The organism is Alitiscatomonas aceti (assembly GCF_025567195.1).
Lineage (GTDB): Bacteria > Bacillota > Clostridia > Lachnospirales > Lachnospiraceae > Alitiscatomonas > Alitiscatomonas aceti.
In genome coordinates this window covers 57,672-115,342 of record NZ_JAOQJF010000008.1, presented here as the reverse complement: position 1 = coordinate 115,342, position 57,671 = coordinate 57,672, and the positions used below count along the sequence as shown (strand labels likewise).

The following is a 57,671-nucleotide window of genomic DNA, read 5'->3' as shown; positions in this document are numbered from 1 at the left end:
GTCTCCAAAGCCAGATCCTATCTTACGGGAGAGCTTAAGGAGGTGCGGCTCTTATTAAACAGCGGCATGTATAAAAATGCCTACACCTGCGGGATCCCCAACAGCCTGTTTTTCGGAAACGAATATGCGGCTGCCCTGGGAGCCGTGGCCGGGAGACCGGAAAAGGAGCTGGAGAGCCTGGCCGATGTGACAGAAGAGGACAATGCGGCGGCAGAGGCCCTGGTGAAGGCCGGAAGGATCCATGTGGAAATGAGCGGGATCACCAGCCGGATCTTCATTGAGGCCCAGGTAAAGACCGCAGACGGCGAAGCCATGGTGCGGATCCGGGACTCCCATACCAATGTGGTACGGATCGAAGCAAACGGAAAAACCATCCTGGACCGGGAGGAGCCCCAGGCGGCAGAGGCCGCAGAGGAAACGCCTCTGATCCATAATTATACCCTGAGGCAGATCTATGAATATGCGAAAACGGTCCCGGCAGAAGAGATCTCTTTCATAAAGGCCGCTTATGACATGAACTACGCTCTGTTTGAAGAGGGATTAAAAAACGAAAGGACCACCTATGCCCGCCATCTCCTGAAAAAGAACGGCGGACAGATCCTTTCCTCCGATGAGCAGAAAACGGCATCCCTTCTCTGCAATGCCGCCATCGAGGCCCGTGTCATCGGACTGGACCGGCCGGCCATGAGCATCACCGGCTCCGGAGCCCACGGGATCATCGCCACCATGCCCCTTTACGGCGTATGTAAGATCCGGGGGCTGGAGGATGAGGCATTGTACCGGGCCACGGCGCTTAGTTATCTGATCTGTATGTATATTAAGGAATATTCCGGCAAATTATCGGCCTTCTGCGGCTGCGGGATCGCGGCCGGAACGGGAATGGCCTGCGCCCTGGTATATCTGTGGGGCGGCGACGATCAGATGATGGCAAAGACCATCAACAACATGGCCAGCAGCATCACCGGAATGATCTGCCACGGCGGGAATAAGGGCTGTACCATGAAGGGCGTTGTGGCTGTGGACGCGGCATTCCAGTCCGCAGAGCTGGGAATGAACGGGATCTTCATCGACGATATCCATGGCATCAACGGCAGTACGCCGGAGGAGACCATGCGCCATATGGGTGAGATCGCCTCGCCGGGCATGACGGGAACAGAGAAGACCATCGTGGATATCCTGCAGGAAAAGGGCCGGGCGTAAGGGCCAGGCCCTGGCCCGCTGCCCGCGAAAATAAAAAGCGCATCACCTGGAGACCTCCTCCGGATGATGCGCTGACTTTTATTATGCGTTCTTTTTCTGATCGTCCTTTTTCTTTCTGAATCGGTCTAAGAATTTCTTCTTCTCCGGCAGAGGCGGGATCCCGCCGCGGACGCTTTTGATCTCTGTTATGTACATACCGCTGATCACGACCTTGGCTTCAGTCTTTAAGGGAAGCTGTAAAAATACCTTTTCATCGGCGATCATGGTCATGATCCTGGGACCGATCTTGGCTTTTACCACCGGGATCTTGGCGCGCTTGGCGTACCAGGGCGTCTGCTCATAAACGATGGCCGGAAGTCCGGCTTCCTTCAGCTTCAGTTTCTTTTTGTCAATGGCCATAAGCGTTACCACCTGCTTGGCGGCGTCGATGGTGGCCTGGGCCTCAACCTGACGTTTCTCCAGCTTTCGTCCAAAGTAGTACAGAACACCGAGCACGATGGCTGCAATGATGAGGACTACGAAAAGGACGTTCATTACGATGCTCCAGTTCATGGGTATACCTCCAGTTGTCTTCACGTTCGCCCTCTTTGCAGGGCATTGCTTGTATAAGTATAGCATTCCTTACATAAAAGTGCAAGGAGATTTTCCGTCTCCGGCAGCCCTCCGCCTCCTGCCCCAGGGGCTTTTTTTGCGGCTTTTTTGCGGTCTTAAAGTCCGAAAAGAATTGACGGTATTTGCAAATAATGGTAAAATATAGATATTCAGAACAAATGGTGCGAATTTTTCAAGGAAAGGTGACACGACTATGGGAAAACAGACAGTATGGGAGGAAATTGACAAAAAATCGGCGGAGATCCTGGAGGCCAGCGACCAGATCTGGGGATGCGCAGAGACTGCTTTTACAGAGCATCAGTCCATGAAAGTCCTCTGTGAGCTGCTGAGAAAAGAAGGTTTTCAGGTGGAAGAGGGACTGGCAGGCGTGGAAACAGCCTTTAAGGGCACCTTCGGTTCCGGGAAACCGGTGATCGGCTTCCTGGGGGAGTTTGATGCATTATCGGGTCTGGACCAGGAAGCAGGGGCCACGGAAAAGAAGCAGCTCCATGCAGGCGCTCCGGGCCATGGCTGCGGCCACAACATGCTGGGTGCGGCTTCTCTGTCTGCGGCCTTAGGGCTTAAGAGATATCTGGAGGAGACAAAAAAATCCGGTACAGTGGTCTATTTTGGCTGTCCCGGCGAGGAAGGCGGCTCCGGCAAGGCGTTTATGGCCAAGGGCGGCGCGTTTTCCGGCCTTGACGCGGCCATTACCTGGCATCCCGGCGATCTGACCCGGGCCGATACAGGAAGCTCCCTGGCAAACTACCAGGTGGCCTATAAATTCTATGGCACCAGCGCCCATGCAGGCGGAGCCCCCCATCTGGGAAGGAGCGCCCTGGATGCTCTGGAGTTAATGAACATGGGCGTTCAGTTCCTCCGGGAGCATGTGGTCCCCGAGGCCAGGATCCATTACGCCATCACAAACACCGGCGGCTATTCTCCCAATGTGGTGCAGCCCTATGCAGAGGTGCTTTATCTGATCCGTGCGCCGAAGAATAAACAGGTGGAGGAGATCTACCGCCGTGTCAATAAGATCGCGGAAGGCGCGGCCCATATGACAGAGACCCGGGTGGAGATCGATTTTGTGAAGGGCTGCTCCAACCTGGTGAGCAACAAGGTGATCGCAAAGAAGCTGTGGGAAAACCTCACGGAGCTTGGCGCGCCGGAGTATACAAAGGAAGAAATGGAGCTGGCCCAGGCCATCCACGACAGCGTGGGAGAAAGCTGCTATGAGTCCATTGAAAAGGTGGCGAAGACCTGCGATAAGGAGACGAAAAAAGAGGTGCTGGCCCACAGAGGCGAGGCCATGTACCGGTTCGTGGCACCCTTTGATCCGGTGGGGATCATGTCCTTTGGCTCCACCGACGTGGGCGATGTGAGCTGGAACTGCCCAACCGCCCAGGCATATGTGGCCACATGGGCGGCAGGAACGCCGGGCCATTCCTGGCAGGTGGTCTCCCAGGGCAAGAGCGGCCTGGCCCATAAGGGACTGATCTACGCGGCCAAGGCTATGGCGGGAGCCGCTGTGGATCTGATCGAGGACCCGGAGATCATCAAAGAGGCATGGGCTGAGATGGAGGAGACGCTGGAGGGCGATACCTATCACTGCCCGATCCCGGACGGATGCAGGCCCAGGGCCATCGGAATGACAAAATAAAACGCGGACTATATCACGGACGCCGGAGGGGCGCTGCTGGATCATCTGTATGGATGACCGGGCAGCGCCCCTTTTCACATCTACAATTCCATCTGCTCCGGAAATGCTTCCTTCCTTAAAAGCCCCCACATCCGGTCAATATAGGAGAGGGTGTAAAAGTTTTCATAGTAATGGTAATAAAAGGCCCCCTTCAGGGTCATGGAGTAGACTCCGTCCTTTTCTTCGGCAAATCCCAGCAGCTTTGCAAGGCGCAGCTCCAGTCCGTACATTTTCTTTAAGGGAACGCCGAAAAAGGCTTCAAAGTCCCGGGGATCCACGCGGGTGCTGTAAGCGGTCCAGAACAGGTAGTAGATCATCCGCTGTCGGGGCGTAAACCGGAGGGTCAGGGCTGTGGGCAGTTTTTTCTGGTCTATGCGCCGGATATACTCCTCCACAGAAAAGGTGTTGATCTTAAACTGGTCCCTTAAGAGCGTGGCGGCAGAGCAGCCGAACCCTAAGAAGTTATCCCTGGTCATGGAGGAGTAGGAAGCATGCTTCTCTCTGGCAAAGGTCCAGATGGAGCTTCTGGTACAGCCGGTCTCCAGGCAGTACCGGGTGATCTGGTCCAGAAGCTGCCGCTTTTCCTTTTTTCCCATGGACGGAAGGACGCTGTCGGTGAAGGTGAAATCAATGAACGGATAAAGGGCCACATGGTTGGCCCCGGCTTCAAAGGCAGCATCCACGTCGGCCTTCAGATCCCCAAAGGTCTGGGATGGAAGGGCAAAGATGAAATCCATGGACACCGTTTCAAAGGGGACCTGGGAGAGGGCGGCTTTTAGAGGGACCATGTCCGCGCCGGTCCGGCCCAGGAGCTTCTGGAATTTTTTCTGGAAGGACTGGATCCCGATGCTGAGCTTTGTGATCCCGGCCTCTTTTAAGATATGGAGGGTACGGGGCGTTACATTTTCCGGATGGAGTTCGATCCCGATGCCCTGGGTAATGATAAAATGCTCCTGGATGGCGTCGATGATCTCCTTTATGCGGTCCGCCGCCAGGGCCGGAGTGCCGCCGCCGAAGTACAGGTTGGTGACGGCCTTTTTTCCGGGAGCCTGGCTTCCCGCCAGATGGATCTCCCGGATCAGTGCGTCGATGTACTGACTGCATGCCTCCTCGGTGTAGAGGGTCTTGCAGTAGGGACAGAAGCTGCAGATGCTCCGGCAGAAGGGGATATGGACGTACAGCCCCAGGCCGTCACAGTCAGAAAAGGGCAGCTCCTGATCGTATTCGTTTTTAAAAAGGAAGGGCTTTGTGGAACGGGTCAGCCACATCCGTGTCAGCTCTGTGATCATATGTATGCAGCTCCTAAATATATTTCAGATACGTTTTCAGCATATCCAGGACGATCCGGGGCTTTCCTTGGAAGATCCGGGTGTATTCTGCCACAAAGAAATAGCCGCACTGGCTGCACAGGTCCGGGACAGAGATGCAGCGGCCGCAGGTGGAAAGAGTCCCGTTTTCCATGACCACGCACTGGCGGCAGGGAGTGGGAAAGCTTCCGTCGATCAGATAGGGAAAGGCGCTTTTTAAGTTGAAGACCGGGACGCCCTCCTCCATCATTTCCTCGATGACGCGGCAGCAGGAGGCCTTTTCCTCCCGGGACAGGGCCAGCTCCCTGGTGTCGGGATAGGGAGTATGGAAATTAAAGGAAACGGCCCGCACATTTTTTGTATCCCTGGCGGTCCGGCACACATGGCGGACGGCGTCCTTATTGATCTGGTTGATGGCCATGTAAAAGCAGATGTTGTCAGAGGAAGCGTTTTTGATGTTTTCCATGATGAGGTCATAGGTGTCTCCCCGGACGGCGTTGTGACGCTCCCGGTCCCCGTCCAGGCTCAGAAGGATCAGATCGGCCTCCGGGAGGTCCAGGGGAAAGGTTCCGTTGGTGACCACGTTGACGATGAGAAAGCCCATGCGCTTCGCCTCGATCACCAGGTCCCGGAGGGTGATGTCCCCGTCCCTCCATAAAAAGGTCTCCCCTCCGCAGAAAAAGAGGATGCGGATCCCCATGGAGTAAAGCTGTTCCATCTCCCGGCGGATCTGGGCATATGGATAGAGGACGGAGGTGATATTGTTGACGGAGCAGTGCTTACAGTGCAGGTTGCACCGGTCCGTCACGATGATGGTGCCAAGAATGGGATCGCTTTTTTTAAAGAGGATCGTCTTTAAGCCAAAGACGGCCAGGGGGAGGAAGGAGGAAATCTTCATGGGGGAACATCCTTTCTTTTGAGAAGAGATTTTCATTTTAAACCATTGTATCATATCTGCTCTTCTGGTTCCATAGAGAAAGATCTCCTTTGTTCCTGGAAAGAACAAATGGGGAGCGGTTTTTCTCCGGCGGCATCATGGGGGAACAGGCCTGTACCGGCTTAAAGAGGTATGCAGCAGATTGTCAGGGCGTAAGACTGATAATAGAGGCATAGATCAAAAGGGTAAGATATGGTTGTGCAGGACTGTATCCTGGGTTATACTGATGAGACAAGAGATTTTCAGTAAGGAGGACTGACATGGCAGTATATTTTTACGGCTGTATTACATTGGATGGGTATCTGGCTGCAAAAGGGCATGGCCTGGACTGGCTTTATGATACAGGAAGTCCGGAGGAGACCAGCTATGACGAATTTTACAGCCATATGGATGTGACCTTGATGGGGCGCCGGACGTTCCAGGAGATCGAAAAAACAGGGGATCCAGCCTCTGTTTATCCCACCACAGAAAATTATGTCTTTACCCACAGAGAGCTTTCCTGTCCGGGATTTACAGCAGTCAATGGAGATCCCGTGGAGTTTGTAAAAGGCCTGGGACAGGACCGCAGCATCTGGGTGGTGGGCGGAAATACCATTCTTGCCCCTCTGCTGGATCAGGACATGGTGGATCATCTCATTATCCAGGTGGCCCCGGTACTGCTGGGCGAGGGGATCCCTCTGTTTACGCAGAAGGAAGCCATGCGCCGGTTCCGACTGGAAACCGTCCGGCAATACGGGCAGTTTGCGGAGCTGGTGTACGGCCGGAGATAACCGGGGCCGTTCATCTCCAACTGTTTTCTTTGCGTTGCACAGCAGAGAAGGACATGCTATACTAACCGCGGAGCGTCTGGCATGACAGACAGACTTTTTGCATACATCGCGGAAAGCCGGACGTCTGCCGGATGATCATTAAGAGAACAGGATGGATAAGAGTATGAAGTTCAGAAGAAAACTTGCGGCGTTTACGGCCGCCTGCGTCCTTGGGACCGCATCATTTACGGGAATGGAAGCAGAGGCGGCAGAAATTCCGGAATACATGAGATCTGTGACGTATTTCGGAGACGAATGGCCCATTAACTACTGGAACAGCGAAGACAAAAACATGGAAGAAAATATGGCGCGGATCGCTGCCGACGGCTTCAACAGCCTGATCCTGGTGATCCCGTGGCGGGAATTCCAGCCCAGCGAGGTGGGAAGCTATTTCAATGAAAGGGCCTTTGCCCGCCTGGACCAGGTGATGGACTGCGCGGAGCGCCATGGCCTGGGGGTGGTCCTGCGGCTGGGATACGTATGGGATTACCTGGGGGCGACCGAGACGCCGAAGCGGTTTGCGGCCATCACAAAGGACGATGGTCCGGAGCGGAAGCTGTGGCTGGAATACAGCAAAAAGGTGTATGAAACGGCGGCGGCCCATGAAAACTTCTGGGGCGGCTTCATTACCTGGGAGGATTTCTGGAACTATACGGAAAATATGGGCCGCGACATGGCCATGTCCAGCCGGATCCGTATGGCAAAGGACTGCGGCTACCAGGCGTACCTGGAGGAAAATTACACTCTGGACCAGGTAAGGGGATTTTACGGCCCGAAGCTGGAGACGTTTGAACAGGTATATATTCCATATAAGGACCATCCCTCCGCGGAGCTTTTTTATGAATTTTATGACCATTTCCTCACAGAGCTGACGACGGAGACCCAGGCCGTGTTCCCGGGGCTGTCCCTGGAAATCCGGGCAGACGGGGACATCGTGTATGACGGGATGGGAGGAAAGAAATATTATTCCCACAGTGCCACCTACCCCTGTCCAGGGGCTGATTATGCGGCCCTCATGTACAGCGTGTCCATGGGACAGGAGAACACGGGAAATAAGATCTCTGCCTCCACGGCCCTGGAGGCCATGACCAGGAATCTGGACAGTATTTACGCGGCGGCCGGGAAGCCGCTTTACATCGAGCAGCTTTTGTATATGGATTCCACTGAGGCCTTCTCCCATAATACCCAGGTGGAGGATGAACAGGTGGGAGAGTTTGTCAGGAACCTGGCCCCAGTGCTTTCTGGACGGACCAATGGATACGGGCTATGGGTATACAGGAATTACGTGAATAATGCCGTTTATAACAGCCAGTTTGCCCTGGACCAGGAGGGCTGGAGCTTTTCTGGAGACAGCCGGATCGAGGAGCGGAACGGCTCCAAGGCGGCAGTCATCGGGAAAAAGGGCTCCATTTCCCAGGATCTGGATGGCCGGATCCCCGGAAGCAGCCGGATCCATGTGGAATTTTACGCAGAAGCAGAAAACGGCGGAGCCAGTGTGACGGTACAGCTGGGCGGCGACGAGCAGACGATCCATGTGGGCGAGGGGAAAACGTACCGGATGGAGTTTGAATCCCTTCCCAGATACACGTTTTCCATCACCGCAGAACGGCGGATCCATGTGGACGATATCCGGGTCTATACCTATGAGCAGAACGGCCGGATCTATGAGCGGGACGGAAGCGCGGGAGATCTGGCCGGGGATTTCCGGACACTCAATGGAGAGCTGGCCGCAGAATAGGAGATGGAAGAAGAATGGAGCTGACAGGAGAGACAAAAGACTGGGGACGTGGGATGGCGGAGGCGTTTTCCATGGTTAAGGATCAGGCACCTCTGGTGCACATGATCGCCAACTATGTGACGGCCTCCTTCTGTGCCGACGCCATGGCGGCCATGGGGGCCAGACCGCTCATGGCCCAGGCCCCGGAGGAGATGGAGGAGATCACCGGATCGGCGGACGGACTGGCAGTGAACCTGGGCCAGCCGTCAGAAGAAAAATATCTGGCCTGTGAGCGGGCGCTTCAGACTGCCGGAAATCTGGGTATCCCGGCGGTCCTGGACCCGGTGGGAGCCGGGGCGTCCGGATACCGGAAAAAAGCGTCGGCCAGTCTGTGCGCGGCTTCATGGCCTGGGAGGGCCTGGTCCGGAGTGCTGAAGGGAAACAGCTCAGAGATCCACACGGTGCTCACCGGAGCCACCGCCCACAGCGGAGTGGACAGTGTGGGGACGTTTTCCCATCTGGAAGAGGAGGCCGCGTTTTTAAGGGATATGAGGGAAAAAGACCGGAACATGGTGATCTTGGAGACAGGAGCGGTGGATAAGCTCTGCTGGATCTCAGAGAGCGGTGGAAAAGACCGGATCTTCCGGGCTGCCTTCGGCCATGAAAAGAGCCGCCGGGTGAACCTGGTGGGCACGGGCTGCGTCACAGGAGCCGTCCTGGGAGCCCTTCTGGCAGCGGAGCATAAAAAAACGGGAGCCATGCCGGGAACGGACCGGATGGCCCTTCTGGCGGCCTCGGCGGTATCCATGGTCTCTTTTAGCTGCGAGGCCATTGGGGACGGAGGGTATGGAACATATAAATGGAAGCTTCTGGACGCTCTCAGCCAGCCGGACCTGGGTTTATATGAGGCGTACATAGGGAGAAATATGAAATGGATATGTTAGAGATCATGAAAAAGAAAGAGGCATACTGCTCAGACCACAGGGACATGCCGGGAGAGCTTCAGAAAAAGGCAAAAATGCTGTGCTGGCGGTACAATCAGACCAGTCCGGAGGAGGGAGATGCGCGGGCAGAGATCCTGCGGGAGCTTCTGGGAACGTGCAACCCTCTGACGTTCATCGAACCGTCCTTCCGCTGTGATTATGGCTTCAACATCCACACCCACGGGCTGACGGTGATCAATTATAACTGCGTGATCCTGGACACATCTCCGGTCCATATCGGGGAAAATGCGTTTATTGCGCCGGGCGTCTGCATTGCCTGCTCCGGCCATTCCAAAGACGCGGCCCAGCGGGCGGCCGGGATCGGTACGTCAGCGCCGGTCACCATTGGCCGTGACGTCTGGATCGGAGCCAATTCTACTGTCTGCGGCGGTGTTTCCATCGGGGACGGGACCATCATCGGGGCTGGAAGCGTGGTCACGAAGGATATGCCATCCGGGGTGATCGCTGCGGGCAATCCCTGCCGGGTGCTCCGCAAGGTGACGGAGGAGGACAGGTGCAGGATAACGGGGGAAGAAAGGGGATGATCCTAGGCGATCATCCCGCTTTCCTCTAAAAAGCAGATCATCAGGCTGACGGCCAGGAGATCTGCGCAGCCGCCGGGACTCAGATTCCTTTTTATAAAGGACTGGTCCAGGGCGGCTGTTTTTTCTCTGAAGGATTCCGGGGTCAGCTCTGCAAGGAGGGCACCGGCTTCTTTTTTTCCGGCAGCAGCCTCTGTTAAGCCGCCCCGGTGGATCATATTGGTGTCGTCCACCTGGGAGAGCAGGGAAAGAAGCGTCAGGACGGCTGCGTCGTTTAAGGAAAAGCCCTGGGATAGCCAGGCCTTTAAGGCCGGAAGGCCGATGGTAAGGGCCGACGGAAAGCCCAGGGCAGCCTCTCCGCGGGCTCCGGCAATGCCGTAGGCTGTGTGGATCCTTTCCCCAGCCGTTTCTTCTGTGGATCGTCTGCGACCGGCCCCGGCGGACACGTCCTGGCGTCTGTCTTCGGCTTTGAAGTCTTTCAGAGAGCAGCTTCCCAGCTTTTTGCATTCCCCGACCACCGCGTCCAGCGGCACAGGAGGCTTCTTTCCGAGCAGGAAGGCGTCTTTATATACCTTTCCCAGGGCTCCGCAGAGGATGGCAGAGGCAAAGATCAGACCCTTGTGGGTATTGACGCCGCCGGTGGCGGAAAACATCTTTGCTTCGGCGTTCTGTCCGGCAAAACGGAGCCGTTCAAAAAGCCGGTCCCCGGTCTCGTCCCCATGCTCCCAGCCGATGCTGAAAAAATCCCGAAACCAGGGGATCAGGGCGGAGCTGCTGTCCACAAAGGTGAAAAAGTCCATGTCCTGGTGGGAACCGGAGTTATTCCGGTCCACCAGGCCGGGCTTTGGCGTAGCCGATACCTCATAGAGCAGGGCGCGGACGGCTGCCGCCGCTGCCTGGTCGGCAGACTGTTCCTTAAAATAGTCGTTGAGGATCTGGGCAGTCCTCCACCGTACCAGCTCCATGGAATGGGTGCGGTTCCTGGCGCATGCCTTTGCATTTTCGCCGCAGATCAGGCAGGAACGGGGCGGAAGGCCAAGAACAGAGCGGCTTAAGGGAACGGAATCCGGTCCCAGGACGTCTATGTCAAAGAGCCGTCCCAGTCCGTGGTTTTCTTCGATGGAGGCCATTTTCCTCTTTATTTCCGGGGCATCGGCAGCCAGAAGGAAAAAGGCCTCCGGCCCTGTGTTTTCCCTGGATTCCTCAAAAGAGAGGAGGTCCTGGCCGGAAACGGCGGCCCGGATCTCCCGGAAACCTTTCTCGAAAGCCCGGATGGCCATGGGAAAACACTTGATCTCTCCAGGGATATTTAAGGAAAAGCTGATGAGGCAGCGGGCCCCCGGTGTGTTTAAAAGGATTTTCTGTTTCCCGGCCCGGCGGCTCCGGGCGTCCAGGATCTCTGTCAGGGACGCCGGAGAGCCGCAGAAGATCTGGTTTAATTTCATGGGCGCGCTCCAAATTCGTTTTTCAGATACTGGGCCGTACACGGCGGCACAAGCTGTAAGACCTCCTCTGTAACGCCGGTTTCAGCCAGCAACTTCCGGACTCTGGAGGCGCTGATCACCTCTGGCTTTCCCTCGGGGGTCTCCGCCGTGGTCCGGGCGATCTTTATAAAGGAAATGCTGTACTGGGGCAGAAGCCGGATCATGGCCTCGTTATAATCTCTTGTCACCGGATCCAGAGGCTCCTCTCCGGCAAACCGCTTGGTGATATGGAACAAGGGGGCGATCCGGGAGGCGAACAGAGTGATGTCCAGCTCGCTCTGGATCCTGGCTGCATCCTCGCCTTTTTTCAGGAAATAGGTGGGGAAGGTAGCGGAGGAGATCATATATGGGCCAGAGGGATGGACCTTCACATTGGGAAGGTGGGCCGTTCCTTCCTTTACCAGACGCATCCGCACCTCAAAGGGGAAGAGGGAACGGTCCTCCTCCACCACAAAAATGTGGAGCAGGCTGCACCGGGAGGCGGCATAGGTGATCAGAGCCAGATGGCCTTTGGTAAAGGGATTGCAGTTCATGACGATGCAGCCCACGCCTCCGGTCAGGGTGTTTCCATGGTTTTCAAGGGATTCCGGGAGGAATGCAGAGTAAAAACGCTCCAGCCCGTTTTTCCTGTTTTCCAGCATCAGCACCGACTGGGTCTCAGCCAGGGGATAAAAGCCGCAGGATGTGAAAAGAACCTTGTTTTTTGGCCTGGTGATGACGAAAAGATCATAGTGGCCAGCTTCAAACCGGTTTTCCACCAGTCTGGATACCAGGCTTCCCAGGGCGTTCTGACCTCTTAGGGCCTCGTCCACGGCAAAGCATTTTAAAAGGTTTCCGGCGCAGCAGCCGCAGCCCAGCAGAGTCTCGTCCTGGTCAAAAACGCCGAAGGCAGTTTCGATGTCATCTTCAAAAACCAGCTCATGGTCCGATAAAAAACGGACCAGCATCTCTTTATCGTGGGGAAATCCCAGGGAGATCTCATGGATCGTAAATTCTTCTGTCATAGTATCCCTCCTGTCTGTTTTTACAGAGATTATATCATTTTTCCGGCCTTATGAACATAAAAAAAATCCGGAATTTTAGATGAGTTCCAAAATTCCAGATTATAAACGTTTACTCAATGATCAGATCCACATCCGTCTTTTCCACCACCTCGCCGATGATGGCTCCGGTGATGCCCTGGGCGGTCAGCTTTTTGCAGAGCTCCATGGCCTGGTCGCCGGGAAGGGCCACCAGAAGGCCTCCGGAGGTCTGGGGGTCTGCGATCAGATCCACCAGGCACTGCTCGGCAGAATCCATGATCCGTAAATGGGGCTTCACATAATCCATATTCCGGTAGGCTCCGGCAGGGATGATGCCCATTTCCGCCAGCTCTCTGGCTCCGTGGAGCAGCGGAAGCTTTTTGCTGAAGAGCTTTAAGGTGCTGTCGCTTCCCTCTGCCATCTCATAGGCATGTCCCAGAAGACCAAAGCCTGTGATATCGGTGCAGGCATGGACATCCGGGAAGGTCTGGGCTGCTTCAGCTGCCCTGGCGTTCAGAGTGGCCATGGAACAGGTCATGGCGTCATAATCCTCTTTTGATACCAGGTCTGCCTTGGCTCCTGTGGTCAGGACGCCGGTTCCCAGGGGCTTGGTGATCACTAAAAGATCCCCAGGCTGTGCGCCGACATTTTTAAGGATCTTATCGGGATGCACGTACCCAGTGACGCAGAGACCGTATTTGGGCTCCGGATCCTGGATCGTGTGGCCGCCGGCGATGGTGCAGCCGGCTTCCACGGCCTTATCGTGGCCGCCCTTTAAGATCTGCCGGATCGTTTCCTTGGAAAGACAGTTGGGAACACATAATAAGTTCATTGCCACCGCCGGCTGTCCGCCCATGGCGTACACGTCGCTCAAAGCGTTGGCTGCGGCGATCTGTCCGAACTGGTAGGGATCGTCCACGATGGGCGTAAAGAAATCCACAGTATGGATGGCGGCCACATCGTCGGTGATCTTGTAGACACATGCGTCGTCGCTGGTATCAAAACCCACCAGAAGGCGGGGATTATAAACGTTTGGAAGATCTTCCAGTATTTCTGTAAGGACACCCGGTCCCAGTTTGGCTGCTCAGCCGGACGCGGTGGTCATCTGAGTAAGGGGCAGTTCTTTTGCCATTTGTAAAAACCTCCTAATTGATCATGATTTCATCATAACACCTGGATTTTTAAAAAGCAACCGTATAGATAAACATATTTACAACCGGTATATGTATTGAAATATGCTATTTGACAAGACTGCTGAAACAACGATAAAATAAAGGGCAGCTTATTGGGCGAAAAATACAAGCAGGAGGATTTGATCATGGCAAATGTAGTCGTAAATGCAGTGGGAGACCAGTGCCCGATCCCGGTAGTGAAAGCCACAAAGGCATTAAAGGCAATGACAGAGGCTGGAACCGTTGAGGTTCATGTAGATAATGAGATCGCCGTCCAGAACCTGACCCGTCTGGCATCCAGCAAGGGCTTAAAGTCCTTTGCAGAGAAGAAGGAAGAAAAGCTGTTCATCGTGAAGATCACCCTGGACAAGCCCCTGGAGGAGAACGGAGCCGAGGAGGAGGCTTCCTGCGGCGTGGACAGAAGAAAAAACACCGTAGTAGCCATCGCTTCCGAGCGCATGGGACATGGAAACGACGAGCTGGGCAAGGTCCTGATGAAGGGCTTTATCTTTGCTCTTTCCCAGTTAGACGAGCTTCCCAGCACCATCCTTTTCTACAACGGCGGCGCAACCATCACGACCGAGGGCTCTCCGTCTCTGGATGATTTAAAGAATATGGAAGCCCAGGGCGTGGAGATCCTTACATGCGGAACATGTCTGGATTATTATAATCTGAAAGACAAGCTGGCGGTGGGAAGCGTGACCAATATGTACACCATTGTGGAAAAGCTTGCCAACGCAGATAAGATCATCAAGCAGTAAGGAATAACAGGAGAGTATCATGTATCAGGTGGGAATCGATATCGGGTCCAGTGCGGCCAAAACAGCAGTCATAAAGGATGGGGAGGTCGTGAAGACCTACCTTTTAAATACAGGCTTCAGCAGCAGGAAAACGGCGGAGGATATCTACCAGATGCTGGAGAAGGACGGGATCCACAAGGATAACGCCGCCTATGTGGCTACGGGCTACGGACGGATATCGGTCCCCTATGCCGATAAATCTGTAACAGAGATCACCTGCCACGGAAAGGGAGCCTGGCATCTGTTCGGAAGGAATGGGACGGTCATCGACATCGGAGGCCAGGATACCAAGGGGATCGCCTTGAAAAACGGCCGTGTCATGAAGTTCATCATGAACGATAAGTGCTCTGCGGGTACCGGGAAGTTCCTGGAGGTCATGACCAACCGTCTGGGACTGACCATGGAGGAGCTTTCAGACCTGGCATCCCGGGGAAATCCCATTACCATCAGCTCCATGTGTACCGTGTTTGCAGAATCGGAGGTCATCAGCCTCATCGGAAAGGGAACTCCCAGGGAAGATATCGCTTACGGCGTCATCGAATCGGTGGTCACCAAGGTGGTGCAGCTGATCTCCCAGGTGGAGGGGGATCAGTATTTCCTCACCGGCGGGCTCTGTGAGGATCCCTATATTTTAGAACGCCTTTCCCTTGCGCTCCATGCGCCGGTGGAAAGCGTACCCCTGGCCAGATACGCCGGGGCCATCGGAGCAGCGCTTACGGCTGCCGTATAGAGAAAGGAAACATCAGAATGAATCGTGATCTGCCCAAATTATTTGATGAATTTGTAGATGCCAGAAAAAACGGCTTCCTGGCAGCCAAGGAATTTAAGGAAAACGGCGGAAAATTAGCGGGCTGTCTCTGCTCCTATACGCCCCAGGAGCTGCTGGACGCTGGAAATATTGCGGCCATCGGCCTTTGCGGGACCAGCAACGAGACGATCCCGGATGCAGAAAAGGTGCTCCCCAAAAACCTGTGTCCGCTGATCAAGGGAACCTACGGCTTTGCTGTGACGGAAAAATGTCCGTATACATATTTTTCTGATATCATCATCGGTGAGACCACCTGTGACGGAAAGAAAAAGATGTATGAGCTTCTGAACGAGATCAAAGAAACGTATGTGATGCAGCTTCCCCAGGGACAGGACCGCCCGTATGCCAGGGATATCTGGTATGAGGAAGTATGTCTTTTAAAGAAAAAACTGGAAGAAAAGTTTGGCATCACCATTACAGACGAGGATCTGAGACGGGCCGTGCGGGTACGCAACGAGCAGAGAAAGGCCCTCTGCGAAATGTATGAGCTCCAGGCCCTCTGCCCTCCGCCCATGCGCGGCACAGAGATGATGCTGGCGCTTCAGAAGGGTACCTTTACCTTCGACCTGCAGCAGCAGATCTCCAATATCAAAGAGCTGGTGAACGAGGCTAAAGCCGCTTATGAAAGAGGGGAGCGTCCTGTGCCCGCCTTCGCAAAGAGGATCCTGATCACAGGCTGTCCCACCGGCGGTGTGATCCAGAAGGTGGGGATGGTGATCGAGGACAACGGCGGAGTCATTGTCTGCCTGGACGACTGCTCCGGCGAACGTACCAGGAGCATGATGATCGACGAGAACGCAGACGATATTTTACGTGCCATTTCTGACCGGTATCTTTCCATCCACTGCTCCGTTATGACGCCCAACGACGACCGTCTGGAAAATACAAAGAAAATGATCGAGAAATATAAGGTAGACGGCGTGATCGAGGTGATCCTCCAGGCCTGCCATACCTTTAACGTGGAATCTCACAAGACCCGCCGGGTGGTTGAGGACGAGCTGGGCGTTCCGTATCTGAAGCTGGAGACCGATTATTCCACCACAGACAGCGGCCAGATCGAGACCCGTGTTGCGGCCTTCCTGGAAATGCTGTAAGATCAGGATGCCCTGGGGCTGCTGTAAAAGAGAAGGTTTTGAACCTCTCTTTTGCAGCAGCCCATTTTTACATGAAAACTATTCACAATTTCTTAAGAAGTCACGAATTGAAAAGCCCTGTGGGTTGTGGTATGATAAAATCAAGATTTTGCGAGGAGGATACGAAAATGAAGCAGACGTCCCTTGTTATCATGGCGGCCGGGATCGGAAGCCGGTTCGGCGGCGGGATCAAACAGCTGGAGCCGGTGGGGCCCAACGGCGAGATCATCATGGATTATTCCATCCACGACGCCCTGGAGGCCGGTTTTAATAAGATCATTTTCATCATCAGAAAGGATCTGGAAAAGGATTTTAAGGAGATCATCGGAAACCGGATCGAAAAGGTGGCTCCGGTGGAATATGCATTCCAGGAGATGGATGACCTGCCGGAGGGATTTACAGTGCCGGAGGGCCGGAAAAAGCCCTGGGGAACGGGACAGGCCGTTCTGGCAGCCAGAAACGTGATCCACGAGCCCTTCCTGGTGATCAATGCCGACGACTATTATGGAAAAGAAGGATTTAAAAAGATCCATGACTATATGGTAAACGAGATGGACGAGGACGGAGACTGCTACGATATGTGTATGGCGGGCTTTATTTTGTCCAATACTTTAAGTGAGAACGGAGGTGTTACCAGGGGCGTGGCCACAGTGGATGAAAACGGGTGCCTTGCCAAGGTGACGGAGACCTACGATATTTACCAGGACGCAGATGGAATGCATGCGTCTGACAACGACGGAAATCCGGTGACTGTGGAAGCCGGACAGCACGTTTCCATGAATATGTTCGGTCTGCCCATGGGTTTTTTAAAGGAGCTGGAAAAGGGCTTTCCGGAGTTCCTGGGAAATGTGAAGGAGGGTGACGTAAAGGCCGAGTATCTGCTCCCGGCCATGATCGACCAGTGCATCCGTACCGGAAAGGCCAGAGTCCGCGTACTGGAAACACGGGATAAATGGTTCGGAGTCACATATAAAGAAGATAAACCGGCGGTGGTGGCCTCGATCCGCAGGCTGGTGGATGAAGGCGTTTACCCGGAGAAGCTGTTTTAAATATTGAAGTGCGCTTCCCGCTCCTTCCTGCATATTATGATCCCAAAGGGATTTACAGGAAAAGGAGCGGGAACTTTTATGGAAAGGATCTATCGCGGCTATCCCCAGGCCCTCCATGCCATGGAGCGGAGTGGGGATCTGATGCCATACATGCTGTACCGGAGAGAGGAACAGGCGGGACGCCGGAGCGCGGCTCTGGAAAAACGCCGTTTCCGGGATCCGGAATATTTTAAGGGGCTGTATCCCCGGTCCGTCAGACGCTGCCAGAGCTTTGTGGAGGCGTGCTGTGACCGGTACGATCACCCGGGAAGCCCCATTTATGATGAATACCCGGACCGGGTACTGCTGCTGGGGATCCGGAACCGGATCCTCGAAAAGATGCGGGAACAGGGGGAGGACCCAGACCAGGATCTGGTCTGGCTTCTGACCCTCCAGGAGATCTTACGGCGGCGGGCGATCAGTTAAAGGACCGGCGTACAGGATACGCCGTCCGGAAGAAAAGGCAGACAGGAAGAGAACTGAATGAAAACAGGAAAAAAAATTGCAGTGCTGGCGCTGATCTTTGTGGCGGCAGCCATCATTTATTTTGTCTGGCCCCTGGGCCGGAAGGAAGAGAATAAAACAGGCGTCGTGTATACAGCCATGGGCGAGGCAGAGCTTCCGGTGGTATATCCCACGGCTCTGGGACGGGAGCTGGCGCCGTTATTCGGCCACCGGGAGGAGCTGGCTGTCACAGCAGAACGTGACAGCCTCCTGGTGCTGCCGGAGGACCGCAGGCTTCCCATCCGGATCCAGTATGGAGATGAAATAAAGACACTGCAGTATGAGATCCGGACCATGGACATGACCCATCTGGTGGAGCGCACCATGGTCACGGACTGGACCGAGGAAAACGGTCAGATAAACGCAGTTCTGCCAGTCCAGAACCTTCTGGAGCCGGAGACCCAGTATCAGCTGGGGATCCAGGCGGTCCTTTCGGATGGGACCAGCGCCTGGTACTACGCCCGGATCCTGGAGACGGACAATGATCATGCAGCCCAGATGCTGGCCCTGGCGGAGGACTTTTCCCAGAAGACCTTCCACTATGATTCGGCCCAGGAGCTGACCACCTATATGGAGTCGACGCCCAGCGCGGATAATTCCAGCTTCGGAACGGTCACCCTGAAAAACAGCTTTACCCAGATGACCTGGGGAAGCCTGGGCGTGTCCCGGGGAGAAACGGTCTTTGCGTCCCTTAAGGAGCTTTCCGGTGATCTGGCTAATATCGAGCTGGAATACTATGTGACCAGGGAGGCAGACGGCGGAGCCGGAGGAGCGGACGGCGGGGAGACAGAGGTCTATGGGGTGACGGAGAACTTCACTTTAAAGTGGAGCAGCCAGCGAATCTATATGATGGATTATGAAAGGACCATGAACCAGCTCTTTTCCGGCAGCCGGGAGCTTTTCTCAGGAAAGCGCATTCTTCTGGGGATCTCCGATGGAGCCGGGCTGTACGCAAAGAAAAGCGAAAGCGGCCGGTATACGGCCTTTGTGACCAACCGGGAGCTGTGGGCCTATGACCGGGAGGAGGGAGACAGCATCTGCATTTTTGCCTTCGGAGGCTGGAACACGGACGACCTCCGGGCCCTCCAGGACCGCCACGGGGTGGAGATCCTGGAGGTGTCCGACGGGGGGGCTGTGGATTTCCTGGTCTACGGCTATATGAACCGGGGCGGCAGAGAGGGATACACAGGCGTTTCCTATTACCGTTATGAGGCAGAATCCAATACGCTGACGGAACAGTTCTTCCTTCCGGCCGCCGAGCCGTACAGCGAGCTCCGGCTGGATCTGGCCCGCCTGGCCCATAAGGGACAGAACGGTATTTTTTACATGTATATGGGCGGAAGCGTTTATGGGATCGATCTGAACAGCCACGAGTATGTGGTGGTGGCTTCAGGGCTGGATGAGGAACGGTTTGCGGTCAGCTCCGATGGGTCCCGGCTGGCCTGGCAGGAGGATACGGGGATCTATGATTCCAGGATGCTCCATATCATGGACCTGGATACAGGAGACAAGACCCAGATCGGAGACGGAAAGAGCGATGCGTACAGGATCCTGGGCTTTGTGGGAAGCGACTGCGTGTACGGGATCGGAGAATATGGGGATCATATCATATCCAACGGGCGCACCATGGGCTTATATCTGAAATCCCTGGATATCATCGACCAGAACATGGCCAGCGCCATGCACTACGAAAAGAGCGGAAAGTACATCCGGGACGTGGCCGTGGACGAAAGCCGGATCCACCTGGAGCTGGTGTCCGACCGGGACGGCGGCTTTTTCGGAGAGGCCGAGGAGGAGACCCTGGTGTGCAACGCAAAGGTCCTTCCTGGAAAGATGGACGATATCGGCTGGTATGCGTCGGATGTGAAGGGACGGGTTTATTTTGTGCAGCTGGGCCAGGATATTTCCGCTTCCCAGAAGATCCGGACCATTTCCCCGAAAAAAACGGTGCGGGAGGAGAATAATGAGATCCATATGGAGGCTCAGGCCTCTGGCGTGGAGGAAAAGTTTTACGCTTATGGCCGTGGACGGCTCATTGGGATCTATTCCAGCTTTGCCGATGCGGCTGACGCAGCGTATGATCCCATGGGCTTCGTGACCTTTGGAAAGCACGATCTGGTGTGGGAGAGGGCCAGCCGTCCGGGCTCCTATTTCATCCGGGATCTGAATACCGCCACCCGGAAGCTGGACCGTTACAGAACGGAGTTTACGGGAACCAGCCGGAGGGAGGGCGACGCCCTTCTTCTGGACGCCTCGGGGAGCTCCTTAAATGCAGCGCTGTTTTTCGTCTGCCGGAACCAGCCAGTGCTCTTGTATACCGGGGAAGGAAGCTTTCTGTACCTGACCGGCTATGACCAGACCCATGTCCGGATCTGGGATCCGTCCGCAGCCCAGAGTATGACCATTCCCATGGAGGAGGCCAGAGCCCGGTTTGAAAGCCTTGGCAGCGACTATATCTGCTGCCTTCCGCTCTGATCCGGCAAAGGAAAATCCCTACTTTACAAATCCCGAATCTATGCTATAATTTACTAGTCGAAGTATAAGCAAATGAGAGTGTTTGCGGGAATTATAGAAATCAGACCGCTTTCCGGCGCTTCCGGAAGGCGGTACAGCGGATATAGAGGTGCAGAATGGAACAATATATTATGAAGGGCGGCAACCCCCTGGTGGGAGACGTGACCATCAGCGGAGCAAAAAATGCGGCTCTGGGGATCCTGGCGGCGTCCATCATGACCGATGAGGATGTGGTGATCGAGAACCTGCCGGATGTAAGCGATATCAACGCACTGCTGGATGCGATCCGGCACCTGGGCGCTAAGGTGGAGCGGCCCGACAGGCACACAGTACGGATCAATGCCAGGGATATCCACGCAGTGACCGTGGAAGATGAGCATATGCGCAAGATCCGCGCATCCTATTACTTCATTGGTGCACTTCTTGGAAAGTATAAGAGCGCGGAGGTTCCGCTTCCCGGCGGTTGCACCATCGGAAGCAGACCCATTGACCAGCATTTAAAGGGCTTCCGTGCCCTGGGCTCTGACGTATCCATCATGCGCGGGGCAGTGATCGCCCATGCCATCGACCTGGTGGCCAGCCATATCTACCTGGATGTGGTTTCCGTGGGCGCTACCATCAACATCATGATGGCCGCCACCATGGCTGAGGGAGAAACGATCTTAGAGAATGTGGCCAAGGAGCCCCATGTGGTGGACGTGGCCAACTTTTTAAACAGCATGGGCGCCAACATCAAGGGAGCCGGTACGGATGTGATCCGGATCCGCGGCGTGCGGCATCTCCATGGAACCACATACTCCATCATCCCCGACCAGATCGAGGCCGGGACCTTTATGTGCGCGGCCGCAGTGACCCGCGGAGACATCACGGTGAAGAACGTGATCCCCAAGCACCTGGAGGCTATTTCCGCAAAGCTCATGGAGATGGGCTGCGAGGTGGTGGAGTTTGACGAAGAGATCCGTGTGGTGGGAAAACCGAAGCAGCGCCATATGAATTTTAAGACCCTGCCGTATCCCGGTTTCCCAACAGATATGCAGCCCCAGATGACTGTGGCCCTGGCTCTGGCTGACGGAACCAGTGTGGTGACAGAGAGTATTTTTGAAAACCGCTTCAAATACGTGGATGAGCTGTCCCGCATGGGAGCAAACATCAAGGTTGAAGGCTCTGTGGCCATTGTGGACGGCGTCAGCATGTTCACCGGCGCACAGGTGGTGGCTCCCGATCTCAGAGCCGGAGCGGCCCTGGTACTGGCCGGACTGGCCGCCGAGGGCTATACGGTGGTGGACGAGATCGGCTACATTGAACGGGGCTACGAAAACTTTGAAGAGAAGCTCCGCTCCCTGGGCGCATGCATCGAGCGGGTGGATTCTGAGAAGGAAGCCCAGAAGTTTAAGCTCCGGGTGGGCTAGACAGGTTCCGCGTAAATTTCAAATTTCCTATTGACATTTGGAAAGGAATCGGCTAGTATATTGGCTGTAACTCAACGGCGGCTCCTGGCTGCCGGAAAACAAAATAAAAAAGTTCGTAGAATATTCAGTTTTATCCCTTATTCAGAGTGATGGAGGTACATAGGACCTGTGAAGTCACGGCAACCCCTGTTAATCGCGGTGCGAGAGGGCAGGAAGGTGCCAGCCTGAGCGAGAAATCGAGCAATAAGAGGATTTGATGGAGTAGCTTTGTCAAGTCCGCTTATGAATGTGAGCGGACTTTTTTTATGCGCGGGATACGGAAAGAGGAGCTGGCAGACAGTGCCGGCGTGCCCTGCGCGCCCCTGAAACCAGAGAGGAGAAAAAATGGAAAAGAGACTTTTTACATCTGAGTCCGTAACAGAGGGACATTCGGATAAAATGTGCGACGCGATCTCTGATGCGATCCTGGACGCACTGATGGAGAAGGACCCCATGAGCCGTGTGGCATGTGAGACCTGCGCCACCACAGGCCTTGTGATGGTCATGGGTGAGATCACCACCAACGCATATGTGGACATCCAGAAGATCGTCCGCGAGACGGTCCGCGAGATCGGCTATGACCGGGCCAAATACGGCTTCGACTGCGATACCTGCGGCGTTGTGGTCGCCATCGACGAGCAGTCCACGGATATTGCCATGGGCGTAAACAAAGCCCTGGAAGCCAGAGAGAAGACCATGACCGAGGATGAGCTGGATGCCATCGGCGCCGGAGACCAGGGTATGATGTTCGGCTTTGCCAGCAACGAGACAGAGGAATATATGCCCTATCCGATCTCCCTGGCCCATAAGCTGACAAGGCAGCTTACCAAGGTGAGAAAGGACGGCACACTTAAATATTTAAGACCCGACGGAAAGAGCCAGGTGACGGTGGAGTACGACGAAAACGGAAAGCCGTACCGTCTGGACGCCGTTGTTTTATCCACCCAGCACGATGATGCTGTGACCCAGGAGCAGATCCATGAGGACATCCGGAAGTATGTGTTCGATCCGGTGCTTCCGGCAGGAATGGTGGACGAAAACACGAAGTTTTATATCAATCCCACAGGCCGTTTCGTGATCGGAGGACCCCACGGCGACAGCGGACTGACTGGAAGAAAGATCATTGTTGACACCTACGGCGGATATGCCCGTCACGGCGGCGGCGCATTCTCCGGTAAGGACTGCACCAAGGTGGACCGTTCCGCAGCTTATGCGGCCCGTTATGTGGCCAAGAACATGGTTGCTGCCGGACTTGCCGATAAGTGTGAGGTCCAGCTTTCCTACGCCATTGGCGTGGCCCATCCCACTTCCATCGAGGTGGATACCTTTGGAACTGGAAAGCTTTCCGATGACAGGCTCGTGGAGATCATCCGCGAACACTTTGACCTCCGCCCGGCCGGGATCATTAAGATGTTAGATCTCCGCCGCCCCATCTACAAGCAGACTGCGGCTTACGGCCATTTCGGAAGGACCGATGTGGATCTGCCGTGGGAGAAGTTAGACAAGGTGGATGTGCTGAAGAAATATCTGTAAGAACAGAATATAGAAGAAAAAGGCTTCTGGAGCCAGCCCCACAGCGGCGTTTGCCGGGGCTGGCTCTCTGTTTTATCTGGGCGCCCCCGCCCATTTCCCTGCCCAGGAAAAAAGCTGCTCCGACATGGCATCAAAGGCAACCGGTCTTCCTCCCTTCAGTTCCATAAAGGTCTGGAGAACGGCGCTTTCCTCTGGGGGCAGGACAGATACCAGATCCGCCATATGCCGTACATAAACTCCGGTCCTCTGGAAGTGGACCGCCTGGAGGACAAAGGAGGCAGATTTATAGAGTCCCTTTAAAATATCCTCGCTTTTTTCATAGAGCATATTGTGGACACAGCCGTGGTAGACACCGCAGGCGCCGGACTTTATGGCCCGGGCTATATCGGCGCTGGTGACAGAGGAGAGCACCTGGTCCAGGCTTCCTCTTATGGGGGTGGTGTCGCGGCAGAACTGGAAAAGCTCCGAGGGCTCCCAGTTTTCCAGCTCCTGTCTTCCGGACAGGAAGCCGCAGATAAGCTCCCGGCAGGGAAGGGTATCCAGCATGGCGTCATAGGTATGGATATCGCTGGCGGAGAGCTGGTCCAGGATTCCCACCATATCAATGTCGCTGGCTTCTGTGGCCTCCTCGCGGCCGTAGCTCCCCTGGAGTCCGGCAAACCAGACGCGGTCCGGAAAGGCCTGATCCAGGGCAGCCATATATTTTTTAATAAATTCAGTTATTTCAATCATTTCCGTTAATTTTCTCTTTTCAATTCCGGGAGCCTTTCCCATTCCTTCTGGTAGGCCACGTCTCCATTCTTTATGACAGTCTCCACCAGGTTGATCCCCGTATGGTAGGGCATAAAGTGGATGGACGGGTATTTTAAGATGACCACATCGGCTTTTTTGCCCTTTTCCAGGCTTCCGATGGAATCAGAGCGCCCAAGGGCTGCGGCCCCGTTGATGGTGAGGGCAGTGATCACCTCCTCAATGGACATATTCATATAGATGCAGCCCAGGGCTATGAGAAGGGGGATGCTGTTGGTAAAGCAGCTTCCGGGGTTCAGATCCGAAGCCAGGGCCACGGCACAGCCGGAATCGATCATCTTTCTCGCCGGGGCGAAGGGCTCTTTTAAGCAGAAAGCGGTGGCCGGCAGCAGCGTACTGATGACGCCCGCCTTTGCCATCTGGCGGATTCCCTCGTCGGAGGCCTTTAAAAGGTGGTCAGCGGAATACGCGCCTGTGCGGGCGGCCAGCTCTGCGCCTCCCAGAGAGTTCATTTCATCGGCATGGACCTTCAGCTTGAAGCCCATTTCCTTTGCCCTGGTCAGATAGTATTCAGAATCTTCAATGCCGAACACGCCCTTTTCGCAGAAGATATCGGCAAACTCTGCCAGTCCCTCCTCCTTGACCACAGGCATTACGTCCTGTAAGAGCATATCGATGAATTCCCGCTCCTTTCCCTTATACTGGGGCAGGACGCTGTGGGGGCCCAGGAAGGTAGTCACGATATCCACCGGATGGGAGGCGTCCAGCTCCTTCATGGCCCGGAGCTGCTTTAATTCCGTATTCCGGTCCATGCCGTAGCCGCTTTTTCCCTCAACGGTGGTCACGCCGAACTCCAGCATCCGGTTCACCCGTTCTCTTCCGACAGAAACCAGCTCCTGGATGGAGGCGTCCCTGGTGGGGCCGACGGTGGCGTTGATGCCGCCTCCCCGCTCCATGATGGACATATAGGTGTCGCCCTTTAAGCGCCAGGAAAACTCCTCGGCCCGGTAGCCGCCGAAGATAAAGTGGGTGTGGGAATCCACGAAGCCAGGAAGAACGGTCTTTCCGGAGGCGTCCAGGACCGTATAGCCAGAGGCAGTTTCCGTACATGCGTCAACCTGACCGGAGCCCTCTTCAAAGCCTGCCAGGAGATCCAGCTCCTCGGTGGTGCCGACGGCAAAGATCCGGTCATCATGGATCAGAACGCCTCCGTTTTTTATAAGACCGATATCGGCCATTTCCGCGCCTTTTTTGGGAGCGGAGCCCCGGCAGGTCACCAGCTCGGAGGCGCGGCGGATATAAAGTTTTTTCATATAGTCTCCTACTTTCTATGCAAAGGAACCGCCGGATGCGTTTCCAGGCGGTTCCGGCCTGGGCAGAAGGCTGCTCAGGCCGGGGCAGTATGCTTATTTACATGTGTTGTTAAATACGCGCTCGATCAGCTCATCGTCGGCGATATAGGGCATCGTGATGGCGTCAGAGCCGGCAAATTTCTTATTATATTCGGCAACGGTCGCAATGGAGTGCTCGTTTCTTGCCCAGCTTCTTCTGGAAACGCCCACCATGGTATCCCACGGGATGGCTTCGCGGATGATCTGGTCCGTGAGCTCGGAGCCGTCTAAGACAAGGCCGAAGCCGCCGTTGATGGCCTTTCCGATGCCGGTGCCGCCGCCGTTGTGGAGAGCCACAAGGGTCATGCCGCGGGCTGCGTTTCCTGCATAGCAGTGGGTCGCCATGTCGGCCGTGAAGTTGGAGCCGTCATAGATATTGGAGGTCTCGCGGTACGGGGAATCCGTTCCGCCGGTATCGTGGTGGTCGCGGCCCAGCATCACCGGTCCGATCTCTCCATTTCTTACCATTTCATTGAATTTTAAAGCGATGTCGCGTCTTCCCAGAGCGTCCTGGTAGAGGATCCGGCACTGGGTCCCCACCACCAGCTGGTTCTTTTCAGCATCACGGATCCAGATCCAGTTGTCCCGGTCCTGGAAGCGGCGGTTGGGATCGATGATCTCCATGGCCGCATGGTCGGTCTTAATAAGGTCCTCATGCTTTCCGGACAGGCAGCACCAGCGGAACGGGCCGTAGCCGTAGTCGAATAACTCCGGTCCCAGGATGTCCTCCACATAGGACGGGAAGATGAAGCCCTCGGAGGTGTCCACGCCGTTTTTGGAGATCTCCTTGTTTCCGGCGTCAAATACAGCCTTCATGAAGGCGTTGCCGTAATCAAAGAAATAGGAGCCTCTTTCCACCAGAGTCCGGATCATATGGAAGTGGGTGGTCAGGGAACGGTTGACCAGCTCACAGAATTTTTCATGGTCATGGTCCAGCATCTCAGTTCTTTCCTCAAAGGTCAGGCCCTGGGGGCAGTAGCCGCCGTCGTAGGGAACGTGACAGGAGGTCTGGTCGGAGAGCAGGTCGATATGGATGTTGTTGTTTACAGCATATTCCAGCAGGTCCACGATATTTCCGTGGAAGGCGATGGACATGGGCTCTTTCCTGTCCATATAGGTCCGGGCTGTACGGAAGGCCTCCTCCGGAGACTCGCAGATCATTTTTACCCAGCCCTGGCTGTGGCGGGTCTCGATCCGGGAGGAATCCACCTCGGCGATGATGCCCACGCCTCCGGCGATCTCGATGGCCTTGGGCTGTGCGCCGCTCATGCCGCCCAGTCCGCTGGTGACGAATAAGTGGCCGGCCAGGTTTCCTTCTGCGGGAACGCCTAAGAACTTACGGCCTGCGTTTAAGATGGTATTGAAGGTACCGTGGACGATGCCCTGGGGGCCAATGTACATCCAGCCTCCGGCTGTCATCTGGCCGTAGGAGGAGCAGCCCATGGCCGTTGCCTTTGCCCAGGTCTCCGGATTATCGCCCTCGCCCACCATAAGGCCGTTGGTGATGACCACTCTGGGGGCCTGTTTATGGGAGTGGAAAAGGCCCAGGGGATGGCCGGACATCACCACAAGGGTCTGCTCGTCGGTGAGGACCTCCAGATATTTTTTCAGGAGCTGGTACTGCATCCAGTTCTGGCATACCTGTCCGGTCTCGCCGTAGGTCACAAGCTCATAAGGATAAAGGGCCACATCATGGTTTAAGTTGTTGTCGATCATTACCTGGAAGGCCTTGCCCTGGACGCAGTTTCCCTTATATTCGTCGATGGGCTTTCCGTAGATCCTTTCCTTTGGCATAAAACGGTATCCGTAGATCCGGCCGCGGGTCAGGAGCTCTTCCATAAATTCGGGGGCCAGAGCCTCGTGGAGCTCCTCGGGCACATAGCGGAGGGCGTTTTTCACTGCCAGCTTCTTTTCATGGTCGGAGAGGGTCAGGTCGCGCATGGGGGCACGGCGGATCCCTTCCTTAAATACAGGATACTCCGGAAGCACCGGATCCAGCTTGATGGTCATGGCAGCGCCGATTTCTTTGTTGGTCATATGCATTCTCATCCTTTCTCTTTATAACAGAAACGTCTTAGTCTTTCTAAAATCTGCGGAACTATTCAGTTACTTAGAGTATATCACCAGAGAGTCAAAAAAACGTCAATAAGCTGGAATAGTTGACAGTTTTTTGGACGTTTTGTATACTTAAAGGCAGAAGAAACCAGCATCCGTGAGGGAACTGCGGCAGTACAGCTGCAAGCGAAAGTGAGGGGATACGGTGAAAAAAATTGAAATACGCCTGTTCGGGACTCCGGCCATCCTGGCAGACGGGGAACCGGTGGGCTTTCCATATAAAAAGGTGGAGGGCTTTCTTTATTATCTCTGTGTGAAAAAGCAGATCACCAGAGAGGAGGCCATCTGTCTTTTATGGGGGGATGAGGACGAGGCCAGCGGAAGGAAAAAGCTCCGGGACGCCATCTACCAGGTACGGAAAAAGCTGGATAAGGACATTATCCTGACTGCGGGCCATACGGGGATCGCCCTGAATCCGGCCTGTCCCGTGTCCATTGACTGGGATCATGTAAAAAAGGGCCATCTGGGAGAGCAGAAGCCGTTCCTGGAATATTTTTACATAAAAAAATGTCTGGAATTTGAAGAGTGGGTCGGCGGGATCCGGGCCATGCAGAGCGAGGAGTCTGTAAAAAATGCCTCTGGGAAATTCCGGGAGGCCAGAGAGAAGGGAGACATGGAGGCGGTCCAGAAATACGGCTCCCTTCTTATAAAAGAGGATCCATATGATGAAGAGATCTATTATGAGCTGATGAGCATTTATGCAGAACATGGCGATTATATCATGGCCATCCGCCTGTACTATGACCTGGAAAAGTGCCTGAAGGAGGAGATGGGGGTGGAGCCGTCCCGGAAGATCCGGGAGCTGTTCCAGCGGGTGTTCCATGTGAAGGAGCATATGAAGGCCGTGGGAGGCCCGGCGGACCTGCCCTTTGTGGGGAGGAAAAAGGAATTATTTTCTGTCAGTGAATTTCTGGAATGGGATCCCTCCGATCCGGTGAACTGCCTGGTGGTGGTGGGAGAGGAGGGAGTCGGAAAAACGGCGTTTCTGGAAAACAGCCTCCGGCTGGCCGCCTCCAGGCAGATGGTGACCTTAAAAAGCTCCTGCTACCGTCAGGGAACGGATTTTTTCCTGAACCCCTGGAGCGATATTTTACAGGAGCTGCGCCAGATCCAGGAAAACGGAGGCCCGGGATTTTTAAAGACCGGGGATGAGGAGCGCCTGTCCATGATCCTTAAGCTGGAAAACGCCGGAGGGCCCGACAGCCGCCGTCTCACCTATTCCATGATCGAGCGGGAGATCATGGAACTGTTTTCCGGCCTTACCCGCCGCTTCCGGGTCCTGCTGGCCTTTGACGATGTCCAGTGGATGGACCGGATGAGCCTCCAGCTTTTAAACCGGCTTCTGGGAAGCGCCTCCGGGGCCGGGACAGCAGTATTGTGTACCTGCAGCAAAAATGGGGAAATGGATGTGATGACATCTCTGGAGCCCCTGGTGCGGGAGGACAGGATCACGGTGGTCCGCCTGGAGCCATTTACAGAGGAAGAGACAGAGGAGATCCTGCGGCGGGAGCTTCCCGATGTGGCAAAGGAGGCGGGAAAGTGCCGGTCCATCTATAAGACCACCGAGGGGAACGCCTTTTTCCTTCGGGAGATGATCAATCTGATCCGGAAAAAGGGCTTTACCCTGGAAAAATCCGCCAAGACCAATCTGGCCATCCAGACCCGGCTGTCGTCGGTGGGGGCCAGGGAGCGGGAGATCCTGGAATGTATGTCCGTGTTCCCGGAAAAGATCGGTATCGAGGAGCTGGAATATCTGATGAAGGGGACGGACCGGCTGACGCTCTTAAAGCGTCTGGAGAGGCTTTCCGAGGCCTTTCTGATCCAGGAGGTGCTGGTGGGATGGAACGTGTATTATAAGTTCAGCCACCGCCTGTTCCAGGAATATGTGTATGAAAAGCAGAGTAATGGCAAGACCCTCCAGTACCACCGGATGCTGGCGGAATATTATGGGAGCCAGCCGGACCGGGGCTTCCGGACCTTGGCCCTGGCAGCCTACCACTATGATAAGTGCCATGACCAGGTCCAGGCGTACCGCTACCAGATCTACTATCTGAAGGAATTTTACACGGTCATCAACGAGAATTTCCCGGTGCTCCACAGCCCGATGCCGGAGCAGGGAGACGATTTCGGCGTCATGACCGGGGCGGAGCGGATGCTGGAGCTGGCGGAGCAGGTCATTGGATTAAAGGACGATTCTCCCATGATCCGACAGATGAAAATGGAAATGCGCTATATCAAGGGACGGTATGAGATCGCCATGGGCGAGTATGACCGGGGAAATTCTGACATTAACTGCAGCATGGCCCTGGCCCTGGGGCTGGGGGACGACGAGGTTTACCTGGCATGCTTAAAACAGCAGATCTTCTGCGGGATCCAGACCGGGAACACAGAGCTGGTGGAGGAGCTGGTGGAGCACGGGCTCCGGTGCCGGGGCGGAGAGAAAAAGGACGAGTATGCCACCCTCATGCGCTTAAAGGGGCTCTGCTATATGCAGAAGGGAAAGTACGATGTGGCGGAGACCATGCTGCTCCAGGCCTTGTCCCTGTTTGAGGAGCTGGACCATGAGATCTACGGCGCGGGCGTGGCGGCCTGCTACAATTATCTGGGAGATGTATACAGGAAGCAGGGTCATCTGGACGAGGCCATGGCCTATTATGGCCGCGCCCTGGCGGTGGGCGAGAGCCTGTCCTTTATGAACGGCCTGGGCCAGATCTACTCCAGCATGGGCCAGGTCCACTGTCTCAGAGGCCAGTATAAGGAGGCCATGGCGCTTCTGGAAAAGGCTGTGGAATGCCTGGAACGGAACGGCTACCGCTGGGGCCTGGAACGGGCCGAGGGCTGGCTCGCTCTCACCTGCATAAAGACGGGCGACCTAAAGAGCGCCAGGGAGCATTACAGGAAGGGGAGGGAGATCTCCGATAAGATCCGGAATCCGGAGACGGAACGGCTGCTTTCCGAGGTAGAGAAACGATTGGAGAATCGTCTGACATATTAGCATGATAAAGCGAAAGAGTTTGACGCTTTTTGGACGTTTTTTGTGTATAATGGATCCATATCCGACTGGAACTGGTAAAAATTTCAGCAAAATCACATAAGGAGAGGTAGCATATGCAGAAAGTTGTAATCACAGGCCATGACCTGACCGTGGACCAGATCATCGCCGTATGCCGCGAAGGCGCAGAAGTCGTTTTATCGGATGAGAGCAGAGAAAAGATCCTGGCCTCCAGACAGGTGGTCAACGAGCTGGTGGAGGAGAGAAAGGTCGTATACGGGATCACCACTGGCTTCGGTAAGTTCAGCGATGTGGTCATTTCCCAGGATGAGTGCAAGCTGCTGCAGAAGAACCTGATCATCACCCATGCGGTAGGCGCGGGAGATCCCTTTAAAGAGGACATTGCCAGGGGGATCCTGTTACTTCGTGTCAACAGCCTTTCCAACGGCTTTTCCGGCATCTGCCTGGAGACCGTGGAGACCATGATCGCCATGTTAAATAAGGGTGTGACTCCCTTTATCCCGGAAAAGGGCTCCCTGGGCGCATCCGGAGATCTGGCTCCCCTGTCCCATATGGTCCTTCCCATGATCGGTCTTGGAATGGCCTGGTATAAGGGCGAGCTGCTTCCGGGCGCTGAGGCCATGGAGCGGGCCGGGATCCCGGTGATCGAGCTGTCTGCCAAAGAGGGGCTTGCCTTAAATAACGGGACCCAGGCCATGACCTCTGTGGGCGCCCACGCTCTTCATGACGCCATTACGCTCTTAAAGACCGCCGACATCGCCGCTGCCTTATCCTTTGAGGCCCAGAACGGCGTTGTGGACGCCCTGGATGCAAGAGTCCACCAGGTACGTCCCCATGCAGGCCAGATGGCCACAGCCAGGAACTTATTAAAGCTCCTGGAGGGAAGCAAAAACGCCAGCCGCCAGGGAGAGATCCGTGTACAGGACGCTTATTCCCTGCGCTGCTGTCCGCAGATCCACGGAGCCAGCAAGGACGCGGTCAACTATGTGGGCGGCCGTGTGGACATCGAGATCAACGCCGTTACGGATAACCCGCTGATCTTCAGGGAGGACAGAAGCGGGATCTCTGGAGGAAACTTCCATGGACAGCCCATGGCTTTAAGCTTTGACTTCTTAAAGATCGCAGAATCCGAGCTGGCCGACGTTTCCGAGCGCCGGATCGAACGTCTGGTGAACCCGGCGTACAGCGGCCTTCCTGCATTCTTAACCCCCAACGGCGGCGTAAACTCCGGCTTTATGATCGTCCAGTATTCGGCTGCCGCCCTGGTTTCTGAAAATAAAGTCCTGGCCCATCCGGCCAGCGTGGACAGCATCCCGTCTTCCGCAGGCCAGGAAGACCATGTGAGCATGGGGACCATTGCCGCAAGGCAGGCCGGCGAGATCGGCCGCAATGTGCGCCGTGTGCTGGCCATGGAGCTGATGGTAGCCTGCCAGGGCATCGACATGAGAGGAAACAAGGGACTTGGAAAGGGGACCCAGGCGGCCTATGATCTTGTGCGCAAATGTGTGGCCCGTCTGGATGAGGACCGGGAGCTTTACGAAGACATCAACTACTGCGAAAAGATCATCGAGGACGGCTCTCTGATCCGTGCCGTTGAGGAAGCCCTGGGAGCAGAGATCGAGTATTAAATATGAACATGGAGATAAAAAAGATCGGAAGAGATGCATGCCGCGTCTCTTCCTGGTCCGGCGGGACCACCACCGAGCTTTCCATCGCGCCGGAAAACGGGAATTACCAGAGCCGGGACTTTCTGTGGCGCTTAAGCTCCGCCACCGTGGAGCTGGAGGAGAGCACCTTTACGTCTCTCCCGGATTTTGACCGGATCATCCTGACCCTTGAAGGGGAGATGGACATATGCCACGACGGGGGACCATGGATCCATCTGGAGGAGTTTTCGCCCCATCGGTTTGACGGGGCCAGTGAAACTAAAAGCCAGGGACGGGTGACGGACTTTAATCTGATGTTAAGGAAGGGAGCCTGTACAGGGGACCTGGAGGTCCTTTCCGGTTCTGGAAGTGAACAGACAGAGGATGTGTACAGTACCCTGTTCTTTTACTGCCATGAGGGCCGGATGGAGGTCCTGGTTTCCGGACCGGAGCCAGTGATCCTGGATGAAGGCCAGGGGCTCCTGCTGCGGGGACTGCCGTCCGGGAGCCGGATCGCCTATGAGATAAAGCCAGGGACCCGGGCTGTGAAGGCAGAGATCCATGAAAAACATGAAAATGATAAAAATTAAAACAATCACAATAACAGAAAAACTGGAGGATGGGATCAATGGGAAATAAGCTGATCGAATGCGTACCCAATTATAGTGAAGGCCGCGATCTGGAAAAGATCGAAAAGATCGTAGAGTGCTTCCGTGCAAAAAAAGGCGTGCGGCTTCTGGATTACCAGACCGACCCCAACCACAACCGCCTGGTGGTCACTGTGATCGGTGAGCCAGAGCCTCTCCGCGATGCGGTGGTAGCTTCCTTTGGAAGGGCTGTGGAGCTGATCGATATGACGAAGCATGAGGGCCAGCATCCCAGAATGGGAGCCGTGGACGTGGTTCCGTTCATTCCGTGCCGCAACGCGACCCTGGAGGAGGCCGATGCCCTGGCCAAGGAAGTGGCAAAGACCGTGGGCGAGCAGTACGGGATCCCCTGCTTCTTATACGAGTCTTCCGCGACGGCTCCCCACAGAGCGAACCTGGCCAGCATCCGCAAGGGCCAGTTTGAGGGAATGGCAGAGAAGATGCAGGATACAGAAAAATGGGCTCCGGATTTCGGACCGGCCGCTCCCCATCCCACAGCAGGCGTCAGCGCAGTGGGAGCCAGGATGCCGCTGGTGGCCTATAACGTAAATCTGGGCACCGATAATCTGGAGATCGCAAACCAGATCGCAAGACGCGTAAGGAATATCAACGGCGGCTACCATTACATCAAGGCCATCGGCGTGATGCTGGAGGACAGAAATCTGGCCCAGGTATCCATGAACCTGACTGACTATACAAAGACGGCCGTATACCGTGCCTTCGAGGCTGTGAAAATGGAGGCAAAGCGCTACGGCGTTCCAGTGCTGGAAAGCGAGATCGTGGGACTCCTTCCCATGCAGGCCCTGGTGGACTGCGCCGAGTATTATCTCCAGGTGGCAGGCTTTGATCCGTCCCAGATCATGGAAAACCGTCTTTTAGAGGAGGAATAAACCGTGGCAGACTTAAAAAATTTATCTGTGGAAGAATTTGTGGCAGTGACCGGCTCTGACGCTCCGGCTCCGGGCGGCGGAAGTGTTGCGGCCTTAGCCGGAGGTCTGGGAGCCGCCCTGGCGGAAATGGTGGCGAACCTGACCATCGGGAAAGCGAAATATGCAGATGTGGAAGAGGAGATGAAGGGTCTGGCGGCAGAGGGAGCGGCTCTCAGAAAAGAGCTGATCGATTCCATCCAGAAGGATACGGAATCCTTCACCGCGTATATGAACGCCCTGGGTATGCCGAAAAATACCGATGAGGAAAAGGCGGCCAGAAAAGAGGCCATGCAGAACGGCTTAAAGGAGGCCGCAGAGGTGCCTCTGGCAGTTGCAGAAACGGCCCTTAAGATCTTCCATGTGGCCGGGGCTGTGGTGGAACGAGGCAATGCCAACGCCGTTACAGACGGCCTGGTGGCCTCCATGATGGCCAGGACCGCGGTCCTCAGCGCCCTCCTTAACGTAAAGATCAACCTGGGCTCCATCAAGGACGAGGAATTTGTGGCCCGTATGGCGGCGAAGGTGGCAGAGCTTGAAAAGGCGGCCATGGACGGTGAAAAGGCGGTCATGGAGCTTTCCGCACTGACCAGGGATCTGGTGTAAAAAATACGAATATTAAAAAAATTGGAGACCCCGGGCGCTTTTTCCGCGTCCCGGGGCCTTCTTTCTGCCATTTTTTATAATAGTTTTATAAATAAGGTGGGAAAGTATGGTATAATAAAAAAAACATGTGAAAAAGGGGGAGCGGCGTTTATGAAGATCCGTACAAAGCTTGCCATCGCATTCCTCACCATCACAGTCGTTCCCATCACGCTGATCTATATGGCCATCATCGGGCTCAACAATTACCAGGCCAGGGTATTCAGCGAGACCTACGGCGTTTCAGAGGATGTGGATCTGTTTTCCGGCGCATCCATCCGGGTCTTCAGCCACTTAACGGAGTCCATCCAGAAGGAGATCGATAAGGTACTGGAGTCGGATACGGGGAAGTTCAGCAACGAGACGTACCTGGCGGATCTGAACGGGAGGCTTTCTATGAAGCACTCGTTCCTGGTGGTGCGGAAGGCGGAGGAGCTGATCTTCGTGGGAGATACGGCCACTGTGGAGGACCTGAAGCAGGAGTTTTTTGGATATGAGGACGCGGGAGCCCCGTCGTCCTGGAGAAATTTCCTGGATAAGGATACGGAGCATCTGTTAAAGATCCGGGAATTTGCCTATCCGGACGGAGATGACGGCGGCGTCTACCTGGTGACCAATGTGATGGATATGGTGCCGGAGGCCAAGTCCATGATCTTTGAGATGCTGGTCACCAGCGTAATGATCCTGTTCATCACAGGGGCGGTGCTGACGGTCTGGGTATACCAGTCCATTCTCCGGCCCATTGGAAAGCTCCAGGAGGCCACCAAGAAGATCCGGGACGGAAACCTGGACTTTACCCTGGAGGTGGAGGATGACGATGAGATCGGACAGCTCTGCCAGAATTTTGAGGAAATGCGGATCCGGTTAAAGGAGAGCACGGAGGAAAAGGTCCAGTACGACAAGGAGAGCAAGGAGCTGATCAGCAACATCTCCCATGATCTGAAGACTCCCATCACGGCCATCAAGGGGTATGTGGAGGGGATCATGGACGGCGTGGCCTCGTCGCCGGAAAAGCTGGACAAATATATACGTACCATCTACCATAAGGCCAACGACATGGACCGGCTCATCGATGAGCTGACGTTTTATTCCAAGATCGACACCAACAAGATCCCCTATACGTTTTCCAGGATTAATGTGGCCAACTATTTCCGGGACTGTATCGACGAGGTGGGCCTGGAGCTGGAGGCCAGGGGCGTGGAGCTGGGATATTTCAATTATGTGGATGAGGACGTATACGTCATCGCCGATGCCGAGCAGATGAAGCGGGTCATCAACAATATCATTGGAAATTCCCTGAAATACATGGACAAGAAAAAAGGGATCATCAATATCCGGATCCTGGATGTGGGCGATTTCGTCCAGGTGGAGATCGAGGACAACGGAAAGGGCATCGGTCCCAGAGAGCTGCCGTATATCTTTGACCGGTTCTATCGGACGGATTCCTCGAGAAATTCAGCCAAGGGAGGAAGCGGCATCGGACTTTCCATCGTAAAGAAGATTGTGGAGGACCATGGGGGCAGAATCTGGGCCACCAGTAAAGAAGGGATCGGCACAGAGATTCATTTTGTACTGAGGAAGACAAGCGTGTAAAAGGAGAAGGTTATGAGCAGAATTTTGATCGTAGAAGACGAAGAGAGCATTGCGGAGCTGGAGAAGGATTATCTGGAGCTTTCGGGCTTTGAGGTGGAGATCGAGAACGACGGGGAATCCGGGCTTAAGAGAGCCCTGGAGGAGGAATTTGATCTTTTCATCCTGGATCTGATGCTGCCGGGCGTGGACGGCTTTGAGATCTGCAAAAGGATCCGGGAAAATAAGAACACCCCGATCATTATGGTGTCGGCCAAGAAGGACGACATCGACAAGATCCGCGGTCTGGGACTGGGGGCCGACGATTATATCACAAAGCCCTTCAGCCCCAGCGAGATGGTGGCCCGGGTAAAGGCCCATATGTCCCGGTATGAGCGCCTCATCGGCAGCGGGATGCCGGCCAACGATATCATCGAGATCCGGGGCCTTAAGATCGACAAAACAGCCAGACGGGTCTACGTAAATGGGGAGGAAAAGAATTTTACCACCAAGGAATTTGATCTTCTGACCTTCCTGGCCCAGAATCCCAACCACGTGTTCACCAAGGAGGAGCTGTTCTCCAAGATCTGGGATATGGAGTCCATCGGCGATATCGCCACGGTCACGGTGCATATCAAAAAGATCCGTGAGAAGATCGAGATGAATACAGCCAAGCCCCAGTACATTGAGACGATCTGGGGCGTGGGGTATCGGTTTAAGGTATAAATACAGTTTAAAGACAGGATTTCCTTGTATTTGCAGGGAGATCCTGTTTTATATGGAAAAGTGTTCTGACAGAGCGGAGATTTTCTGCGTGAGCATAAAACAAGTTCATGCAAACTTGTTGGAAAAATCACGTTTTCGTGATATGATGGTTTTTATGCAAGGAGGGATTCACTATGGCTATAACCTATAAAAAATTATTTCACCTTTTGATTGATAAAGGTATGACTAATGCCGAGTTGATGGAGAAAGCAGGTTTTAGTGCCAATATTATTACACGTATCAAACGGGACAATTATATTTCGCTTGATAGTATTGAGAAGATTTGCAAAACTCTCAACTGCGGCGTTGACGATATTCTGGAATTTATACCTGATAAAAAGGAGAACGGGAACAATGGTTGATATAAAGAAAGAACAAGAGCGTGACGAGCTGCACCGTGCGATATGGGCAATCGCTGATGAGCTTCGTGGCGCCGTGGACGGTTGGGATTTCAAGAACTATGTTCTTGGCACGATGTTTTACAGGTATATTTCCGAAAATCTGACCAATTACATTAACTCCGGAGAACAGGATGCCGGTGATACTGATTTTGATTATGCCAAAATATCCGATGCCGGAGCAGAGGAAGCCCGTGAGGGACTGGTTGAAGAAAAAGGCTTTTTCATTCCGCCGTCTGAACTATTCTGCAATGTAAATCTTAAAGCCGACAATGACGAAAATCTGAATGAAACCCTGGAGCGTGTTTTCAACCATATTGAAACATCCGCAAAAGGTTCTTCCTCTGAAAGCAGCTTTGCCGGACTGTTCGACGATTTTGATGTGAACAGCAACAAGCTCGGTTCTACCGTTGCAAAGAGAAACGAGCGCCTTACAAAACTTCTGCATGGTGTAGCTGATATGAACCTTGGCGATGTGAAAGACCATGATATTGATGCCTTTGGCGATGCTTATGAATATCTGATGACCATGTACGCATCTGGAGCAGGGAAATCCGGCGGTGAGTTCTTTACCCCTGCCGATGTTTCCGAATTGCTTACCAGACTCGGCACGGTGGGCAAAACTGAAATCAACAAAGTTTACGATCCTGCGTGTGGATCTGGCTCGCTGCTTCTGAAAGCGGAAAAGGTTCTCGGCAAGGATGCCGTCAGAAATGGCTTCTACGGACAGGAAATCAACATCACTACTTACAATCTCTGCCGTATCAATATGTTCCTGCATGATGTTGGCTTTGATAAGTTCGATATTGCTTGCGAAGATACTCTGACTGCACCGCAGCATTGGGGCGATGAACCGTTTGAACTGATTGTTTCCAATCCCCCTTATTCTATCAAATGGGCTGGTGATGATAACCCTCTGCTGATTAACGACCCTCGTTTCTCTCCGGCTGGCGTTCTCGCACCGAAGTCAAAAGCCGACCTTGCCTTTATCATGCACTCCCTTTCCTGGCTTGCATCCAATGGCACGGCGGCGATTGTCTGCTTCCCCGGTATTATGTACCGTGGTGGTGCGGAGCAGAAAATCAGAAAGTATCTGATTGATAATAACTTCATCGACTGCATCATCCAGCTTCCGGGCAATCTGTTCTTCGGAACTTCCATTGCTACCTGCATTATGGTTCTGAAGAAAGGGAAAGCCGACAACAAAACTCTGTTTATTGATGCTACGGGCGAGTGCATCAAGGTCACGAACAACAATAAGCTGACACAGGAAAATATTGAAAGAATTGTGGAGACCTTTGCAAATCGAACCGAGGAGCCACATTTCTCCCATCTGGCAGGCTATGGGGAAATCGCAGAAAATGACTATAACCTTTCCGTATCTGCATATGTGGAAGCAGAGGACACCAGTGAGAAAATAGATATTGTAAAGCTCAATGCAGAAATCAAAGAAATTGTAGCTCGTGAGCAGGTGCTCCGTGATGAAATTGATAAGATCATTGCAGAAATCGAGGTGGGCGTATGAGTGGTGAATTTCAGTTTTTAATATACCAGTCTTCCGAGGAAGATGTTTCGGTAAATGCGGTAATTCGTGATGAAACAATTTGGCTGACGCAAAAATCCATGGCGGAATTATTTGATGTAGATGTACCTGCGATTTCCAAGCATCTGACTAATATATATGCTGACGGAGAGTTGATGAAAGATTCAACTATTTCCAAAATGGAAATAGTTCAACAAGAAGGTACCCGTCATGTAAAAAGAGAGCAGAATTTTTATAATCTGGACGCTATTATTTCCGTTGGTTATCGTGTTAATTCCCGTAGGGCAACACAGTTCAGGATTTGGGCAACAAGCGTCTTAAAAGAGTATATGATCAAGGGCTTTGCAATGGACGATGAGCGCTTAAAGCAAGGGAAAACAGTGTTTGGCAGGGACTACTTCCGTGAATTGCTGGAAAGAGTCCGTTCTATCCGTGCCAGCGAGCGTCGCATTTGGCAGCAAATCACGGATATTTTTGCTGAATGCAGTATCGACTATGATAAGAATGCACAGATTACCCATGACTTTTATGCAATGGTACAGAATAAATTTCATTATGCTATCGTAGGGCAGACTGCGGCAGAAATTGTGTATACTAAAGCAGACAGGACCAAAGAAAATATGGGACTGACAACATGGAAAAATGCACCGGAAGGTCGTATTTTGAAATCTGATGTAGTGGTTGCGAAAAACTATCTGGAGGAAAAGCAGATTCGCCAGCTGGAACGAGCCGTAACCGGATATTTTGACTATATCGAAGACCTGATAGAGAGAGAAAATACTTTTACCATGGAGGAATTTGCTGCCAGTGTGAATGAATTTCTGGCATTCCGAAGATATGATATTCTGCGTGACAAGGGAAAAATCTCCGGTAAAATGGCAAAAGAAAAGGCTGCTGCTGAATATGCAGAATTTAATAAGACACAAAAAATCACTTCTGATTTTGATAAGGCGGTCAAACGGATGTTGAAGGCAGGTGATCAGGAATGAGCAGACTGGATGAATTGATTCAAGAGTACTGCCCGGATGGGGTGGAATATAAAACGCTTGGCGAAATAGCAACCGATGTTTTCCGTGGGTCAGGGATAAAGCGTGACCAGGTTACCGAAGATGGAATTCCTTGTGTTCGTTACGGAGAAATCTACACAACTTACGGAATTTGGTTTGATTCATGCGTATCTCATACACGGCTTGAGTATGTGCAGTCTCCAAAATATTTCAGTCACGGAGATATTTTGTTCGCCATCACTGGGGAGAGCGTTGAGGATATTGCAAAATCATGTGCATATGTAGGCAATGACGATTGTTTGGCAGGTGGGGATATTGTTGTTCTAAAACACAATGAAAATCCAAAGTATTTGAGTTATGCCCTTGCAACCAAAGAAGCAAGACGGCAAAAAAGTGCTGGGAAGGTCAAAAGCAAAGTTGTTCATTCGAGTGTACCTGCAATAAAAGCAATCCGAATCCCTGTTCCCCCTCTGCCTGTTCAGCGTGAAATTGTCCGTATTCTGGACAATTTCACAGAACTTACAGCAGAACTTACAGCAGAACTTACAGCGAGGAAGAAACAGTATGAGTTTTATCGGGATAAACTGCTGACCTTCGGCGATGTCCGGGGGGCGACAAGTGATGTTGTATGGAGGGCACTCGCTGAGATCGCAGACATTTCAACCGGGTCGAGCAACACTGATGATGCAGTTGAGGGTGGCTGTTATCCATTTTTTGTCCGTTCTCAGCAGCCACTTGCTAAAGATGAATACGAGTATGACGAAGAAGCAATTATCACCGCAGGAGACGGTGTAGGTGTTGGAAAGGTATTCCATTACATCAATGGGAAATATGCACTCCATCAAAGAGCTTACAGAATTCATCCTGCAACAAACGAACTTTTGGGGAAATATCTGTATCATTACTTTGTTGCCACTTTCCCGAGATACATCGGTCAGCAAATGTATCAAGGGTCAGTGCCATCAATCCGCAGACCAATGCTCAATAAGTTCCAAGTGGCAATTCCGTCACTTGATATTCAGAAACGCATTGTTAATGTCCTCGACAACTTTGATACTATCTGTTCCAACCTGAAAATCGGTCTCCCTGCCGAGATTGAAGCAAGACAAAAGCAGTACGAGTTCTATCGTGATGCCCTCTTGACATATGCCGCAACCGGCAAGACAATCTTAACAGACAGACAGACAGACAGACAGACAGACAGACAGACAGACGAGCTTAATGGCTTGATTTTGCTCTGTCAATATGTCTTTGGAGTTATTTCTGTTACTTTGAACATGATTTCCGAAAATCATGACAGCAAGAGAAAACCTATCACAAGCGGCAACCGTGAAGCTGGCGAATACCCTTACTATGGTGCATCCGGCATTGTTGATTACGTGAGTGGTTACATCTTTGATGGAGATTTCCTGCTTATCTCCGAGGACGGCAATAATCTGGTGGCACGAAGCACACCGATTGCGTTCTCTATATCTGGAAAGAACTGGGTAAATAACCATGCTCATGTTTTGAAATTTGACAGTTACGTAACAAGAAGATATGTCGAGTTTTATTTGAACTCCATTGACCTTTCACAGTATATTTCTGGTGGAGCACAGCCGAAGCTGAACCAGAAGAACCTTAATACAATACCTATTCCGCTACCGTCTATCAAGGAACAGGAGAGTATCGTAGGTATCCTTGACCGCTTTGATGCTCTCTGCAATGATATTTCTTCCGGACTTCCGGCAGAGATTGGAGCACGAACAAAGCAATACGAATACTATCGAGATAAGCTGCTTACCTTCAAAAAGCAGTAAACAAACCAAGGAGGACACCGCATGAGCACATACAATATCATTGCCACAAGCAATGAGAGTACTGTTGTAGCTGAATATACGCCGGAAAGCTCATGCTCTGACAGCTTCCAGAGCGAGGCGGCTCTTGAAAAGGAATTTATCCGTATACTGACCGCACAGGGATATGAGTACCTTACCATCCATGATGAAAACAGTCTAATTGTCAACCTTAGGCAGCAGCTGGAGCTTTTGAACGATTACACCTTTACTGACAGCGAGTGGAAGCGTTTCTTTACGGAAACACTTGCCAACGCTAACGAGGGTATCGTTGAAAAAAGCCGTACCATCCAGACTGATCATGTAAAGGTACTCCGCAGGGATGATGGAACTTCCAAGAATATTCAGCTCATAGATAAAAAGAACATTCACAACAACCGCTTACAGGTTATCAACCAGTACAAGGTGAATGGCAGCAAAGCTGCCAGAGAGGGTGGATTGGGCCATGGGGAAACCGAGGGTAAGCATGACACCCGATATGATGTGACAATTCTTGTCAATGGACTGCCCCTTGTCCATGTGGAACTGAAACGCCGCGGTGCCCCCATCCGTGAAGCCTTTAACCAGATCAAACGCTATCAGAGAGACAGTTTTTGGGCGGCAAGCGGCTTGTATGAGTATGTGCAGATTTTCATTATTTCCAATGGAACGCACACCAAATATTATTCCAACACCACCAGAAACAGCCACATCAAGGAAATGGGCGAGTCTGCAAAACAGAAATCTAAGAAAACAAGCAATAGCTTTGAGTTTACTTCTTTCTGGGCAGATGGTAACAATAAGGTAATTGCAGATCTCATCGATTTTACAAAAACCTTCCTTGTCAAGCACACCATTCTGAATGTGCTGACCAAGTATTGTGTTTTCACAACGGAAGAAATTTTGATGGTTATGAGACCGTATCAGATTGCGGCAACCGAGCGTATTCTGAACCGTATAGAGGTTTCGACCAACTACAAGAAGATGGGAACGATTGATGCCGGAGGTTATATCTGGCACACCACTGGAAGCGGAAAGACGCTGACCTCTTTTAAGACTGCACAGCTTGCATCTGCACTTCCGTATGTGGACAAAGTTCTGTTCGTAGTTGATAGAAAAGACCTTGATTATCAGACTATGAAAGAGTATGACCGTTTTGAAAAAGGCTCTGCCAACAGCAATGCTTCTACAAGAGTATTGCAGAGACAGCTTGAGGACAGGGATGAAAAAGGCGGCTACCACCAGTATAAAATTATCATTACGACCATTCAGAAGTTGGATAACTTCGTGACCAAGAATAAAGGACATGAAGTGTTCAACAAGCATTGCGTTCTTATCTTTGACGAGTGCCATCGCAGCCAGTTTGGAGATATGCACGCCAAGATTGTAAAGGCGTTCAAAAAATATCATCTGTTTGGATTTACTGGAACACCAATTTTTGCAGCCAATGCTGGAAAAGGAAAGCATATGGAAATGCTGACTACACCGCAGACCTTTGGTGACCAGCTCCATACTTATACCATCGTAGATGCTATCAATGATGGAAATGTTCTTCCTTTCCGCATCGATTATGTGAACACGGTTAAGGAAAAAGAGGGCATCAAGGACAAGAATGTTTCTGCCATTGATATTGAAAAGGCAATGGGTGCGCCGGAGCGTATTCGAGAAATCGTCAAATACACTCTGGAGCATTTTGACCAGAAAACCAAACGCAATAGTTTCTACTCTTTGAAAGGAAAACGCGTGGCTGGCTTCAATGCCATATTTGCTGTCAGTTCCATTCCGATGGCGATGAAGTATTACAAGGAGTTTCAGAGACAGATTGCTGAGAGCCACCGTCAGTTTATGATTGCTACGATTTTCAGTTATTCAGCAAACGAAGATGACCCAGAAGACCTGTCTGCCGGACAGGCAGGTGTTCTGCAAGAAGAAGGCTTTGACACGGAAGCTTTGGATCAGACTTCCAGAGATTTTCTTGAAAGTGCCATTGCGGATTATAATGCTGCGTTTAACACCAACTTTGACACTTCCGCTGATAAGTTTCAGAATTACTACAAGGATTTGTCTATGCGAGTGAAGAACCGTGAAGTGGATTTGCTGATTGTCGTGAATATGTTCCTCACAGGCTTCGATGCCACAACGCTCAACACCTTGTGGGTGGACAAAAATCTGAAAATGCACGGACTGATCCAGGCCTATTCCAGAACCAACCGTATTCTGAACTCGGTCAAGACATATGGCAATATCGTCTGCTTCCGTGATTTACAGAAAGCCACAGATGATGCAATCGCTCTTTTTGGCGACAAGAATGCCAGCGGCATAGTTCTTCTAAAGAGCTTTAAGGATTACTGGAATGGCTATGAGGACAACAACGGTAAGTATCATCCTGGTTATGTTGATTTGCTGGAAAAACTGGAAACAGAATATCCTCTTGGTACTCAGATCGTTGGAGAGCAGATAGAGAAAGATTTTATCAGACTGTTCGGCTCTATCCTTAGTATGAGAAATATACTTTCGTCCTTTGATCAGTTTGAAGAAATGGACAGTATTGCAGCAAGGGATTTGCAAAATTATCAGAGCATCTACCTTGACCTGTATGATAAGTACCGTAGAAAAGATGAAGCTGAAAAAGAAGATATCACGGATGATATTGAATTTGAAATTGAGCTTATCAAGCAAGTGGAGATCAATATCGACCACATCCTGATGCTGGTTGAAAAATATCACGAGGGCAATTGTGAGGACAAAGAAATTCTCATTTCTATCCGCAAAGCAGTGGATGCAAGCATACAGCTTCGGAGTAAGAAGGAGCTGATTGAAGCCTTTATCAGCCGTGTCAATGTTGATACCCGGGTTACTGCTGACTGGCGTAGATTTATCCTGGAGCAGGAAGAAAATGATTTGACTGAAATTATCACGAACGAAAAACTTAAGGCAGAGGAAACAAGAAGGTTTGTTGATAATGCGTTCCGTGACGGAGCATTGAAGACGACAGGAACGGAGATAGACAAGCTCATGCCCCCTGTTTCACGCTTCGGCGGTGGTGGCAGAGCCAGGAAGAAGCAAGGTGTCATTGAAAAATTGAAAGCTTTCTTTGAAAAATATTTTGGGCTTGGAATTGCAGAGTTCAGAACCAGGGAACAGGAGCAGTCAGTTGTTTATGAAATCGAGCCGGCCTATCAGATGGCAGCTGAAGAGCGTGCACCGTATGGAACGAAAGAAAATTAAACAATAGCTGACCTGATATGTGGCCAGAAATCCTGTATTTCAATGGATGTTTTCTGTACTTTATGCAAAAATATAAATATCGGTTGAACATTCTGCCTGAAAGAATTATAATAAGAACAGTGAGAATTTTTTGGAAAAGGAAAAGGGGATTATGAAGTACAAAACGCGGTTCTTTCTATTCTTTTTTGTGATGGTACTGTTTAATCTGGCGGCAAATTTCGCCCATCCGGTGACTCCGACGGTGATCCAGGATCTGAATCTCCATGATTACATGTTCGGACTGGCCCTGGCGGCCATGATGCTCACCAACTTCCTTCTGTCGCCCTTCTGGGGAAAGATCAACGAATACATATCCTCCAGAATGTCTCTTCTGATCTGCTGCATGGGCTACGGCGTCGCCCAGATCTGGTTCGCCTACGCCACCACAGAGCTTCAGATCGTCCTGGCCAGGATGTTCGCCGGATTTTTTACCGGCGGTATTTTTGTGAGCTTCCTGACATACATTGTAAATACGGCGGCTCCGGAGGACCAGGGAAAATATCTGACCATCAACGCCACCATAAAAAGCGTGGCCAGCGCCTTCGGCTATATGATCGGCGGCTTCCTGGGGGAATTTTCTGTGAAGCTGGCGTTCCTGGCCCAGGCGGCCCTTCTGATCGCCGTGGCTGTGGGCTTTTATCTGATCTGTCTGCCGGACGGAAAGACCAGCTTAAAGCAGGTGCCGAAAAAGCAGCTGATGAAGGAGGCCAATCCCTTCCAGGCCTTTGCTGACAGCCGGAAATTCATGAGCGTGGCCTTTGCCATGCTGTTTGCAGTGAATATCCTGATCAACTTTGGAAACACGGCCTTTGACCAGGCGTTCAACTACTATTTAAAGGATGTGCTGGGGCTGACCTCGTCCTATAACGGGATCATCAAGGCGGCCGTGGGCCTGGTATCCTTTGTGGCCAATACGACACTTTGTATCTGGATCATCACAAAGACAAAGATCCGCCGGTCCATGACAGTGATCATCGCCGTCTGCACAGTATCTGCCCTGGGAACGGCCCTGGTGCCCAATATCGGGATCTTCATCGCCCTGGGCGTGATCGTTTATGCGGGATATTCCGTCAGCGTGCCGGTGCTCCAGAGCATGATCACCGTCCAGTCCAGACCGGAGCAGAAAAACCTGGTCATGGGATTTTTCAACGCCACCCAGTCTCTGGGCAGCATTGCCGGTTCCCTGACAGCCGGATTTATCTATTCGGTCCATGCAAAGCTCCCGTTTTTCTGTACCTTTGTGATTTATGGCTTTGGAATGCTGGCAGCCATTGGATATATGAGATACAGGGGAGGGAAAAACGCGGCAGAGTAAGGACGGACAGCCGCAGATGGAAACGCTGTTGTTCCATATGAAAAGATGCCGCTTGACACATGGCGGCAGAACTGTTATAGTATCATACGAATGAAACTGGGGAAGATTCGGGGAAGGCCTGGATCTTCTCTTTTTTGCTGGCAAAACCGCCCTGGACGGCGGGGAGCCATATATATGGAAGTTAAACAAAGAAAAGGAAATCAGACAATGGAAACAGTAAGATTTGACGAATTAAATTTAGATGAGCGCATTCTGCGCGCAGTGACAGACATGGGCTTCGAGGCCGCCTCCCCGATCCAGGCCCAGTCTATTCCCGTCCAGGCAGAGGGACTCGACATGATCGGCCAGGCCCAGACCGGTACGGGAAAGACGGCGGCCTTCGGCATCCCGCTGCTGGAGAAGATGGATCCGGAAAGCAGAAAGACCCAGGCCATGGTCTTATGCCCCACCAGGGAGCTGGCCATCCAGGTGGCTGAGGAGATCCGCCGCCTGGCGAAATACATGTCCGGGATCAAGGTCCTTCCGGTCTACGGAGGCCAGGAGATCGTAAAACAGATCCGTTCCTTAAAGGGCGGAGTCCAGATCATCGTGGGAACTCCGGGACGCGTCATGGATCACATGAGGAGAAAGACCATCCGCACCGATGAGATCCGGACCGTGGTGCTGGACGAGGCCGACGAGATGTTAAACATGGGCTTTCTGGAGGATATGGAGACCATCTTAAGCGCTCTTCCCGAGGAACGGCAGACGGTGATGTTCTCTGCCACCATGCCCCAGGCCATTGCAGACATTGCAAAGAAGTTCCAGAAGGATCCGGTGATGGTGCGGGTGGTAAAAAAGGAGCTGACCGTTCCCAAGGTGACCCAGTATTATTACGAGGTGAAGCCCAGGAATAAGGTGGAGGTCATGTGCCGTCTGCTGGACCTGTATTCCCCTAAGCTGTCTGTGGCCTTCTGTAATACGAAGAAGCAGGTGGATGAGCTGGTGCAGGCCCTCCAGGGCCGCGGCTATTTCGCCGAGGGCCTTCACGGGGATCTGAAGCAGGAGCAGAGGGACCGTGTCATGGACAGCTTCCGGAACGGAGCCACAGAGATCCTGGTGGCCACGGATGTGGCGGCCCGGGGCATCGATGTGGATGATGTGGAGGCAGTGTTCAACTATGACATCCCCCAGGACGACGAGTATTACGTCCACAGGATCGGCCGGACCGGCCGTGCAGGAAGGGAAGGCCGCGCCTTCAGCCTGGCTGTGGGCAGCGAGGTCTATAAGCTCAGGGATATCCAGCGGTTCTGCAAGACGAAGATCGTGCCCCAGTCCATCCCGTCCTTAAACGATGTGACGGCCATCAAGGCGGAAAAGATCCTGGATGAGGTCCAGGAGATCATGAATGACGGAGAGCTGGAGCGGATGACGGCCATCATCGAAAAGCGTCTTCTGGCTGAGGATTATTCCTCTCTGGAGCTGGCAGCCGCCTTCCTTAAAATGTCCATGGGCGACGATTATGAGGATATTGCCGAGGACGTGAGACCTCTGAGGGATCTGGAGGATCTGGGCAGGAGAGGCGGATCCCGGGGCCGCGACGGCCGGGGCCAGAGAGACGGCCGCGGAAATTACCGGGGAGGACGGGGAGGACGCTTTGACGATCTGGACGAGTACGAAGGCCGCCGGTCGGGCAGGAGCGGCATGGCAAGCCTCTTTATCAACCTGGGAAAGAACCAGAATGTGAAGCCGGGAGATATCCTGGGAGCCATTGCGGGAGAGACCGGGATCCCGGGCCGTATGGTGGGGAGCATCGACATGTATGATAAATACACCTTTGTGGAGGTTCCCAAAAACCAGGCGGAAATGGTCATGGAGGCCATGAAGCAGGTGAAGATCCGCGGAAAGAATGTCCGGGTGGAGATCGCCAACCGGAAATAGGGTATTTTCTATATTTTGTATAAATTTTCGTTCACAAATATCCTGGAATATGGTAAAATATACATAACTGTCCGGCGGCTTTACAGTTTTGTGCAAAAAAAACCGAACAGGGATTTCGTCCCATGCGGGGGAAATATCTAAAGCAAGATCCGGGAGGAACGATCTATGACTGGAAAATACATGGCTTATGTTGGTTCTTATTCTTATACGGGAAAGGCCAAGGGGATCACGGTCTACGATGTGGACGTGGAAAAGGGGAAATTCATCTACCGCTGCGAGGTGGAGGTGGATAATTCCTCTTACCTGACCGTATCCAGGGATAAAAAAATGCTGTACTCCATTGCCGACGAGGGCGTGGTCTCGTTCCGCATCCTGCAGAACGGCAGCCTGTCCAGGGTGAACAGCGCAAATATCAAGGGAATGCGGGGGTGCCAGATCTCCACAAGCCCCGAAAACGACTATATTTTCGTGTCCGGCTACCACGATGGAAAGGTGACGGTGCTCCGGCTGAACCCGGACGGTTCTGTGGGCCATATCACCGACGGCGTATTCCATAAGGGGCTGGGGAGCGTGGCAGAACGGAATTTCCGTCCTCACGTGAGCTGCAGCCGTATGACGCCGGACGAGAAGTTTTTAATGGTGGCGGATCTGGGGATCGACCAGGTCAAGGTGTACCGGTTTGACAGAGGAGAGGGCCGCATTGCCCAGGTGGACACCATAAGGAGTGAGCTGGAGTCAGCGCCCCGTCATTTTGTCTTCAGCAGCGATGGAAAATTTTTCTATCTGCTGCATGAATTAAAAAACGTGATCGACGTATATTCATACCAGACCGGAGACAGGACGCCCCAGGTGGAGAAGGTACAGACCATTGCCACCACCGGCGATGATCCCAACCAGCTTACGGCAGCCTGTGCCATCCGTCTTTCCCCGGATGAGAATTATCTGTTCTGCTCCAACGCCGGGGACAATTCGGTATCCATGTATGAGAGGGACACAGAAACGGGAATGCTCACGCTAAAGTTCTGTCTGCCCATCAGCGGGGAATACCCCAAGGACATCGCCATTTTCCCGGACGGCCAGCATCTGGCGGCCATCAACCACGGGGGAAATATTTCCTTCTTCCATATCGATTATGAGAAGGGGCTTCTGGTCATGAGCGACCGGAGCGTTGCGGTCAATGAGCCCAACTGCTGTGAAATTGTAAAAATAGGTTAGGAGATGTAGATATGGCGGCTGGATCGACCATTGGAACATTATTTAAAGTGACCACCTGGGGAGAATCCCATGGAAAGGCCATCGGCGTGGTGGCCGACGGCTGCCCTGCGGGACTGGCCCTATGTGAGGCAGATATACAGGCTCTCCTGGACCGGAGAAAACCAGGCCAGAGCAGATTTACCACCCAGCGGTCCGAGGGCGACCAGGTGGAGATCTTATCCGGCGTATTTGAAGGAAAGACCACGGGAACGCCCATTTCCATGATCGTGTGGAACCGGGACCAGCGCTCCAGGGACTATTCGGAGATCGCCGGCTGCTATCGGCCTGGTCACGCGGATTATACCTTTGATGAGAAGTTTGGCTTCCGGGATTACCGGGGCGGCGGCCGGTCCTCTGCCCGGGAAACCATCGGCCGGGTGGCGGCCGGAGCCATTGCAGAAAAATTTTTAAAAGCCCTGAATATTTCTGTCTGCGCCTACACCCGCTCCATCGGTCCTGTGGAGATATCCTCCGGGCCGCTGGCGCCGGGGGCGGAGGCGCTTAAGACGGCGGAGGAAAATCCCTTATATATGCCGGATCCGGAGGCCGCAGAGCGGGCTGCCCGGTATCTGGAGGAGCGGATGGCAGACCAGGATTCTGCCGGAGGCGTGGTGGAGTGCGTGGTGTCGGGGCTCCCGGCGGGGTTGGGAGAGCCGGTGTTTGAAAAGCTGGACGCGAACCTGGCCAGGGCCATCCTTTCCATCGGAGCTGTAAAGGGGGTTGAAATAGGAGACGGGTTCGCGGCCGCCAGATCCAGTGGATCGGAAAATAACGACGGCTACCGCATGGCGGCAGACGGCTCGGTGGTAAAGACAGCCAACCATTCCGGCGGCGTTCTGGGAGGGATCAGCGACGGCAGCGATCTGGTATTCCGGGCGGCCTTTAAGCCCACGCCGTCCATTTCCAGGAGCCAGGAGACCGTAAGCCGCGCTGGGGAAAACATAGAGCTTTCCATTAAAGGCCGCCACGATCCTGTGGTGGTGCCGCGGGCAGTGGTGGTGGTGGAGGCCATGGCCGCTCTGACCGTGATGGACATGCTCCTGGTGTCCATGAGCTCCCGGCTGGATATGATCCAGCTGTTCTTCCAGGTGGAGAACGTGGAGGGAACGGACATAGAGGAGAATTGATTTTGGAGAATTGACGGAAACCCGGAAGACGGGGCTGTCCTGAAAACGGCAGAGGCCGGTGAATAAAAAAATGGAGGAAATGAGCATGAAGATCGTCATTGGAAACGACCACTCCGCAGTGGAGTTGAAAAACATCATCAAAGCGCATCTGGAGGAAAAGGGCTATGAGGTCATGAACGTAGGGACCGATACCTCTGATAGCTGCGATTACCCGGTATATGGAGAAAAAGTGGGCCGGGCCGTGGCTTCCGGCGAAGCAGACCTGGGCATTGCCATCTGCGGCACCGGCGTGGGGATCTCCCTGGCTGCCAACAAGGTAAAGGGGATCCGGGCCTGCGTGTGCAGCGAGCCCTATACGGCAAAGCTTTCCAGAATGCACAATAATTCCAACGTTCTGGCCTTTGGGGCGCGGGTAGTCGGAAGCGAGCTGGCAAAAATGATCGTGGATGAGTGGCTGGCCGCTGAGTTTGAAGGCGGACGCCATCAGAGACGGGTCGATATGATCATGGATATAGAAAACCGCTAGAAGGTTGAAAAAGGACTGGAGCCGGGAGGGCGCCAGTCCTTTTTGAGTGAGTATAAAAGGGAGTTATATAAAGGGGAATTATGGGATTTAGAAATCTACCTCTGTTCCATAGTAGGTGCAGACGAAGAGCTTTTCCATCTGCTCCGGTGTGATGGATCTGGGGTTGGAGCCTGTGCAGGCGTCGCCCACGGCGTTTGCTGCGATCTCAGCCACTTTGGACTTGAACTCTGCTTCGTCGATGCCGAATTCTTTTAAAGTGGACGGGATATTTAAAGTCCGGTTGAATTCTTTGATTTTCTCGCAGAGAGCGTTTACCTGGGATTCCTCAGAGGTCCCGCCAAGGCCCACTCTTCTGGCAATGTCTGCATAGCGGCGTTTTGCTTCCGGCTCATGGGCATTGTATTTGATCACATAGGGCAGGTAGATGGCGTTGGCACATCCGTGGGGGATATGGCCTGTGGAGAAGGCTGCGCCTGTCTTGTGGGCCATGGAATGTACGATTCCTAAGAGGGCGTTGGAGAACGCCTGGCCTGCAAGACACTGGGCATAGTGCATCTGCTCTCTGGCATCCTGGTTGCCGTTATAGGAGGCCGGAAGGAAATCCAGTACCATTTCGATGGCCTTGATGGCTAACGGATCCGTAAACGGGGAGTTTAAGGTGGAAACGTAGGCCTCGATGGCATGGGTCAGAGCGTCCATACCGGTGTAAGCCACCTGCTTTGCCGGAAGGGAGGCAACCAGCACGGGATCCAGGATGGCAACGTCCGGTGTGATCTCAAAGTCTGCCAGAGGATACTTGATTCCCTTGGAGTAATCTGTGATAACGGAGAAAGCAGTTACCTCTGTGGCAGTTCCGGATGTGGTGGGGATGGCGCAGAAATGCGCTTTCGTGCGCAGCTTCGGGAAGTTAAAGGGAACGATCAGATCCTCGAAGGTGGTATCCGGATGCTCGTAAAAGGCCCACATTGCCTTGGCAGCATCGATGGGGGAGCCGCCGCCGATGGCTACGATCCAGTCGGGCTCGAATTCCTGCATGGCCTTTGCGCCGCGCATTACGGTCTCTACGGAAGGATCCGGCTCAACGCCTTCAAAGAATCTCACTTCCATGCCGGCTTCTTTTAAGTAGCCCTCGATCTGATCCAGGAAGCCGGCCTTTCTCATGGAGCTGCCGCCGGAAACTACGATGGCTTTTTTTCCGGAAAGGTTCTTTAAGTCCTCTAAAGCGCCTTTTCCGTAGTACATGTCTCTCGGTAATGTAAATCTCATCATAACTGCATACCCTCCTAAAAGATTCGGATATTCATATGTTTACCTTATAGTTAATATTTTAACGATATTTTTGCCAAATGTCAAGTACCTGGAGAGAAAATGTGAAAAAAATAACATTTGCAAACCACGGACCGCCATGCTATACTGGATAAAACGCAATGGACGTTAAAAACTGAATAAAACAGCGGGTGTCAGACCGGATGTGATCCGGGTCTGGTGAAAAGGGAAACAGGTGTGAATCCTGTACGAACTCGTCACTGTATTTAGGGAGCGGAGGCCATGTTCTGCCACTGGGAAACCGGGAAGGCGGCCAATGCGATGATCTATGAGCCAGGAGACCTGCCCGGCTGTTGTACGGGAACTTGCAGTTCCGGACCACGAGTAACTGGTAGTACGGTGATTTTTGTGCAGGGGCCCCTTTACTTATTTTTAATAAGCAGAGGGCTTTCTTTATGTGCGCGCCTGACCCTGGACTATATGGGCAGCAGGCCTGGGATCCCTGTATTTTCCGGCTCCATTTCCTCCGTCCGGAATACGCCCGGCGCGCGGAAAATAAAAATGGAGGAATGAAGAATGAGGAAAAACAAAATGGCAGGATTGATGGCAGGTGTGCTGGCGGCGGCCCTGTGGATGACCGGGTGTTCCGGAAACGGAGGTACAGAAACGAAGCCGGCGGCGGCAGGCGCGGAGACGGGGACAGAAACGGCAGGAACGTCTGCGGAGAAAGAGGGATCCCAGGCTTCCGGAGAAGAGAACAAGGAAAAGGAGGGGGCTGCATTGACAGAAAATAAGGAAACAGGAAAAAGAGCGATCCTGGTGGTGAGCTTCGGCACCAGCTACAACGAAAGCCGGGAGGCTACCATCGGCGCCATTGAGAAGGCCATCGCAGAGGCATTTCCGGAGACAGAGACACGGCGGGCCTTTACCAGCCAGATCATCATTGATAAATTAAAGGAACGGGACGGCCTGGAGACCGACAATGTAAAGGAGGCCCTGGACCGAGCGGCGGCAGACGGGATCACGGAGCTGGTGGTCCAGCCCACCCATCTGATGGACGGCTTTGAATACATGGATCTGGCAGAGGAGCTGGAGGAGTATGAAGGGAGCTTTGAACAGGTGGTCCTGGCGGATCCGCTGCTGACCAGCGATGCGGATTTTGACGCTGTGGCAAAGGCTATTACAGAGGCCATGGCGGAGTACGACGACGGGGAAACGGCGTTCTGCTATATGGGACACGGAACCGAGGCCGATTCTAACCAGGTATATCCCAGGCTCCAGGAAACCCTTAAGGAGGCAGGATATACGGATTACTTCATCGGTACAGTGGAGGCAGAGCCGTCTCTGGAGGATGTGACCGCTTCTTTAAAGGAAGCCGGAGGTTATAAACGGGTGGTGCTCCGGCCGCTGATGGTGGTGGCAGGCGATCACGCCAATAACGATATGGCAGGTGACGAGGAGGACTCCTGGAAATCGGTCCTGAATAAAGAAGGATACGAGACGGAGTGCGTCCTGGAGGGGCTTGGACAGATCCCGGCCATCCGGGAGCTCTATGTACAGCACACGAAGGCTGCCATGGACAGCCTTGCCAGATAGGAAGCGGGGAGAGACGGATGAAATATGTAAGGAACAGCCTGGCGGCTCTCCTTGCGGCAGCAGCCGGCATGGTCTTCATGCCGGCTGCTGCTTATGGGGCGTCAGAAGGCCGGGAGGCCGCAGAGGCCATTGGACAGGAAAGTGCCGTCCCTGTACCCGGATATGCACTGAAGGACGGGACGTATCCCATTGAGGCAGAGTCCAGCTCCTCCATGTTCCGGATCGTCCGGGCAGAGCTTACGGTGAAGGATGGGAGTATGAAAGCAGCGGTGACCCTGGGCGGAAAGGGATATCTGAAGCTGTTCATGGGAACGGGAGAGGAGGCTCTGGACGCTGATCCGTCCCAGTACATAGGATTTTCGGAGGACGCAGACGGAGCCTATACGTATGAGCTTCCGGTGGAGGCCCTGGACCAGGGGCTGGAATGCGCGGCCTTCAGTAAAAGAAAGCAGAAATGGTACGACCGGCAGATCGTTTTTAAAGGAGATACCCTTCCAAAGGAAGCCTGGGTCCTTCCGGCAGAGGCCGGACTGGAGGACGGGAGGTACTGGATCGACGCAGCCCTTTCCGGAGGAAGCGGCCGGGCGTCAGTGGAGTCTCCGGCGGAGCTTACAGTAAAGGACGGCCAGGCATCGGTGCGGATCACATGGAGCAGCTCCGCCTATGACTATATGGCGGTATATGGGAAAAAGTACCTTCCGGTCAGCGAGGAGGGCAATTCAGCCTTCCAGATCCCGGTCTATGTGTTCGACGTCCCCATGCATGTGGCCGCGGATACCACAGCCATGGGGGATCCCCATGAGATCCAGTATACCCTGACCTTTGACCGGAGCACAGTGAGAGCCATGAAAAAAACGGCGGGGACCGGTTTCTGGATGGCGGCGGGAGCAGCTTTTCTGGCGGCGGGAGCCAGCGGCTGGTTCTGGATAAGAAAAAAGAGGAGGGCGGCATGAAGAGGAGCTGGAAGGCAGGGATAAAAAAACAGGCGGTCATCCTGGGGATCTGGGCGGCGGCGGGAGCGCTTTTAACGGGCTGTAAAGCGGCCGGAGGATCCGGAGCCGGGAACAGGCTCCGTCCCCTGGAGCTTTCTTCCCTGGAATATACAGGGCGGCTGGAGCTGGAGTATGCAGAGCAGTTTGCCGTGGATCTTTACCAGGACGGCTTCCAGGTGCTGACTGTGGCCGACGGGAGCCGTATGCTCCTGGTGCCGGAAGGGAAGGAGGCCCCGGAGGATGTGCCGGAGGAGACGGCTGTGGTATACCAGCCGGTGAAAAATATCTATCTGGCGGCTTCGGCGGCCATGGACATGTTCCGGGCCCTGGACGCTTTGGATACGATCCGGCTTTCCGGGACGGATGCAGACGGCTGGTACATCAAAGAGGCCAGGGAGGCCATGAAAAGCGGGAAGATCCTTTATGCCGGAAAATACAGCGCCCCGGATTATGAGCGGATCCTGGCGGAGGGCTGCAGCCTGGCTGTGGAGAATACCATGATCAGCCATGCGCCGGAGGTAAGGGAAAAGCTGGAGAGCTTTGGGATCCCGGTGGCAGTGGATTATTCCAGCTACGAGACTGAGCCTCTGGGCCGCATGGAATGGATCAAGTTTTACGGAGCCCTCACAGGAAAGGAGGAGCAGGCGTCCGCTGCATTTGACGAGCAGAAGGCAGCCATGGAGGCGGCGGCAGGAGGCAGCGAAGAGGCGGCTTCCGGAGACGGCGCAGATGTGGATCCGGCCCGCAGAGCAGAGGGGGGACGTGTTCCGGAGGAGGGCAGAAAAAAGACCGTTGCGTATTTTTATATTACGGCCGCCGGTATGGTCAATGTGAGAAAGTCCTCGGATTATGTGCCGAAGCTCATTGAGCAGGCGGGCGGAGAATATATTTTTAAGGATCTGGGGACTGGAGAAAGCCGCAGCTCGTCTGTGAACATGCAGCTGGAGGAATTTTATTCCTCAGTAAAGGACGCGGACTTCCTTATTTATAACAGTGCCGTGGACGGCGGGCTGGAAACGGTGGAGGAGCTTTTGGGAAAGAGCGGGCTGCTGACGGACTTTAAGGCGGTTAAGGAAGGAAATGTGTGGTGTACGGCCAGGGACCTTTATCAGAGCTCCATGGCTCTGGGGACCTTTGCAGAGGACATCCGGGCCATGCTGACGGGCCAGGGGGAAACGGTCTACCTTTACCGGCTCCCGGCCGGAAGAGAGGAGGAGCAGTGAACAGAAAGCGGAACGGGCATTTAAAATATGGACTGGCTTTTGCGGCGCTCCTGGCGCTGCTTCTTCTTTTCCTGGGCTGGAGCCTGTGCGCCGGAAGTGTGGAGATCCCGTTGGAGGAGGTGGCGGAAGTATTTGCCTGGAAGCTGGGATGCGCTCCGGCTCCCGGCGCTTCGTCTGCGGCCGGGATCGTCTGGGAGATCCGGTTCCCTCGGGCTCTGGCAGCCATCCTCTTAGGCGGAGCCCTGGGGCTTTCCGGCTATCTTCTCCAGACCTTTTTCCGGAATCCCATTGCAGGTCCCTTTGTTCTGGGGATCTCCTCCGGGGCAAAGCTTCTGGTGGCATGTCTGATGGTGTTCTCTCTGGGCCATGCTGTCCGGGTGACATCTGCGGCCATGATCCTGGCGGCCTTTGCTGGAGCCCTGGCCTCCATGGGACTGGTGCTCCTTATGGCCGGAAGAGTGGAGCAGACGGCGGGGCTGATCCTTGGAGGCACCATGATCGGTTATATCTGCTCGGCAGCTACGGACATCCTGGTGACCTTTGCTGACGATACAGATATCGTAAATCTGCACAACTGGTCCCAGGGCAGCTTTTCAGGCATTTCCTGGGATAATACGGCAGTCATGTGCCTGGTGGTGCTTCCCACCTCGGCAGCCGTATTCCTTCTCTCTAAGCCGGTGGCTGCGTACCAGATGGGAGAGGTCTATGCAAAAAGCATGGGGATCCATGTGGGCCGCCTCAGGGCCTGGATGGTGCTCTTATCCAGTCTTTTATCAGCCTGTATCGTGGCCTTTGCCGGTCCGGTGTCCTTTGTGGGGATCGCCGTGCCCCATCTGGTGAGGAGCCTGTTTGGGACCTCCCGGCCTCTGGTGCTGATCCCGGCGTGCTTTCTGGGAGGGGGCGTGTTCTGCCTGTTCAGCGATCTTCTGGCCAGGACTCTTCTGGCTCCGGCAGAGTTCAGCATCAGCACAGTGACCGCGGTGCTGGGAGCTCCGGTGGTGATCGCCGTTATGATGAAGAAATACCAGAGGAGGGGATAAAGGTGGGAAACGGCTGTTTTTATGTGGACCGGCTGGCGGCCGGATATGGGAAAAGGCCAGTGGCGGAGGGACTTTCCTTTCATGCTGGCCGGGGAGAGATTGTGACCCTCATAGGCCCCAACGGAGCCGGAAAGTCCACGATTCTTAAGACGATCTCCGGCGGACTTGCGCCGATGGGAGGGGAGCTGGTGCTGGACGGCGTTCCCATGGAACGGATCCCCAGGAAGGAACGGGCCAGGAAGCTGGCGGTGGTGTTTACGGAAAAACTCCAGGGGGAGCTTATGACCTGCCGGGATGTGACGGCAGCGGGGCGGTATCCCTACACCGGGCGGCTGGGACTTTTATCAGAGAAGGACCAGAGAGCCGTGGATCAGGCCCTGGAGCTGGTCCATGGAACCGACCTGGGGGACCGTCCCTTTGACCGGATCAGCGACGGGCAGCGCCAGCGGATCATGCTGGCCAGGGCGCTCTGCCAGGAGCCGGAGATGATCCTTCTGGACGAGCCCACCTCCCATCTGGATGTGAAGTATAAGCTGGAATTCCTTTCCCTGCTCCGGGAAATGGCCAGGAAAAAGGATCTTTCGGTGCTCATGTCCCTCCACGAGCTGGATCTGGCAGAAAGGATCTC

At 53.6% G+C, this 57,671-nt stretch carries 46 protein-coding genes and 2 riboswitches (2 of these 48 cut by a window edge); of the genes, 36 read left to right on the top strand and 10 right to left on the bottom strand.

The window, feature by feature from the left end:
* A protein-coding gene (locus OCV69_RS06000) for an L-cysteine desulfidase family protein (RefSeq protein WP_158358323.1) crosses the window boundary here: on the top strand, nucleotides 1–1,200 show its 3' portion. Its footprint begins 81 nt before the window's first position; only the last 1,200 of its 1,281 coding nucleotides appear in the window; the start codon falls outside the window, past its left edge; it ends in the stop codon at nucleotides 1,198–1,200.
* 81 nt (nucleotides 1,201–1,281) lie between these two features.
* Here the strand turns inward: OCV69_RS06000 and OCV69_RS05995 are convergent, their stop codons facing one another.
* Nucleotides 1,282–1,752, bottom strand: a complete 471-nt coding sequence (locus tag OCV69_RS05995; RefSeq protein WP_158358322.1) for an ATP synthase subunit B family protein — start codon at nucleotides 1,750–1,752, stop codon at nucleotides 1,282–1,284.
* A 253-nt stretch (nucleotides 1,753–2,005) separates the two neighbouring features.
* Between OCV69_RS05995 and OCV69_RS05990 the strand changes: the two genes are divergently transcribed.
* The gene (locus OCV69_RS05990; RefSeq protein ID WP_022274510.1) at nucleotides 2,006–3,451 is read left to right on the top strand and encodes a M20 family metallopeptidase; all 1,446 of its coding nucleotides are present in this window, start codon (nucleotides 2,006–2,008) and stop codon (nucleotides 3,449–3,451) included.
* A gap of 80 nt (nucleotides 3,452–3,531) precedes the next feature.
* Here OCV69_RS05990 and OCV69_RS05985 read toward each other — a convergent pair whose 3' ends face one another.
* Together OCV69_RS05985 and OCV69_RS05980 are read right to left on the bottom strand one after the other, a co-directional pair.
* Nucleotides 3,532–4,785 (bottom strand): coproporphyrinogen-III oxidase family protein, encoded by a 1,254-nt coding sequence (locus tag OCV69_RS05985; RefSeq protein ID WP_158358321.1) that lies wholly within the window; start codon nucleotides 4,783–4,785, stop codon nucleotides 3,532–3,534.
* A 7-nt stretch (nucleotides 4,786–4,792) separates the two neighbouring features.
* Complete coding sequence (locus tag OCV69_RS05980; RefSeq protein WP_158358320.1) at nucleotides 4,793–5,695, bottom strand: radical SAM protein; 903 nt, start codon at nucleotides 5,693–5,695, stop codon at nucleotides 4,793–4,795.
* A gap of 299 nt (nucleotides 5,696–5,994) precedes the next feature.
* Here OCV69_RS05980 and OCV69_RS05975 point away from each other — a divergent pair, with 299 nt between their 5' ends.
* From OCV69_RS05975 to OCV69_RS05960, 4 genes are all read left to right on the top strand, one after another.
* Nucleotides 5,995–6,504 carry a dihydrofolate reductase family protein gene (locus OCV69_RS05975; RefSeq protein ID WP_158358319.1) on the top strand — a complete coding sequence of 170 codons (510 nt, stop codon included), beginning with the start codon at nucleotides 5,995–5,997 and terminating at the stop codon, nucleotides 6,502–6,504.
* Between the two features lie 163 nt (nucleotides 6,505–6,667).
* Nucleotides 6,668–8,281, top strand: a complete 1,614-nt coding sequence (locus OCV69_RS05970) for a hypothetical protein (protein ID WP_158358318.1) — start codon at nucleotides 6,668–6,670, stop codon at nucleotides 8,279–8,281.
* Between the two features lie 14 nt (nucleotides 8,282–8,295).
* Entirely contained in the window at nucleotides 8,296–9,204 is a 909-nt protein-coding gene (locus OCV69_RS05965) for a hydroxyethylthiazole kinase (protein WP_158358317.1), read from the top strand.
* Nucleotides 9,192–9,788, top strand: coding sequence for a sugar O-acetyltransferase (locus OCV69_RS05960; protein WP_158358316.1), 597 nt, complete (start codon nucleotides 9,192–9,194; stop codon nucleotides 9,786–9,788). The genes OCV69_RS05965 and OCV69_RS05960 overlap by 13 nt, the downstream gene beginning before the upstream one ends.
* Before the next feature lie 2 nt (nucleotides 9,789–9,790).
* Here the strand turns inward: OCV69_RS05960 and citX are convergent, their stop codons facing one another.
* The 3 genes from citX to selD form a co-directional block, all read right to left on the bottom strand.
* Nucleotides 9,791–11,230, bottom strand: a complete 1,440-nt coding sequence (gene citX / locus OCV69_RS05955; RefSeq protein WP_158358315.1) for a citrate lyase holo-[acyl-carrier protein] synthase — start codon at nucleotides 11,228–11,230, stop codon at nucleotides 9,791–9,793.
* Nucleotides 11,227–12,273 carry a [citrate (pro-3S)-lyase] ligase gene (citC, locus tag OCV69_RS05950; RefSeq protein ID WP_158358314.1) on the bottom strand — a complete coding sequence of 349 codons (1,047 nt, stop codon included), beginning with the start codon at nucleotides 12,271–12,273 and terminating at the stop codon, nucleotides 11,227–11,229. The genes citX and citC overlap by 4 nt, the downstream gene beginning before the upstream one ends.
* Before the next feature lie 109 nt (nucleotides 12,274–12,382).
* Nucleotides 12,383–13,423 (bottom strand): selenide, water dikinase SelD, encoded by a 1,041-nt coding sequence (selD, locus tag OCV69_RS05945; protein WP_158358313.1) that lies wholly within the window; start codon nucleotides 13,421–13,423, stop codon nucleotides 12,383–12,385.
* 186 nt (nucleotides 13,424–13,609) lie between these two features.
* Between selD and yedF the strand changes: the two genes are divergently transcribed.
* From yedF to metK, 8 genes are all read left to right on the top strand, one after another.
* Nucleotides 13,610–14,224 carry a sulfurtransferase-like selenium metabolism protein YedF gene (gene yedF, locus OCV69_RS05940; protein WP_022273279.1) on the top strand — a complete coding sequence of 205 codons (615 nt, stop codon included), beginning with the start codon at nucleotides 13,610–13,612 and terminating at the stop codon, nucleotides 14,222–14,224.
* A gap of 19 nt (nucleotides 14,225–14,243) precedes the next feature.
* Nucleotides 14,244–14,993 carry an acyl-CoA dehydratase activase gene (locus OCV69_RS05935; protein WP_158358312.1) on the top strand — a complete coding sequence of 250 codons (750 nt, stop codon included), beginning with the start codon at nucleotides 14,244–14,246 and terminating at the stop codon, nucleotides 14,991–14,993.
* Nucleotides 14,994–15,010: 17 nt separating this feature from the next.
* Nucleotides 15,011–16,165: a double-cubane-cluster-containing anaerobic reductase gene (locus OCV69_RS05930; protein WP_158358311.1), complete on the top strand. Its 1,155-nt coding sequence runs from the start codon at nucleotides 15,011–15,013 to the stop codon at nucleotides 16,163–16,165.
* Nucleotides 16,166–16,332: 167 nt separating this feature from the next.
* On the top strand, nucleotides 16,333–17,253 hold the full coding sequence (locus tag OCV69_RS05925; RefSeq protein ID WP_022273276.1) for a nucleotidyltransferase family protein: 921 nt from the start codon (nucleotides 16,333–16,335) through the stop codon (nucleotides 17,251–17,253).
* A 78-nt stretch (nucleotides 17,254–17,331) separates the two neighbouring features.
* A complete protein-coding gene (locus tag OCV69_RS05920) occupies nucleotides 17,332–17,718 on the top strand; it encodes a hypothetical protein (protein ID WP_022273275.1) in 387 nt (128 codons plus the stop codon).
* A 57-nt stretch (nucleotides 17,719–17,775) separates the two neighbouring features.
* On the top strand, nucleotides 17,776–20,271 hold the full coding sequence (locus tag OCV69_RS05915) for a TolB-like translocation protein (RefSeq protein ID WP_158358310.1): 2,496 nt from the start codon (nucleotides 17,776–17,778) through the stop codon (nucleotides 20,269–20,271).
* A gap of 155 nt (nucleotides 20,272–20,426) precedes the next feature.
* Nucleotides 20,427–21,719 (top strand): UDP-N-acetylglucosamine 1-carboxyvinyltransferase, encoded by a 1,293-nt coding sequence (locus OCV69_RS05910; RefSeq protein WP_022273273.1) that lies wholly within the window; start codon nucleotides 20,427–20,429, stop codon nucleotides 21,717–21,719.
* A gap of 134 nt (nucleotides 21,720–21,853) precedes the next feature.
* Nucleotides 21,854–21,969: riboswitch (SAM riboswitch) on the top strand.
* 134 nt (nucleotides 21,970–22,103) lie between these two features.
* Nucleotides 22,104–23,291 (top strand): methionine adenosyltransferase, encoded by a 1,188-nt coding sequence (metK, locus tag OCV69_RS05905; protein ID WP_158358309.1) that lies wholly within the window; start codon nucleotides 22,104–22,106, stop codon nucleotides 23,289–23,291.
* 72 nt (nucleotides 23,292–23,363) lie between these two features.
* On the opposite strand, the gene OCV69_RS05900 is transcribed toward metK, so the two are convergent.
* The 3 genes from OCV69_RS05900 to OCV69_RS05890 form a co-directional block, all read right to left on the bottom strand.
* On the bottom strand, nucleotides 23,364–24,023 hold the full coding sequence (locus OCV69_RS05900; protein WP_158358308.1) for a nucleotidyltransferase domain-containing protein: 660 nt from the start codon (nucleotides 24,021–24,023) through the stop codon (nucleotides 23,364–23,366).
* 5 nt (nucleotides 24,024–24,028) lie between these two features.
* Nucleotides 24,029–25,354, bottom strand: a complete 1,326-nt coding sequence (hutI, locus tag OCV69_RS05895) for an imidazolonepropionase (protein ID WP_158358307.1) — start codon at nucleotides 25,352–25,354, stop codon at nucleotides 24,029–24,031.
* Nucleotides 25,355–25,447: 93 nt separating this feature from the next.
* A complete protein-coding gene (locus tag OCV69_RS05890; RefSeq protein ID WP_158358306.1) occupies nucleotides 25,448–27,469 on the bottom strand; it encodes a urocanate hydratase in 2,022 nt (673 codons plus the stop codon).
* A 223-nt stretch (nucleotides 27,470–27,692) separates the two neighbouring features.
* On the opposite strand from OCV69_RS05890, the gene OCV69_RS05885 reads away from it, so the two are divergent.
* The 17 genes from OCV69_RS05885 to rpiB all read left to right on the top strand — a co-directional run bounded on the left by OCV69_RS05885 (nucleotide 27,693) and on the right by rpiB (nucleotide 50,926).
* Complete coding sequence (locus tag OCV69_RS05885; RefSeq protein ID WP_158358305.1) at nucleotides 27,693–30,542, top strand: ATP-binding protein; 2,850 nt, start codon at nucleotides 27,693–27,695, stop codon at nucleotides 30,540–30,542.
* Between the two features lie 113 nt (nucleotides 30,543–30,655).
* Nucleotides 30,656–32,188, top strand: a complete 1,533-nt coding sequence (hutH, locus tag OCV69_RS05880; RefSeq protein WP_158358304.1) for a histidine ammonia-lyase — start codon at nucleotides 30,656–30,658, stop codon at nucleotides 32,186–32,188.
* Nucleotides 32,189–32,190: 2 nt separating this feature from the next.
* Entirely contained in the window at nucleotides 32,191–32,796 is a 606-nt protein-coding gene (locus OCV69_RS05875; protein ID WP_158358303.1) for a HutD/Ves family protein, read from the top strand.
* 38 nt (nucleotides 32,797–32,834) lie between these two features.
* Nucleotides 32,835–33,743: a glutamate formimidoyltransferase gene (gene ftcD, locus OCV69_RS05870; protein ID WP_022273265.1), complete on the top strand. Its 909-nt coding sequence runs from the start codon at nucleotides 32,835–32,837 to the stop codon at nucleotides 33,741–33,743.
* Between the two features lie 3 nt (nucleotides 33,744–33,746).
* Nucleotides 33,747–34,385, top strand: coding sequence for a cyclodeaminase/cyclohydrolase family protein (locus tag OCV69_RS05865; RefSeq protein ID WP_158358302.1), 639 nt, complete (start codon nucleotides 33,747–33,749; stop codon nucleotides 34,383–34,385).
* Between the two features lie 150 nt (nucleotides 34,386–34,535).
* Nucleotides 34,536–36,014, top strand: coding sequence for a sensor histidine kinase (locus OCV69_RS05860; protein ID WP_158358300.1), 1,479 nt, complete (start codon nucleotides 34,536–34,538; stop codon nucleotides 36,012–36,014).
* 12 nt (nucleotides 36,015–36,026) lie between these two features.
* Nucleotides 36,027–36,716 carry a response regulator transcription factor gene (locus tag OCV69_RS05855; RefSeq protein WP_022273262.1) on the top strand — a complete coding sequence of 230 codons (690 nt, stop codon included), beginning with the start codon at nucleotides 36,027–36,029 and terminating at the stop codon, nucleotides 36,714–36,716.
* A 173-nt stretch (nucleotides 36,717–36,889) separates the two neighbouring features.
* Nucleotides 36,890–37,117, top strand: coding sequence for a helix-turn-helix domain-containing protein (locus OCV69_RS05850; protein ID WP_022273261.1), 228 nt, complete (start codon nucleotides 36,890–36,892; stop codon nucleotides 37,115–37,117).
* Complete coding sequence (locus OCV69_RS05845; protein ID WP_158358298.1) at nucleotides 37,110–38,678, top strand: type I restriction-modification system subunit M; 1,569 nt, start codon at nucleotides 37,110–37,112, stop codon at nucleotides 38,676–38,678. The genes OCV69_RS05850 and OCV69_RS05845 overlap by 8 nt, the downstream gene beginning before the upstream one ends.
* Entirely contained in the window at nucleotides 38,675–39,685 is a 1,011-nt protein-coding gene (locus OCV69_RS05840) for a virulence RhuM family protein (RefSeq protein WP_158358296.1), read from the top strand. The genes OCV69_RS05845 and OCV69_RS05840 overlap by 4 nt, the downstream gene beginning before the upstream one ends.
* A complete protein-coding gene (locus OCV69_RS16825; protein ID WP_158358294.1) occupies nucleotides 39,682–41,502 on the top strand; it encodes a restriction endonuclease subunit S in 1,821 nt (606 codons plus the stop codon). Before OCV69_RS05840 ends, OCV69_RS16825 begins: the two co-directional genes overlap by 4 nt.
* 21 nt (nucleotides 41,503–41,523) lie before the next feature.
* A complete protein-coding gene (locus OCV69_RS05830; protein WP_158358292.1) occupies nucleotides 41,524–44,745 on the top strand; it encodes a type I restriction endonuclease subunit R in 3,222 nt (1,073 codons plus the stop codon).
* Between the two features lie 151 nt (nucleotides 44,746–44,896).
* Nucleotides 44,897–46,099 carry an MFS transporter gene (locus OCV69_RS05825; protein ID WP_158358290.1) on the top strand — a complete coding sequence of 401 codons (1,203 nt, stop codon included), beginning with the start codon at nucleotides 44,897–44,899 and terminating at the stop codon, nucleotides 46,097–46,099.
* 207 nt (nucleotides 46,100–46,306) lie between these two features.
* Nucleotides 46,307–48,019 carry a DEAD/DEAH box helicase gene (locus OCV69_RS05820; RefSeq protein ID WP_022274101.1) on the top strand — a complete coding sequence of 571 codons (1,713 nt, stop codon included), beginning with the start codon at nucleotides 46,307–46,309 and terminating at the stop codon, nucleotides 48,017–48,019.
* A 165-nt stretch (nucleotides 48,020–48,184) separates the two neighbouring features.
* Nucleotides 48,185–49,234 carry a lactonase family protein gene (locus tag OCV69_RS05815; protein WP_158358288.1) on the top strand — a complete coding sequence of 350 codons (1,050 nt, stop codon included), beginning with the start codon at nucleotides 48,185–48,187 and terminating at the stop codon, nucleotides 49,232–49,234.
* Nucleotides 49,235–49,245: 11 nt separating this feature from the next.
* Nucleotides 49,246–50,400: a chorismate synthase gene (gene aroC / locus OCV69_RS05810; RefSeq protein ID WP_158358286.1), complete on the top strand. Its 1,155-nt coding sequence runs from the start codon at nucleotides 49,246–49,248 to the stop codon at nucleotides 50,398–50,400.
* Between the two features lie 85 nt (nucleotides 50,401–50,485).
* Entirely contained in the window at nucleotides 50,486–50,926 is a 441-nt protein-coding gene (gene rpiB / locus OCV69_RS05805) for a ribose 5-phosphate isomerase B (RefSeq protein ID WP_022274104.1), read from the top strand.
* An 87-nt stretch (nucleotides 50,927–51,013) separates the two neighbouring features.
* On the opposite strand, the gene OCV69_RS05800 is transcribed toward rpiB, so the two are convergent.
* Nucleotides 51,014–52,195: an iron-containing alcohol dehydrogenase gene (locus OCV69_RS05800; protein ID WP_158358284.1), complete on the bottom strand. Its 1,182-nt coding sequence runs from the start codon at nucleotides 52,193–52,195 to the stop codon at nucleotides 51,014–51,016.
* Between the two features lie 169 nt (nucleotides 52,196–52,364).
* A riboswitch (cobalamin riboswitch) is annotated at nucleotides 52,365–52,557 on the top strand.
* Nucleotides 52,558–52,768: 211 nt separating this feature from the next.
* On the opposite strand from OCV69_RS05800, the gene OCV69_RS05795 reads away from it, so the two are divergent.
* The 5 genes in view from OCV69_RS05795 to OCV69_RS05775 are tightly spaced (at most 17 nt apart) and all read left to right on the top strand, a layout consistent with a single transcriptional unit that may run on beyond the window.
* Complete coding sequence (locus OCV69_RS05795) at nucleotides 52,769–53,788, top strand: sirohydrochlorin cobaltochelatase (RefSeq protein WP_158358283.1); 1,020 nt, start codon at nucleotides 52,769–52,771, stop codon at nucleotides 53,786–53,788.
* Nucleotides 53,789–53,805: 17 nt separating this feature from the next.
* Complete coding sequence (locus OCV69_RS05790; protein WP_262563021.1) at nucleotides 53,806–54,741, top strand: hypothetical protein; 936 nt, start codon at nucleotides 53,806–53,808, stop codon at nucleotides 54,739–54,741.
* Nucleotides 54,738–56,003 carry an ABC transporter substrate-binding protein gene (locus tag OCV69_RS05785; RefSeq protein ID WP_158358282.1) on the top strand — a complete coding sequence of 422 codons (1,266 nt, stop codon included), beginning with the start codon at nucleotides 54,738–54,740 and terminating at the stop codon, nucleotides 56,001–56,003. The genes OCV69_RS05790 and OCV69_RS05785 overlap by 4 nt, the downstream gene beginning before the upstream one ends.
* On the top strand, nucleotides 56,000–57,043 hold the full coding sequence (locus OCV69_RS05780; RefSeq protein WP_158358280.1) for a FecCD family ABC transporter permease: 1,044 nt from the start codon (nucleotides 56,000–56,002) through the stop codon (nucleotides 57,041–57,043). Before OCV69_RS05785 ends, OCV69_RS05780 begins: the two co-directional genes overlap by 4 nt.
* A gap of 2 nt (nucleotides 57,044–57,045) precedes the next feature.
* A protein-coding gene (locus OCV69_RS05775; RefSeq protein WP_262563020.1) for an ABC transporter ATP-binding protein crosses the window boundary here: on the top strand, nucleotides 57,046–57,671 show its 5' portion. The gene runs 499 nt beyond the window's last position; the window shows 626 of its 1,125 coding nt (coding positions 1–626); it begins with the start codon at nucleotides 57,046–57,048; the stop codon falls past the right edge of the window.

Coding starts and splice junctions, on each gene's coding strand:
- OCV69_RS05995 (WP_158358322.1), bottom strand. CDS start 1,752: ATGAACTGGAGCATCGTAATGAACGTCCTTTTCGTAGTCCTCATCATT.
- OCV69_RS05990 (WP_022274510.1), top strand. CDS start 2,006: ATGGGAAAACAGACAGTATGGGAGGAAATTGACAAAAAATCGGCGGAG.
- OCV69_RS05980 (WP_158358320.1), bottom strand. CDS start 5,695: ATGAAGATTTCCTCCTTCCTCCCCCTGGCCGTCTTTGGCTTAAAGACG.
- OCV69_RS05975 (WP_158358319.1), top strand. CDS start 5,995: ATGGCAGTATATTTTTACGGCTGTATTACATTGGATGGGTATCTGGCT.
- OCV69_RS05970 (WP_158358318.1), top strand. CDS start 6,668: ATGAAGTTCAGAAGAAAACTTGCGGCGTTTACGGCCGCCTGCGTCCTT.
- OCV69_RS05965 (WP_158358317.1), top strand. CDS start 8,296: ATGGAGCTGACAGGAGAGACAAAAGACTGGGGACGTGGGATGGCGGAG.
- OCV69_RS05960 (WP_158358316.1), top strand. CDS start 9,192: ATGGATATGTTAGAGATCATGAAAAAGAAAGAGGCATACTGCTCAGAC.
- citX (WP_158358315.1), bottom strand. CDS start 11,230: ATGAAATTAAACCAGATCTTCTGCGGCTCTCCGGCGTCCCTGACAGAG.
- citC (WP_158358314.1), bottom strand. CDS start 12,273: ATGACAGAAGAATTTACGATCCATGAGATCTCCCTGGGATTTCCCCAC.
- yedF (WP_022273279.1), top strand. CDS start 13,610: ATGGCAAATGTAGTCGTAAATGCAGTGGGAGACCAGTGCCCGATCCCG.
- OCV69_RS05935 (WP_158358312.1), top strand. CDS start 14,244: ATGTATCAGGTGGGAATCGATATCGGGTCCAGTGCGGCCAAAACAGCA.
- OCV69_RS05930 (WP_158358311.1), top strand. CDS start 15,011: ATGAATCGTGATCTGCCCAAATTATTTGATGAATTTGTAGATGCCAGA.
- OCV69_RS05925 (WP_022273276.1), top strand. CDS start 16,333: ATGAAGCAGACGTCCCTTGTTATCATGGCGGCCGGGATCGGAAGCCGG.
- OCV69_RS05920 (WP_022273275.1), top strand. CDS start 17,332: ATGGAAAGGATCTATCGCGGCTATCCCCAGGCCCTCCATGCCATGGAG.
- OCV69_RS05915 (WP_158358310.1), top strand. CDS start 17,776: ATGAAAACAGGAAAAAAAATTGCAGTGCTGGCGCTGATCTTTGTGGCG.
- OCV69_RS05910 (WP_022273273.1), top strand. CDS start 20,427: ATGGAACAATATATTATGAAGGGCGGCAACCCCCTGGTGGGAGACGTG.
- metK (WP_158358309.1), top strand. CDS start 22,104: ATGGAAAAGAGACTTTTTACATCTGAGTCCGTAACAGAGGGACATTCG.
- OCV69_RS05900 (WP_158358308.1), bottom strand. CDS start 24,023: ATGATTGAAATAACTGAATTTATTAAAAAATATATGGCTGCCCTGGAT.
- hutI (WP_158358307.1), bottom strand. CDS start 25,354: ATGAAAAAACTTTATATCCGCCGCGCCTCCGAGCTGGTGACCTGCCGG.
- OCV69_RS05890 (WP_158358306.1), bottom strand. CDS start 27,469: ATGACCAACAAAGAAATCGGCGCTGCCATGACCATCAAGCTGGATCCG.
- hutH (WP_158358304.1), top strand. CDS start 30,656: ATGCAGAAAGTTGTAATCACAGGCCATGACCTGACCGTGGACCAGATC.
- OCV69_RS05875 (WP_158358303.1), top strand. CDS start 32,191: ATGAACATGGAGATAAAAAAGATCGGAAGAGATGCATGCCGCGTCTCT.
- ftcD (WP_022273265.1), top strand. CDS start 32,835: ATGGGAAATAAGCTGATCGAATGCGTACCCAATTATAGTGAAGGCCGC.
- OCV69_RS05860 (WP_158358300.1), top strand. CDS start 34,536: ATGAAGATCCGTACAAAGCTTGCCATCGCATTCCTCACCATCACAGTC.
- OCV69_RS05855 (WP_022273262.1), top strand. CDS start 36,027: ATGAGCAGAATTTTGATCGTAGAAGACGAAGAGAGCATTGCGGAGCTG.
- OCV69_RS05850 (WP_022273261.1), top strand. CDS start 36,890: ATGGCTATAACCTATAAAAAATTATTTCACCTTTTGATTGATAAAGGT.
- OCV69_RS05845 (WP_158358298.1), top strand. CDS start 37,110: ATGGTTGATATAAAGAAAGAACAAGAGCGTGACGAGCTGCACCGTGCG.
- OCV69_RS05840 (WP_158358296.1), top strand. CDS start 38,675: ATGAGTGGTGAATTTCAGTTTTTAATATACCAGTCTTCCGAGGAAGAT.
- OCV69_RS16825 (WP_158358294.1), top strand. CDS start 39,682: ATGAGCAGACTGGATGAATTGATTCAAGAGTACTGCCCGGATGGGGTG.
- OCV69_RS05830 (WP_158358292.1), top strand. CDS start 41,524: ATGAGCACATACAATATCATTGCCACAAGCAATGAGAGTACTGTTGTA.
- OCV69_RS05825 (WP_158358290.1), top strand. CDS start 44,897: ATGAAGTACAAAACGCGGTTCTTTCTATTCTTTTTTGTGATGGTACTG.
- OCV69_RS05820 (WP_022274101.1), top strand. CDS start 46,307: ATGGAAACAGTAAGATTTGACGAATTAAATTTAGATGAGCGCATTCTG.
- OCV69_RS05815 (WP_158358288.1), top strand. CDS start 48,185: ATGACTGGAAAATACATGGCTTATGTTGGTTCTTATTCTTATACGGGA.
- aroC (WP_158358286.1), top strand. CDS start 49,246: ATGGCGGCTGGATCGACCATTGGAACATTATTTAAAGTGACCACCTGG.
- rpiB (WP_022274104.1), top strand. CDS start 50,486: ATGAAGATCGTCATTGGAAACGACCACTCCGCAGTGGAGTTGAAAAAC.
- OCV69_RS05800 (WP_158358284.1), bottom strand. CDS start 52,195: ATGATGAGATTTACATTACCGAGAGACATGTACTACGGAAAAGGCGCT.
- OCV69_RS05795 (WP_158358283.1), top strand. CDS start 52,769: ATGAGGAAAAACAAAATGGCAGGATTGATGGCAGGTGTGCTGGCGGCG.
- OCV69_RS05790 (WP_262563021.1), top strand. CDS start 53,806: ATGAAATATGTAAGGAACAGCCTGGCGGCTCTCCTTGCGGCAGCAGCC.
- OCV69_RS05785 (WP_158358282.1), top strand. CDS start 54,738: ATGAAGAGGAGCTGGAAGGCAGGGATAAAAAAACAGGCGGTCATCCTG.